This is a genomic window from Streptomyces sp. NPDC058663 (assembly GCF_042716745.1).
Lineage (GTDB): Bacteria > Actinomycetota > Actinomycetes > Streptomycetales > Streptomycetaceae > Streptomyces.
This window is the reverse complement of sequence record NZ_JBHXRV010000037.1, coordinates 23692-80180: the sequence shown is the minus strand read 5'-3', so window position 1 is coordinate 80180 and position 56489 is coordinate 23692. Positions and strand designations below refer to the sequence as shown.

The following is a 56489-nucleotide window of genomic DNA, read 5'->3' as shown; positions in this document are numbered from 1 at the left end:
ACTGGCTGGTCACCGCCACCGCGACGGCCGCCGTCGTAGCGGGCGCCGCCCTGCTCCAGCCCCCGGCGGCCACCGCCACCCAGACACCCCCGTCCGCCAGGACCGCCGCAGGCGCGGCCCCGGCCCTCCCCGCCCCGGACGCGAAGACGGCCGCGTACCCGCTGGAATGCCGCAGCGGCAAGACCGTTCTGCTCCGGCAGGCCACCGGCGACCTGGACGGCGACGGCCACCCCGAGACCGTCGCCGCGGTCCGCTGCGACTGGGGCATCGGCACCCCGCCGAGCGCGCTCTACGTCCTCACCGGAGCCGGCCGCGTCGTCGCCACCCTGCTGGAACCCGGCGAGGAGCAGAACGTCACCGACCTCACCGTCACCCGGGGCAGCGTCACCGCGACCCTCCTCGGCTACTCCTCCGACGCGGTCGCCCGCTGCTGCCCCGACAAGACCAGCAAGACCAAATGGCAGTGGCGGAACGGGAAGTTCACCCGCTCCGCCACCACCGGGCCCCGCAGCGTCTGACACCGCGGGACCCGCACCTCCTGCGCGACCTGGCCTACCCGGCGTCCGGCCCGAACACCTCGACCCTGTCCGAAACGCGACGTACATGAATGCAGTCGCCCGGGCACTCCTTCGCCGAGTCCACCACGTCCTGCAACAGCGGCAACGGCACCGGCGTAGTGGCACCGGGGGCCTGGAGCAGCTCGTCGTCGCCGCTCTTCACATACGCCAGCCCGTCGATGTCGAGCTCGAAGACCTCCGGCGCGTACTGCGCGCAGATCCCGTCGCCGGTGCAGAGGTCCTGGTCGATCCACACCTCAAGAGGGTCCCCGACCTGGGCACCGTCTGCGGTGGGAGCCTTCTCCTGCACGGTCATATCTCCTGCCGTTCCCTGCGCGGTATGCACCAATTGAAGCCAGCCCTGACGGGTGTTGAACACTTCGACGATACAACCGCCCGCTTTCCGATGTTGCTGGGTGGGTATCCCCCCTCTGTGAGGGAGTACGCAAGGGTGAAGATCGGACACTCCTCGATCGTCTTTGTGATCTAGGGGTTTTAATCAACACCTACCCAGGTAGGGTCAGGAAGCGTCCAGCTCCCCTTGGAGGAGGTGAGGACCGTGGCAGCCCACGACGACGACATCAACCGCGGCATCCGGCCCGCGCGAGGGTCCGAGGACCCCGCCGGACAGGTTGCCTATCTAGAGCAGGAAATCGCCGTCCTGCGACGCAAGCTCGCCGACTCTCCGCGGCACACGAGGATTCTCGAAGAGCGGATCGTCGAGCTGCAGACCAACCTGGCAGGCGTGTCCGCACAGAACGAGCGGCTCGCCAACACACTCCGCGAGGCCCGCGACCAGATCGTGGCCCTCAAGGAAGAAGTGGACCGGCTCGCACAGCCGCCGGCCGGCTTCGGTGTGTTCCTGGAGGCCAATGAGGACGGCACGGCCGACATCTTCACCGGAGGAAGGAAACTCCGGGTCAACGTCAGCCCCGGCGTCGAGCTCGAAGAGCTCCGGCGCGGCCAGGAAGTCATGCTCAACGAAGCGCTCAACGTGGTCGAGGCCATGGAGTACGAGCGCGCAGGGGACATCGTCACCCTCAAGGAGATCCTCGAGGACGGCGAGCGGGCCCTGGTGGTCGGGCACACCGACGAGGAACGGGTGGTCAGGCTCGCCGAGCCGCTGCTGGACATCACCATCCGCCCCGGCGACGCCCTGCTGCTGGAGCCCAGGTCCGGCTACGTCTACGAAGTCATCCCGAAGAGCGAGGTCGAGGAGCTCGTCCTCGAAGAGGTCCCGGACGTCGACTACGACAAGATCGGCGGCCTGGGCAACCAGATCGAGCTGATCCGCGACGCGGTCGAACTGCCCTACCTCTACCCCGACCTCTTCAAGGAGCACGAACTGCGGCCGCCGAAGGGCATCCTGCTCTACGGCCCGCCCGGCTGCGGCAAGACGCTCATCGCCAAGGCCGTCGCCAACTCCCTTGCCAAGAAGGTCGCCGAGGTCACCGGCCAGCCCCAGGGGAAGTCCTACTTCCTCAACATCAAGGGCCCCGAGCTCCTCAACAAGTACGTCGGCGAGACCGAGCGCCACATCCGCCTGGTCTTCCAGCGGGCCAGGGAGAAGGCGAGCGAGGGCACCCCCGTCATCGTCTTCTTCGACGAGATGGAATCGCTCTTCCGCACCCGTGGATCCGGTGTCAGCTCGGACGTGGAGAACACCATCGTCCCGCAGCTGCTCGCCGAGATCGACGGCGTGGAGGGCCTGGAGAACGTCATCGTCATCGGCGCCTCCAACCGCGAGGACATGATCGACCCGGCGATCCTGCGCCCCGGCCGGCTCGACGTGAAGATCAAGATCGAGCGTCCGGACGCCGAAGCGGCCAAGGACATCTTCGCGAAGTACCTCAAGGCCACCCTGCCCCTGCACTCCGACGACCTCGCCGAGCACACCGGCTCCAAGGACGCCGCGGTGCACGGCATGATCCAGACCGTCGTCGAGCAGATGTACGCGGAATCCGAGGAGAACCGCTTCCTGGAGGTCACGTACGCCAACGGTGACAAGGAAGTCCTGTATTTCAAGGACTTCAACTCCGGCGCGATGATCCAGAACATCGTCGACCGGGCCAAGAAAATGGCCATCAAGGCCTTCCTCGACCAGAACCAGAAGGGCCTGAGGGTCGCACACCTCCTCCAGGCCTGCGTGGACGAGTTCAAGGAGAACGAGGACCTGCCCAACACCACCAACCCGGACGACTGGGCCCGCATCTCCGGCAAGAAGGGCGAGCGGATCGTCTTCATCCGCACGCTCGTCACCGGAAAGCAGGGCGCGGACACCGGACGCTCCATCGACACGGTGGCGAACACAGGCCAGTACCTGTAATGCGCAGACCGGCTGCGGATACCCCCGCGGGTATCCGCAGCCGGTCCGTTTCCCCGCATCTTCCAGCCAATAGGGCGGGACTTCGGCACACAACAGAGCAATGACGGATTTGATCTCCCCACCAGCGCAAAGGCGTTCTAGGCTCTTCCGTACCGCCACCGCCGGTCGCACAGTGCGGGGACGGGCACCGCACACGCACCCCAGAACCAGCGGTACTTGAGCGCCGCCCCAGGACGGGGGCGGCGCCGGGCAAGGAGGGCCGCATGACCGTACGGCGAGTAATGGGCATCGAGACGGAATACGGAATCTCCGTCCCCGGCCACCCGAACGCCAATGCCATGCTCACCTCGTCCCAGATCGTCAACGCCTACGCGGCGGCGATGCACCGGGCGCGCCGCGCCCGCTGGGACTTCGAGGAAGAGAACCCGCTGCGGGACGCGCGAGGCTTCGACCTCGCCCGCGAAGTCGCCGACTCCAGCCAGCTCACCGACGAGGACATCGGCCTGGCCAACGTCATCCTCACCAACGGCGCACGGCTGTACGTCGACCACGCACACCCCGAGTACAGCTCACCGGAGATCACCAACCCGCTCGACGCCGTGCTGTGGGACAAGGCCGGCGAGCGCATCATGGCCGAGGCCGCCGAGCGCGCCGCGCAGGTGCCCGGGGCGCAGCCGATCCTGCTCTACAAGAACAACACCGACAACAAGGGCGCCTCCTACGGCACGCACGAGAACTACCTGATGAAGCGGGAGACCCCCTTCTCGGACATCGTGCGCCACCTCACCCCGTTCTTCGTCTCCCGCCAGGTCATCACCGGGGCCGGACGTGTAGGAATCGGCCAGGACGGGCACGAGCACGGCTTCCAGATCAGCCAGCGCGCCGACTACTTCGAGGTCGAGGTAGGCCTGGAAACCACCCTCAAGCGGCCCATCATCAACACCCGCGACGAGCCGCACTCCGACGCGGAGAAGTACCGCCGGCTGCACGTCATCATCGGTGACGCCAACCTCTCGGAGATCTCCACCTACCTCAAGCTCGGCACGACGGCCCTCGTGCTGTCGATGATCGAGGACGGCTTCATCAACGTCGACCTGGCCGTGGACCAGCCGGTGCGCACCCTGCACCAGGTCTCCCACGACCCCACGCTCCAGCACCTGATCACGCTGCGCAGCGGACGCTCACTGACCGCGGTCCAGCTCCAGATGGAGTACTTCGAGCTCGCCAGGAAGTACGTCGAGGAGCGGTTCGGGGCGGACGCGGACGACCAGACCAAGGACGTCCTCACCCGGTGGGAGGACGTGCTGAACCGCCTGGAGAACGACCCGATGAGCCTGGCCGGGGAACTGGACTGGATCGCCAAGCGGGAGCTCCTGGAGGGCTACCGGCGGCGCGACGGGCTCGACTGGGACGCCCCCAGGCTCCACCTGGTCGACCTCCAGTACGCCGACGTACGCCCCGACAAGGGTCTCTACAACCGGCTGGCGGCCAGGGGGAGGATGAAGCGCCTGCTGGACGAGAGCGCGGTGGAGCGGGCCGAGAACAAGCCCCCCGAGGACACCAGGGCCTATTTCCGGGGCCGCTGCCTGGAGCAGTACGCGGACGACGTCGCGGCGGCCTCCTGGGACTCGGTGATCTTCGACCTGCCGGGCCGGGACTCGCTCCAGCGGGTGCCCACCCTGGAGCCGCTGCGGGGCACCAGGAACCACGTCAAGGAGCTGCTCGACCGCTGCCGTACGGCGGACGAGCTGGTCCGGGTGCTCTCGGGCGGCTGATCGCGGCTGAAAAGGGCTGCCGGTGGGAATCATCCAGGTGGTACCTGCGGCTTCATCAAGTACGAGGCGGGTGTCGGACCCCGCTAGTAGGGTCTGATCAAGGACCAAGGACATCGAACCGAGCGGGGTGAGGTAGAGATGGCGACCAAGGACACCGGCGGCGGACAGCAGAAGGCCACGCGTTCCACCGAGGAGACCGAGGAGCAGACGCAGGACGCGCAGGCTTCGGAGGACCTCAAGGAGCGGCAGGAAAAGCTGTCGGACGACGTGGATTCGGTATTGGACGAAATCGACGACGTACTCGAGGAAAATGCCGAGGAGTTCGTGCGCTCATTCGTGCAAAAAGGCGGACAATAGAGTATATGTCCGATTTGGTGAATGGGAAAATCTGCTCCGGGTGTAAGAAGGAATTGCCCTGCGATTCCTTTGCGTTCGATCGGAATCGGGCGGACGGCCTCCAGGTGCGGTGCCGGGAATGCGTGGCGGAGTACGGGGCCATGTATTACCGGCGTCGCCAGGAGGCGCTGGGGAAGTCGGTGCGGGACAAGGTTGACGCGCCTCCGGGGCACAAACTCTGCCGGACCTGCGGGGAAATCAAGCCGCACAGTGAGTGGCACCGTAACTCCAGTGCTTCCGACGGCCTTTCCACGCGCTGCAAGGCGTGCCGAGTCGTGCAGAGTCGGGCGGGCCACCTGAAGCGCCAGTACGGCATCACCGAAGCTGAGCGGGACGAGATGGTCCTCTCCCAAGGTGGCGTATGCACAATCTGCCTGAAGGCCGCAGCGGTACATGTGGATCACTGCCACGAAACGGGTAAGGTCCGGGGCGTACTGTGCTTCAACTGCAATGCGGCCCTTGGGCAGTTGGGTGACGATCCCGACACCATGCGTCGGGCCATCGCATATCTGGAGGGAAACGCGTGGAAGCCAACACTCGTAGCACCGGGCGTCTACCGGCTGCCTTCCTGACGCCGGGCTCCTCGTCGTTCATGGACTTTCTCGGCGAGCACTCGCCCGAGATGCTGCCCGGCAACCGGGTGCTGCCGCCCACGCAGGGCGTCATCGAGGCACCGCACGGGACGACCATCGTGGCCGCCGCGTTCCCCGGGGGCGTCGTGCTCGCCGGTGACCGCCGGGCGACCATGGGGAACATGATCGCGCAGCGCGACATCGAGAAGGTGTTCCCGGCCGACGAGTACTCGGCCGTCGGGATCGCCGGCACGGCCGGTCTGGCCGTGGAGATGGTGAAGCTCTTCCAGCTGGAGCTGGAGCACTTCGAGAAGGTGGAAGGGGCGCAGCTCTCCCTGGAGGGCAAGGCGAACCGGCTGTCGACCATGATCCGGTCGAATCTCGCAATGGCCATGCAGGGCTTGGCAGTTGTGCCGTTGTTCGCGGGGTACGACCTCGACCGCGAGAAGGGCCGGATCTTCTCGTACGACGTCACCGGCGGACGCTCCGAGGAGCTCGGGTTCGCGGCGACCGGTTCGGGCTCGGTGTTCGCGCGCGGTTCGATGAAGAAGCTGTACCGGAAGGACCTGTCCGAGCAGGAGACCACGACGCTGGTCATCCAGGCGCTGTACGACGCCGCCGACGACGACTCGGCGACCGGGGGCCCCGACATGGCGCGGCGGATCTATCCGATCGTCACGGTCATCACGGAGGACGGTTTCCGGCGGCTGACCGACGAGGAGTCCGCCGAGCTGGCGCGGACGATTCTGGCGAAGCGGATGGAGCAGCCGGACGGGCCGCGGGCCGCGCTGCTGTAGGTGCGTGCGGCCGTGAGCGCCCCCGTGGACCGTCTTTCGGTCTCTTCGAAGTTTTTGCCTCTGACAGAAAGGGACGGATAGCCGGTGTCGACGCCGTTCTATGTCTCACCCCAGCAGGCCATGGCCGACCGGGCGGAATACGCGCGGAAGGGCATTGCCCGTGGACGCAGCCTGGTTGTGCTGCAGTTTGCCGACGGCATTGTCTTCGTCGGCGAGAACCCGTCCCGTGCGTTGCACAAGTTCAGCGAAATCTACGACCGGATCGGTTTCGCCGCCGCCGGCAAGTACAACGAGTACGAGAACCTGCGGATCGGCGGCGTGCGCTATGCCGACATGCGCGGGTACACCTACGACCGCGACGACGTGACGGCGCGCGGACTGGCGAACGTCTATGCCCAGACGCTCGGCTCGATCTTCTCCAGCAACGCGGAGAAGCCGTACGAGGTCGAGCTCGTGGTCGCCGAGGTCGGTGCCGAGCCGGAGGGCGACCAGATCTACCGCCTGCCGCACGACGGGTCGATCGTCGATGAGCACGGTTCGGTCGCGGTCGGCGGCAACGCCGAGCAGATCAGCAGTTACCTGGACCAGCGGCACCGTGACGACATGAGTCTGGCGGAGGCGCTGAAGCTGGCCGTACAGGCGTTGTCGCGGGACACCAACGGTACGGAGCGGGAGATTCCGGCGGAGCGGCTGGAAGTGGCCGTGCTGGACCGTACGCGGCCGCAGCAGCGGAAGTTCAAGCGGATCGTGGGGCGGCAGCTGACCCGCCTGCTGGAGGCCGACGGCGACGCGTCGGCGCCGACCGAGGTGCCTTCGGACACCGAGGAGGAGTAGGGATCCGTGTGCCCCCCGGGTGGCCCCTGACCGCTGTGGCGGTCCGGGGCCACCCGTGCGTTCAGGGCGCGCGGGGTGGGCGGGTCCGGGGTGTCCGTCCGGAAGAGGCCGCCTCGGGTGTGTTCAGGGGGCGGGGGCGGTGGAGCCGCGGACGACGAGTTCGACGGCGAGGTCCCCGGATTCCGGGGTGCGCCCGTCGAGCACGGCGAGGAGGGCCTCCATGCCGCGTCTGCCGACCTGTTCGGCCGGGAGGCGGACCGTGGTGAGTTCGGGGTCGACGGCGGTGGCGAGGGCGAGGTCGTCGAAGCCGGTCACGGAGGCGTCCTCGGGCACGGCGAGCCCCAGGCGGCGCAGGGCCTTGCAGGCTCCGGCGGCCAGGATGTCGTCGTCGCAGATCAGGGCGGTGGGGCGGGCGGCCGGTGGCTGGAGCGCCAGGGTGGTGGCGGCGCGGGCGCTGTGCACGTCCAGGGCCGAGCGCACGGTGCGCACGGTGGCGTCGGGGGTGTCGTGCAGGGTGTCGGCGAGCGCGTGGGCGCGAACCTCGAAGGTCCAGGAGTCCACCGCGGAGGCCAGGTGGACGAAGCGGCGGTGGCCGAGTTCCAGGAGGTGGCGGACGACCTGCCGCATGCCGTCGGCGATGGCGAGGTTGACGTGGGCGGCGGCGTCGCCCTCGGGGTCGGCGGGGTCGCTGTCGAGCATGACGAGGGGGAGTCCCGCGCCGCGCAGGGCGCCGAGTGCGCCGGTGGCCATGGAGGAGGCGATGACGCCGTCGAGGGCGGTGCGGGCGGAGTCGAACGGGTCCCTGGCGGGTCCGACGCCGTCGGGTGAGGGGTAGAGGACCACTCCGAAGCCGTGTTCGGCGGCGGTCCTGGCGGCTCCGGTGTAGACGCGGGCGAAGAACTCGTTGGTGAGGGCGGGGACGACGAGGAGGGCGGTGCGGGTGCGCCCCGAGCGCAGGGTGCGGGCGGCCTGGTTGGGGCGGTAGCCGAGGTCCCCGGCGGTGGCGCGGACGAGGTCGGCGGTCCGTTCGGAGACCCGGCCGCGCCACTTGTCGCCGAGGACGAGGGACACGGTGGCCTGCGAGACACCGGCGGCCCGGGCGACGTCCCGGCTGGTGGGGGCGGTGCGGGGGGGCTGGGCCGGGTGGGTCACCGGGGGTCTCCGAGGGTGGGGGACGCGGGCCGTGGGGCGGACCTGCGGAGCGTGGGATGGACCTGCGGTCCGTGGTCATGGTACGTATGACGCCGGTAGTTATACGTAAAACCTCGGTGTGCGCGGGAGCGTTCGGGGGAGAAGGGCGGGACGAGATGGCCGCGGGATATGGCGAACTGCTCCGGACGCGGCACGCCGCGCGGCTGCTGGCCGGGACCCTGGTGGGACGGCTGCCCAACGCGACGGCGCCGATCGCCATCATGCTGTTCACCCGGGCCGAGGGCGGGAGCTACACCCTGGGCGGGGTGCTGGCCGCGGTGTACGGGGTGGCCAACGCCGTCGGGCAGCCGCTGCTGGGACGGGCGGTGGACCTGCACGGGCAGCCGAAGGTGCAGCTCCCGGCCGCGCTGGTGTCGGCGCTGGGCATGCTGGCGCTCTGCCTGAGCGGCCTCGACCCGCTGGTCCTGACGTACGCCGCGGTGGCGGTGGCCGGTCTGTTCACGCCGCCGCTGGAGGGCGGGCTGCGGGCCCTGTGGCCGAGCGTGCTGGGGCAGGAGGACAAGGTGCACCGGGCGTACGCGATGGACGCGGTCGCCCAGGAGATCATGTTCACGGTGGGCCCGCTCCTGGTCACGCTGCTCGTCTCGCTCCGGTCACCGGCGGCCGCCCTGCTGGTCATCAACGCGGTCGGAGTCCTGGGGGCGCTGTCGGTCGTCGTCTCCCGGCCCTCGCGGGACTGGCGGTCCGCGCCGCGCGAGGCGCACTGGCTGGGGGCGCTGCGCTCGCCGGGGCTGCTGGCGCTCCTCGGGTCGTTCTTCTTCGTCGGCACGGCGCTCGGTTCGATCACCGTCGCCGGGGTCGCGTACGGCGACGACCACGGCAGGACCTGGGTGTACGGGGTGCTGATGGCGGCGCTCGGGCTGGGCGCGCTGGTGGGCGGTCTGCTGTACGGGGCGCGGCAGTGGGCGGGTGCTCCCGAGCCGCGGCTGCTGGTGATCGTGGCGCTGCTGGCGGCGGGCTATCTGCCGCTGATGCTGACGCCGGGGATCGTCGCGATGACGGTGCTCTCGGCGGTGGCGGGCGTGTTCCTGGCGCCGGCGCTGGCGTGCGCGTTCATCGTGGTGGACCGGCACGCGCCGCGCGGGACCGTCACGGAGGCGTTCTCCTGGCTGGTGACGACGTTCGGCGTGGGGTCCGCGGTCGGTACGGGTGCCGCGGGGCCCGCGGTCGAACTCGGGGGGACCTCGGCGAGTTTCGCGGTGGCGGCTGTCGGCGGCGTGCTGGCGCTGCTGGTTCTGCTGGCGACGCGCCGGGTGCTGACGGTTCCTCCGGTTACCGGGCGCGGAGTAAACATGGGCGGGGCTTTTGAAAATGATCGAATCGGTGAGGCCGAACCCGGTTTCAGCTCAGGCCATCAGGCGTAATGTTCAGACATGGACCGCCGCATTTTCGGGCTGGAGAACGAGTACGGCGTCACGTGCACGTTCAGGGGACAGCGCCGACTGTCTCCTGACGAAGTGGCGCGCTACCTCTTCCGCCGTGTTGTGTCATGGGGCCGCAGCAGCAACGTCTTCCTGCGGAACGGCGCCCGCCTCTACCTCGACGTGGGATCGCATCCGGAATACGCAACTCCCGAGTGCGACAACCTGACCGAGCTGGTCACCCACGACAAGGCCGGCGAGCGCATTCTCGAGGGCCTGCTCGTCGACGCCGAACGCCGCCTGCACGAGGAGGGAATCGCGGGCGACGTCTACCTGTTCAAGAACAACACCGATTCCGCCGGGAACTCCTACGGCTGCCACGAGAATTTCCTGGTGGCACGGCACGGAGAGTTCTCCCGGCTCGCGGACATCCTCATTCCGTTCCTGGTGACGCGTCAGCTGATCTGCGGTGCCGGCAAGGTGCTGCAGACGCCGCGCGGTGCGGTGTACTGCGTGAGCCAGCGCGCCGAGCACATCTGGGAGGGCGTCAGTTCCGCGACGACCCGCTCCCGGCCGATCATCAACACCCGTGACGAGCCGCACGCGGACGCCGAGCGCTACCGCCGTCTGCACGTCATCGTCGGCGACTCGAACATGTCGGAGACGACGATGCTGCTCAAGGTCGGTGCCACCGACCTGGTGCTGCGCATGATCGAGGCGGGCACGGTGATGCGGGACCTGACGCTGGAGAACCCGATCCGGGCGATCCGCGAGGTCAGCCACGACATCACGGGCCAGCGCAAGGTGCGCCTCGCCAGTGGCCGGGAGGCGTCCGCGCTGGAGGTGCAGCGCGAGTACTACGAGAAGGCCGTGGACTTCGTGGACCGCCGCGGGATCCGCGAGGGCAACGTGGCGAAGGTGCTGGAGCTCTGGGGCCGGACCCTGGATGCCATCGAGGCGGAGGACCTGGACCGGATCGGCACCGAGATCGACTGGGTCATGAAGTACAAGCTCATCGAGCGGTACCGGGAAAAGCACAACATGACGATGTCGAACCCGAGGGTCGCCCAGATCGACCTCGCGTACCACGACATCCACCGGCGCCGCGGCCTGTACTACCTGCTGGAGCGCAAGGGCCAGGCCGCCCGGATCTGCAACGACCTGAAGATCTTCGAGGCCAAGTCAGTGCCCCCGCAGACCACCAGGGCGCGGCTGCGCGGCGACTTCATCCGGCGGGCGCAGGAGCAGCGACGGGACTTCACCGTCGACTGGGTGCATCTGAAGCTGAACGACCAGGCGCAGCGCACGGTGCTGTGCAAGGACCCGTTCCGGTCGGTGGACGACCGGGTGGAGAAGCTGATCGCCGGGATGTAGCGGAAGGCGGGAAACAGGTGTGCGTGGCCGTGCGCCGGGGTGATGCCGCCCCGGCGCACGGCCGTGTCGGTGCTCGTGGTGCTGGTGGGGCCAGGTCGTAGAGTGGCGGGACTGCCCGGACCCCCTACCGCGAGTTGGACTGATGATCCCCACGAAGACTGTCCGCATTGCCGCTGCGGCACTGACGGTGCCCGTTCTCCTGCTGACCGCCGCGTGCGGGGGCGGCGAGACCAAGGAAGACGGGTCCAAGACCGCGTCCAGCGAGGCGATTGCCAAGGTGTCCGGGAAGTTCGGAGACCAGCCCAAGATCGAGATCACGAAGGGTGCTAAGGCGCCCGGCAAGGTGGAGGTGAAGACCCTCAGCACGGGTACGGGGGCAGAGGTCAAGAAGACGGACTTCGTGCGCCTCGACGTCGCGGGCAAGACCACCAAGGGGGCCGACCTCGGCTCCACCTGGGCCAAGGCCAAGGGCGCGGACCCGAAGGCGCCGCGGACGCAGGTCGTGCAGGACATGGCCCAGCCCAACCAGCTGCCCCCCAAGGTGCTGGAGGGGCTGGTGGGCAAGAAGGTCGGCAGCCGGATCGAGGTCGACGGGGCGGCCAAGGAACTGGTGGGCCAGCTCAACCCGCAGATGGGGATCGCGCCGGAGGACGGTCTGGTCTGGGTCCTGGACATCGTCGGCGCCAAGACCTTCGACAAGAAGAGCGAGTCCAAGGGCGCACAGGCGGCTTCGGACAAGGGCATGCCCGAGGTGAAGGCGCAGGGCCAGAAGGCCGCGACGATCACCATCCCGAAGGGCGAGAAGGCCCCCAAGGAGCTCAAGGAGCAGGTGCTGATCAAGGGGTCGGGCGCCGAGGTGAAGGCCGGTGAGGGCCTGGTCGCCCAGTACACCGGCGTGAAGTGGGAGGACGGAAAGAAGTTCGACTCCTCCTGGGACCACGGCGGCGCCACCGCGTTCCCGATCGGTGTCGGCGGTGTCATCCCCGGCTGGGACAAGGGCCTGGTCGGCAAGCACATCGGTGACCGGGTGCTGCTGAGCATTCCGTCCGACCTCGCCTACGGCGGCACCCCGCAGAACGAGCTTGCCAAGAACAACCTGGTCTTCGTCGTCGACATCGTCGGCACCGTCTGACCCCGGGCGCAGTCCGGTCCGGGGCGGCCCGTCTCCGCGCGGCGGCGGTGCTCTGCCCGGTCCGTGCGAAACTTTCCCGGTTGTCCCGACAGGTACGAAGTAGGAGCAGAGCAGTGAGCATCGAGAAGCCCGAGATCGACTTCCCCGAGGGCGACGTCCCCACGGACCTGGAGATCAAGGACATCTGGGAGGGCGACGGCGCCGTTGCCAAGGCCGGCGACTACGTGAAGGTCCACTACGTCGGCGTGGCCTTCTCCACCGGCGAGGAGTTCGACGCCTCGTGGAACCGCGGCAACCCGCTGGAGTTCCAGCTCGGCGCCGGCCAGGTCATCAAGGGCTGGGACCAGGGCGTGCAGGGCATGAAGGTCGGCGGCCGCCGCCGGCTGACCATCCCCGCCCACCTCGCGTACGGCGACCGCGGCGCCGGCGGCGGGGTGATCGCCCCGGGCGAGACGCTGATCTTTGTGTGCGACCTGATGTCCGTCTGAGTGCGCGGACGCGCACACCGCGTGCGGTGAAGAGGGCCCCTGCCGGACCGGCGGGGGCCCTCGGCTTTTGCCGCGACACCCCGGGGCGGTACGGTCGACGGTCGTAGCGCCGGGACGGTTCGTGGCGCACTTGACTTCAGAGAGGGCGTCGATGGCGATTGCCAAGGCCGAGCGTTTGATGAATCTGGCGCTGTGCCTGCTGGGAACCCGGCGCCCGCTCAGCAAGCGCGAACTCAAGGAGTCGATCGAGGCCTACCTGGAGGCGGGCAACGAGGAATCCTTCAACCGGATGTTCGAGCGCGACAAGGACGATCTGCGCGAACTCGGCCTGGTCATCGAGACGGTGGAGAACCTGGACGGCGACGCCGGGTACCTGGCCCGCCGCGACAGCAACCGGCTGCCCGCCATCACCCTGGACGCCGAGGAGGCCGCCGCACTGGGCCTGGCCGCGAAGGTGTGGCAGCAGGCCCGCCTCGCCGGAGCGGCCAGCGGCGCACTGCAGAAACTGCGCGCCGCCGGGATGCCCGAGGCGGAGAACCCATACGACGGGCCGCAGCACGGCGCGCTGGAGCCGCGCATTCCGGTGCACGAGGCGGCTTTCGAACCCCTGATGCTGGCCTGCCGGGACCGCCGCCCGGTCGTCTTCGACTACCGAAAGGCCACCGCGGCCCGCCCCGAGACCCGGCAGGTCGAACCGTGGACGCTGGAGTGCTGGCGCGGCCACTGGTACCTGGCGGGCTGGGACCGCGACCGGGAGGCGGAGCGGGTGTTCCGGCTGTCGCGGATCACCGGGAAGGTGCGCTCCCGGGCGGGCGCCTTCCGCGCCGAGGTGCCGGATGTGGTGACCGTACGGGAAACCGTGGAGAGCTGGGCGGGGGAGACGGCGACCCGCAGCGCGCTGATCAAACTGCGCGCGGGATCCGGGTACCCGCTGCGCGCACGGGCCAGTGCCGTGCGTGAACTGGGAGACGGCTGGGACGAGTTGGCGATCCCCTACGGGCACGGGCTGGACGCCTGGCTGGTGGAGTTCGGTCCCGATGTGGTGGTGCTGGAGCCCGCGGACCTGCGGGCGGACGTCGTGGACCGGCTGCGCGCCGTGGCCAAGGGCTGAGGGGCGGAGCCGACATGGCGACGAACGCGATCGACCAGACCCGGCGGATGCTGTCGCTGGTGACGTATCTGAGGGAGCGGCCCGGTGCGCACATCGAGGACGTGGCGAGGGCCTTCGGCATCACCCAGGACGAGCTGATCTCGGACTTGGACGTGCTGCCGATGTGCGGGACCAGCTTCCGCGGCGGCGACCTGCTCGACATCGACACCGACGGCGAGCGGATCTGGTGGCACAACCCCGACGACGTGGCCGCCCCGCTGCGGCTCGCCGCGGACGAGGCGACCGCGCTGCTGGTGGCCGCGCGGGCGGTCTCCACCCTGCCGGGGCTGCGCGAGGGCGACCGGCAGGCGCTGCTGCGCGCCACCGCGAAGCTGGAGGCGGCGGCCGGTGAGGCGGCCGGAGCCAGTTCCCGGCTCTCGGTGACCTTCGAGTCCGAGGGCGGGGTCTTCGCCGACGTCGACCGGGCGATCTCCGAGCGGCGCCGGCTGTGGCTGCGCTACTACTCGCCCGCCCGCGACGAGCTCACCGAGCGCGAGGTGGACCCGATCCGGCTGTTCGCCGTCGGCCACACCTACATGGAGGCGTGGTGCCGGCTTTCGGAGGCCCGCCGGACCTTCCGGCTGGACCGGGTCGCCGAGATCAAACTGCTCGACGAGCCGTCCGAGGCGCCGCAGATCGAGCTGCGGGACCTCTCCGAGGGCCTCGTGCAGCCCGCGGCGGAGGACCCCGAGGTGGTCGTCGAGGTGGGGCCCGGCGGGCGCTGGGTCGCCGAGTACTACCCGCACGACAGTGCCGAGGAGCTGCCCGACGGGGGGCTGCGGGTGACGCTGCGCACCCCCGACCCGGCCTCGCTGCGGCGGCTCGGGCTGCGGCTGGGCCAGGACGGCCGGATCGTGTCCCCGTCCGCGCTCGCGGACAGCGCGCGGACGGCGGCCCGGGAAGCACTGGCCGCCTACGAGTCGGCGGACGCACGAGGTCCGGGCGCGCCCGCCCAGTAGAGCGAGTACGGCCGCGCCGCAGAAACGGGGCAGCCGTGCCGCAGAAACGGGACAGCCCCGCCGCAGAGCCGGTGCAGGAGCGCCACAGAAACAAGAGAGCGACGGACGAGGAGAGCTGGAGACATGACCGTGATGTCTGGTGTGGCCGCTCCGCAAGGAGCGGTCCTCTTCAAGGCGGGCTGCCCCGACTGCCGTGCCCGCTTCGAGCTGGACGCGCAGCAGCTGCGGCTGGCCATCGGCGGCAGCCCCCGTACGACCTTCTACTCCTTCACCTGCCCGGAGTGCGGAGCCGCTGTGCGCAAGCCGGCGGGCGAGCGCATCGTGGAACTGCTCACCGGCGGCGGCGTCCGGACGCTGCGCCTGCACTCCGCGCTCTGAGGGCCCGGGGACGGTGCGGTCACGCCCGTGACCACGCCTGTCGTGCCCCCACCACGCCGCCGTCTCCCGTCCGCCCCGCAAACGTCTAGGCTCTGTCCATGTTCTGGCCCATGCTCGCCATCGCCCTCGGATTCCTCGGACTCGCCGTGCTCGGCGTCCTGGCGATCAGGGTCTTCGCCGAAGTGCGCAGGCTCGGCCGTCAGGTCGAGAACAGCTCGCAGCGCATCAACCGGGCGGCGCAGGACCTGGAGCGCTCCGCGGAGAGCCTGGCGCGGACCGGCGAGACCCTCCGCTAGCGGCCCGGCGACCTGTACAGGCTTCCACCACTGTTCACGTACGGGCGGTACGCTCGATGAACGGTGGCCCCGGATCGAGGCGACGGGCCGCTACCCGGGCGACGCGCGGGGATTGCCCCGCGTTTACCCCCCCGGGTTACGATCGCTGACAGCGCGGCGACCGGACACCTGTCCGGCCGGTCGAGTGCCAGACCCCCCTGTCGCCCCGGTGAAGAAGGTAAACAGCATGAACCTCGGTGCCCCCGAACTCATCCTCATCGTTCTGGTCATCATCCTGCTGTTCGGCGCCAAGAAGCTGCCGGACATGGCCCGTTCGCTGGGCAAGTCCGCCCGCATCCTCAAGAGCGAAGCCAAGGCGATGAAGAAGGACGACACCCCCGAGCCGGCCCCCGCGGACACGCAGAGCCACGGACCGGTCACCGAAGCCCCCCGTACCATCAAGGCCGCGCCCGGCGACGTGACCAGCTCGCGCCCGGTGGCCGAGCCCACCGACACCCAGCGCTGACCCCAGGTCCGCCGCAGTCACCGCGACCGGTGATCTGCTGCCGCACGAGATGAGGACGTGGGTTGCTCAAGTCTGCCCGCAAGACGGAGAAGGACCCCGAGGGCCGGATGCCCCTCGTGGAACACCTTCGCGAGCTCCGCAACCGGCTCGCCAAGGGGGTGGCCGCCATTCTCGTGGCGACCGTCGTGGCTGCCGTCTTCAGTGAGAAGCTGCTCGGCTTCATCACGGAGCCGGTACCCAAGTGCCCCGAGGGATCCACCGGCAGCGGGGGCGACTGCGCGGTGGTCGTCTTCCAGACGTTGATGGCACCGATCAGCGTGACGATCCAGGTGAGTCTCACCGTCGGTCTCGTGGCGTCCAGCCCGATCTGGCTGTACCAGCTGTGGGCGTTCGTCGCGCCGGGGCTGCACCGGAACGAGAAGAAGTACACGTACGCCTTCGTCGGCGCTGCCGTGCCGCTGTTCGCGGGCGGCGCCTACCTCGCGTACCTGATCCTGCCGATCAGCGTGAAGGTGCTCATCAGCTTCACGCCCGAGGGATCTGCGAACATCCTCCAGCTCAACGACGTCCTCGACTTCACGCTGCGCATGGTGATCGTCTTCGGTGTCTCCTTCGAGCTGCCGCTGGTCCTGATCATGCTCAACATGACCGGGGTCCTCTCCGGCCGGACGATGGTCAAGTGGTGGCGCGGCGTCATCATGGGCGTCTTCGTGTTCGGCGCCGTGATCACACCGACGACCGACCCTGTCGGCATGCTCGCCCTGGCCGGGCCGATCGCCGTCCTGTACTTCGTCGCGGTGGGCTTCTCGCTGCTGAACGACAGGCGCCGCCGGCGCAAGGACCCCGACGCCGAGCTGGACCCGGACGAGGCGTCCCACCTGGACCTGACGCCGGAACCGCTGGGCCATGTGATCGAGCCCGTCGCCGCGGGCCGTACCCCGCTGCCGGAGCAGGTCGAAGGCGGCCGCAAGCAGCTCAGCGGGTACGACGACATCACCTGAGGGACCGGGGCCGGTAAAAGATCGGGCTGAGTGTCAGAGGTGGCGGGTAGGCTCGAAGACAAGATGACAGAGGACCTCTCACCAGCCGAGCGATACGCCGCCTCCCGGATCCGCGCCGCCGAGGAAGCCACCGCGCTCGCCCCCTTCCGCGCCATGTACGACTTCGACCTGGACCCCTTCCAGATCGAGGCCTGCCGGGCGCTGGAGGCGGGCAAGGGCGTGCTGGTCGCGGCACCCACCGGTTCGGGCAAGACGATCGTCGGCGAGTTCGCCGTGCACCTCGCCCTCACCCAGGGCGGCAAGTGCTTCTACACCACGCCCATCAAGGCACTGTCGAACCAGAAGTACCAGGACCTCGCCAGGCGCTACGGCGCGGACAAGGTCGGGCTGCTCACCGGCGACAACAGTGTCAACGCGGACGCCCCGGTGGTCGTGATGACCACCGAGGTGCTGCGCAACATGCTCTACGCGGGCTCGCAGTCCCTGCTCGGACTCGCCTATGTGGTCATGGACGAGGTCCACTACCTCTCCGACCGCTTCCGGGGGGCCGTCTGGGAAGAGGTGATCATCCACCTGCCCGAGTCGGTGACCCTGGTGTCGCTGTCGGCGACCGTCTCCAACGCGGAGGAGTTCGGCGACTGGCTGGACACCGTGCGCGGTGACACCGAAGTGATCGTCTCCGAGCACCGGCCCGTGCCGCTGTGGCAGCACGTACTGGCCGGCCGGAAGATGTACGACCTCTTCGAGGAGTCGGACGACGGCCGCGGCGGCCGCCGCGAGGTCAACCCCGACCTGCTGCGCATGGCCCGGATGGAGAACCAGAAGACGTACAACCCGCGCGAGCGCCGCCGCGGCAAGATGGTCCGCGAGGCCGACCGGGAGCGCGAGCGCCGATCGCGGACCCGGGTCTGGACGCCCAGCCGGGCCGAGGTGATCGAACGCCTCGACTCCGAAGGGCTGCTGCCCGCGATCACCTTCATCTTCAGCCGGGCCGGCTGCGAGGCCGCCGTACAGCAGTGCCTGTACGCGGGGCTGCGGCTCAACGACGAGGATGCGCGCCAGCAGGTGCGTGAGCTGGTGGAGGAGCGGACCGCCTCCATCCCCGGCGAGGACCTGCACGTCCTTGGGTACTACGAGTGGCTGGAGGGCCTGGAGCGGGGCATCGCCGCGCACCACGCCGGAATGCTGCCGACCTTCAAGGAGGTCGTGGAGGAGCTGTTCGTACGAGGTCTGGTGAAGGCGGTCTTCGCCACCGAGACGCTCGCGCTCGGCATCAACATGCCCGCGCGTTCCGTGGTACTGGAGAAGCTCGTCAAGTGGAACGGCGAACAGCACGCCGACATCACCCCCGGCGAGTACACCCAGCTCACCGGACGGGCCGGGCGGCGCGGCATCGACGTCGAGGGCCACGCGGCGGTGCTCTGGCAGCGCGGCATGGACCCCAGCGCGCTCGCCGGGCTCGCGGGCACCCGTACGTACCCGCTGCGCTCCAGCTTCAAGCCGTCGTACAACATGGCGGTCAACCTGGTCAGGCAGTTCGGGCGGCACCGGTCCAGGGAGCTGCTGGAGACGTCGTTCGCCCAGTTCCAGGCGGACAAGTCGGTCGTCGGGATCTCCAAGCAGGTCCAGCGCAACGAAGAGGGCCTGGAGGGCTACCGGCAGGGCATGACCTGCCACCTCGGCAACTTCGAGGAGTACGCGGCGATGCGCCGTGACCTCAAGGACCGGGAGACCGAACTCGCCAAGCAGGGCGCCAGCCAGCGGCGGGTGGCCGCGGCGGACTCGCTGGAGAAGCTGCGAGCCGGCGACGTCATCCATGTGCCGACGGGGAAGTTCGCGGGGCTGGCCCTGGTGCTGGACCCGGGCGTGCCCGCGGGGCGCACCAACGGTCACCGCGGTCTGGAGCATCACGACGGGCCCCGCCCCCTGGTGCTGACCGCGGAGCGGCAGGTCAAGAGGCTGGCGCAGATCGACTTCCCGGTGCCGGTGGAGGCGCTGGAGCGGATGCGGATCCCGAAGTCCTTCAACCCGCGTTCGCCGCAGTCCCGGCGCGATCTGGCGTCCCAGCTGCGCTCCAAGGCCGGGCACATCGTGCCCGACCGCAAGCGCAAGGGGCGGGCGGCCGCCGCCGACGACCGGGAGATCGCGCGGCTGCGCGCGGAGCTGCGGGCGCACCCCTGCCACGGCTGCGACGAGCGGGAGGACCACGCCCGGTGGGCGGAGCGCTACCACCGGCTCCAGCGCGACACCCGGCAGCTGGAGAACCGCATCGAGGGCCGGACGAACACCATCGCCCGCACCTTCGACCGGATCTACGCACTGCTCACCGAGCTGGACTACCTGCGCGGTGACGAGGCGACGGAGCACGGCAAGCGGCTGGCCAGACTGTACGGCGAGTTGGACCTGCTGGCCTCGGAGTGTCTGCGCGACGGCGTGTGGGAAGGGCTGAGCCCGGCCGAACTGGCCGCGTGCGTCTCGGCGTTGGTGTACGAGGCGCGGCAGTCCGACGATGCCGTGGCACCGAAGGTGCCGAATGGGGCGGCGAAGGCCGCACTCGGCGAGATGGTCCGCATCTGGGGCCGGCTCGACGCGCTGGAGGAGGACCACAAGATCAACCAGGCGGAAGGGGTCGGGCAGCGCGAGCCCGATCTCGGGTTCGCCTGGGCGGTGTTCATGTGGGCCTCCGGCAAGGGCCTCGACGAGGTGCTGCGGGAGGCAGAGATGCCGGCCGGCGACTTCGTACGGTGGTGCAAGCAGGTCATCGACGTGCTGGGCCAGGTCGCCGCGGCGGCCCCCCGGGAGAACAGCACGGTGGCGAAGAACGCCCGCAAGGCCGTGGAAGCGGTGCTGCGGGGTGTGGTGGCGTACAGCTCGGTGGGCTGAGCCGCGCCCTTTTCGCGCACGCGTGACCGCGCCCTTGTCGCGCATGCGTGACCGCGCCCTTGCTGCGCACGCGAAGCCACGCCCTTGCTGTGCACGCGGGCCCCGGCCGGACCAGCTTCCGGCCGGGGCCTTCGTCATGCCCGGTCGCCCCGCGCCCAGCCCTCCGGGTCGCTCCAGGCCTGCAGCGTGCGGCGGCTCTCGAAGCGGTGCCGGTCCCCGGTGAACGGGTCGGTGAACTCCAGGGTGCGGGCGAGGAGTTGGAGCGGCTTCGTGAAGTCGTCCGGGGCCGGGTCGGTGAGCCGGGGGAAGTACGGGTCGCCCAGGATCGGCAGACCGAGCGCGTTCAGATGGACGCGGAGCTGGTGGGTGCGGCCGGTGTGCGGGACCAGACGGTAGCGGGCCACTTCGCCCCGCTGCTCCAGGAGTTCGACCCGGCTCTCGCTGTTGGGCTCGCCCGGGATCTCGCGGGCGGCGAGGATGCCGGGGATCTTCTCGATGCGGCTGCGGACGGTTCGGGGAAGGGTGAGTGCGGGATCGTACGGTGCCAGGGCCTCGTACTCCTTGTGTACGAGACGGTCGCGGAAGAGCGTCTGGTACGCGCCGCGCGCCCGCGGGGCCACGACGAACAGCACCAGCCCCGCCGTCAGCCGGTCCAGTCGGTGCGCCGGGCTCAGCTCGGGCAGATCGAGCTCCCGGCGCAGCCGCGCCAGGGCCGTCTCGGTGATGTGGCTGCCGCGGGGGGTGGTGGCCAGGAAGTGCGGCTTGTCGGCGACCAGGATGTGCGCGTCGCGGTACACCACCGTCACCGGGAACGGTACGGGCGGCTCCTCGGCGAGGTCCCGGTGGAACCAGATGCCGAGGCCGGGCGTGCAGGGTGCGTCGGGCGGCAGGGCGGAGCCGTCGGCGGTCACGAAGGCGCCCTCGCGGAACATCCGGTCGATGGTGGCGGGACCGGCGGCGGGGAGCCGTGCGAGGAGGTACGCGCGGAGGGTGGCGGGTGTGCCCGGAGAGCCGTCCCCGGGGCCGGCTCCCGCGCTGTGCCCTGCGGGCGGGAGCCTGAGGTGTACGGGGTCGATGCCGAGGCGCTGGGGGAGGGGAGCGGGGGTGGTGGAGCGGGGGCGGGGTCTGCGCGTCATGGTGGGACAAGGGTACGGAGGGGGGGAACGGGGTTCCGGTGGGCCGGGCGGGCGGGCTCCGGCGGGCCGGGACCGGGGTGCGCGGCTCCGCCGGGGGCCGCCCCCTTGCCCGCCCTTCCCCAAGCTCTCGGCTTCGCTCGAGCAGGGGAGGCCCCACTCGCCCCCGGGGGGCGGCCCCGCCGCCCAAGGGGGCGGGGTATCGGGGGTGCGGGCGGCTCCGCCGCCCGAGGGGAGCTGGGGTGATGGGGGTGCGGGCGGCTCCGCCGCCTGAGGGGGGCGGAGTGCGGGCGGCCCCGCCGCTGGAGGCGGCGGGGCCGGGAGTACGGGCCGGGGTCAGGCCTTCGGCATGAGGACGGTGTCGACGATGTAGACCGTTGCGTTGGCGGTCGGGACGTTGCCGCAGACCACGGACGACGTGTCGTTGACCTTGTAGGACTCGCCGGAGCCCGCGGTGGTCAGGGTGGACTTCTGGAGAGTCGGGTAGGTGCCGTTCTCCAGCTGCTTGGGGGTGAGCTTCTCGCCCACCACGTGGTAGGTCAGCACCTTGGTGAGCATGTCCTTGTCGGCCAGGACCTTGTCCAGGTCGGCCTTCGGGATCTTGGCGAAGGCGTCGTTGGTCGGGGCGAACACGGTGATGTTCTGGGCGTTGTTCAGGGTGTCGACCAGGCCCGCCTTCTTCACGGCGGTGACCAGCGTGGACAGGGCGGGGTTGTTCGACGCGGCGGTGGCCACCGGGTCCTTGGACATGCCGTCGAAGCTGCCCTTGCCGTCCTTGGGGACACCGGCACAGCCCGGACCGAACGGACCGGACACCGGGGCCGCCTCGGAGGGGGAGGAATCCATACTCGCCTGCTTGGAGGGCGAGGACTTCGCGGCGTCGCTGGTGGGCTTGCTGTCCTGCGAGCAGCCGGTGAGGGCCAGCGGGAGGGCTGCGGCCGCGGCGACGGCGAGGGCGGCGCGACGGGCGAGGGTGCGGGTGGTGCGCATGATGTTCTCCTTGAGCGGTACGGAAGTGGAGCGGGATGAGGACAGGGTTCCGAGGTGGGCCCCGGGGTGTCAGGTCACGGAGACCACCACCGAGTGGAGGCCCGTGGCGCCGTCGGGAACGGTCCCGACCCGGCGCTCGGTCTGGGTGTCGCCCTCACGGTCCGTCGCGCGGACTTCGAGGGTGTGGCTTCCTGCGGCGGCCCGCCACTGCCACCGCCACTGCCGCCAGGTGTCCCGGCTGGTCTCGGTGGCGAGCTGGGCGTCCTGCCAGGGGCCGCCGTCGACGCGCAGTTCGACCCGGGCGATGCCTCGGTGCTGCGCCCAGGCCACCCCGGCGACCGTGACCTCGCCCGCCTTGGGCGAGGCGAAGGGGCGCGGGGTGTCGATGCGCGACTGCGTCTTGATGGGTGCCTCCCGGGCCCAGTCGCGCCGTACCCAGTACGCGTCGAAGTCGTCGAAGGAGGTCAGTTCCAGCTCCCGGAGCCATTTGCACGCCGACACGTAGCCGTAGAGGCCGGGGACGAGCATGCGGACCGGGAAGCCGTGGTCGAAGGGGAGCGGCTCGCCGTTCATGCCGACGGCGAGGAGGGCGTCGCGGCCGTCCATGACCGTCTCCACGGGGGAGCCGAGCGTCATGCCCTCGACGGAACGCGCGACGAGCTGGTCGGCGGGTCCGCCGCGCGAGGGCGGCCGGACGCCGGCCTCACTGAGCAGGTCCGCCAGCCGTACGCCGATCCAGCGGGCGTTGCCCACGTACGGGCCGCCGACCTGGTTGGACACGCACGTCATCGTGATGTCGCGTTCGATCAGCGGGCGTCCGAGCAGGTCTTCGTACGAGAGGGTCAGCGGGCGGGACACGCCCTTGCCGCGGATGGTCAGACTCCAGCGGGTGGCGTCCACGCGAGGGACGACGAGAGCGGTGTCGACGCGGTAGAAGTCCCGGTTGGGGGTGGTCAGGGGGCCGAGGCCCGGCACGCGGAGCTCGGCGCCGGCAGGCACGGGGCGGGCCCGGTCGGCCGGAGCGGGGATCGTGATCCTGGAGCGCGCGGCGGCTGCGTCGGCCTGCCGGCCTGAATTCAGCTGCCGCCCGAGGAGTCCGGCGCCGGCGGACGCGGCGGCGACGGCCGAGGCGGCGATGACGAAGCCGCGGCGGTCGAAGCCGGGAGTGCCGGCGGCGCCGGGTGCGGCCGGTGCGTTCTCAGCGCTGCTGCCGGTGACGTCGCCCTCGTCGCTGCTGCCGGTGACGTCGCCCTCGTCGTCGGCGCGGGTGGCGGCGGTGGTGCCCGGGATCATGTTCCGGGGGAGTTCGGGGGTGTCCTGCCGTCCCGGGGCCTCGTGGGAGTCGTACTCCTCAGGGGTCCCTGAACCGGAGCCGGAGTCCGTCGGGTGCCCGGTTCCCGGTGAGGTGTGCGTACGGGCGGCGGCAGATCCCGCAGTGTCCTGCCCCCGCCCGTACGGGTCGGCCGGGCGGGCCCCCTCCGGCGGGCTCCCGGCCTGGACGGGGCGGGCCGGACCGGACGGGGAACCCTCGTTCCCGGTGCCGGAGTCCGGCCCGGCCCCGGGCGCCTCGATCGTCTCCCCAGCCGTAAGGGACGGTCGAGGGCCCAGTTTCGAGGTGAGCAGAGAGAGGACCGCGCAGGCCACCACGCCGCCCACCACGGAGGGCAGGGCGTCCAGAGGGCGGCTGTCGGGGCGTTCGAGTGCCGCCCACGCTCCCAGCGCGCCGAACGCGAGGACCATCAGCACCCCGGTGCGGCGGTGCCGGGCGGCCAGGAGGCCCACCGCCACCGCGAACAGGGCCAGCAGCGTCAGGATGCCCAGCTGGAGGACCAGCTTGTCGGCGGTGCCGAAGGTGCGGATCGCGAAATCCTTCACCGCGGCGGGGGTGCGGTCCACGACCGCGCCGCCCACCGCCGCCACAGGTCCCGCCTCGGGCCGTACGGCCGAGGCTGCCAGCTCCGCGGCGCACAGCGCCGAGAAGCCGGCGACCAGGCCGCCGGTCGCGCTTGCGAAGGTGCGTCGTTTTCCACTCACGTCTGGGGTTCGGTGCACAGGGGGCAGGCGGATTGGTGCGAAGCCCGGATTACTTCTTTTGGGGCAACGGCCAATCCACCGTGCTGACGGCTCCGAACCCTCACCGACAGTCGTGGACAGTGGGAGGACATATGTCAGGCAAAGGCGTGGGACCGCAGGTCAGGGAGCGGCCGCCCGGCGGTTATCCGGCCACCGCCGTGATCGGCGGCGGGGTGGCCGGGCTGACCGCCGCGTACGTGCTCGCCCGCGCCCACCGCGTGACGCTGTACGAAGCGGAACCCCGGCTCGGCGGGCACGCCCACACCCATGACGTGCCGTCCGCCGACGGCCGCGTCCACCGGGTCGACTCCGGTTTCATCGTGCACAACCGCCGCACCTACCCGCACCTGCTGCGGCTCTTCGGCGAACTCGGGGTGGAGGCCCAGGAGTCCGAGATGAGCATGTCCGTCCGGTGCGGGGGCTGCGGCCTCGAATACGCGGGCGCGCGCGGCCCCGGCGGCCTGTTCGCGCAGCCGCGCAACGCCGCCCGGCCCGCCTATCTGCGGATGCTCGCCGAGGTGCCGAAGTTCCACCGCCGCGCCCGGCAGTTGCTGGCCGGTGAGGGGCAGGACACAGCGACGCTGGACGAGTTCGTGCGGCGCGGACGGTTCTCCCCCTATTTCGTCGCGCACTTCCTGACGCCGCTCGTCTCCGCCGTATGGTCCTGCGACCCCGCCACCGCGCTCCGCTACCCGGCCCGCTACCTGTTCCGCTTCCTCGCCCACCACGGACTGCTCGCCCTCGGCGGTTCGCCCGTATGGCGGACCGTGACCGGCGGATCGCGGGAGTACGTCGACCGCGTCGCCAAGCACCTCGCCGCCGTCCACACCGCCACCCCCGTACGCGCACTGCGCCGGACCACGGACGGCGTCGAGATCACGACCGAGGACGGCGCCACCGCCCGGTACGACCGGGTGGTCATAGCCGTCCACCCCCGCCAGGCACTGCGGCTGCTCGCCGACGCCACCGACGCCGAGCAACGGGTGCTCGGCGCGTTCCGCTACTCCCGCAACCCCACCCTGCTGCACACCGACACCACGGTGCTGCCCCGCAGCCCCCGCGCCAGGGCCGCCTGGAACTACGCGATGCCGTCGTGCGACGCGGGCGCCGAACGCGTCAGGGTCAGCTACGACATGAACCGGCTCCAGCGGCTCGACGCACCCGAGACGTACGTCGTCACTCTCAACGGCGCCGAAATCGTCGACGACGAGCGGGTCGTGGCACGCATGGTGTACGAACACCCCGTCTTCACCGTGGAGTCGGTGGCCGCCCAGGCGCAGCTCCCCTCGCTCAACACGGCGACGACCGCCTTCGCGGGGGCGTACCACGGCTGGGGCTTCCACGAGGACGGCTGCCGGTCGGGGGCCGAGGCGGCGGCCGCACTGGGGGTGACCTGGTGACCGTCGCCCAGCGCCGTCCGACGGCCGACGCGGCCGCTCCGGACCTCGGCCCGCGCGCACCCGCCCTCTACCTCTGCACCGTCGCCCACGTGCGGACCACCCCCCGCCGCCACACCCTCAAGCACCGCACCTACCTGTGGTACGTCGATCTGGACCGGCTGCCCCGGCTGCCGCGCCCCCTGCGTCCGCTCGCCCGGTTCGACGCCCGCGACCACTTCGGGGGCACCGGGCCCGGCATCCGAAGCGGGCTGGAGAAGTTCCTCGCCGCGCGCGGCATCGACCTCCGGGGCGGCCACGTCACGATGCTCGCGCACGCCAGGGCCCTCGGGTACGTCTTCAATCCGCTCAGCCTCTTCTGGTGCCACGGCCCCGACGGGGCACTGCGCTGCATCGTCGCCGAGGTCCACAACACCTACGGCGAACGGCACTGCTACCTGCTGACTCCCGGCCAGGAGGGCGCCCAACCGGCCGAGGTGGCAAAGGAGTTCTACGTATCGCCGTTCTTCCCCGTGGACGGGCACTACCGGATGACGCTGCCCGAGCCCGGGGCGCGACTGGAGCTGAGCATCCGCCTCGACCGCCCGGGCGCCGGCCCGTTCACGGCGACCGTACGAGGGGCTCGAAGGCCCGCCACCACGGCCGGGCTGCTCCGGGCCGCGGTGCGCCATCCCCTGTCCACTCTGGCGGTCTCCGCCGCGATCCGGCTGCACGGCGTCCTGCTGTACCTGCGCGGACTGCCCGTACAGAAACGCCCCTGCCCTCACCCCCAGGAGGGTGTCGAATGACCGTGTCCCTGCCTCCGGCCTCCCGCCCCCCGCACCCCCGGTCCCCGGCCACGGCACCGGGCCGGCCCGCGACGGCTCCCTACGCCGGACCCCTCCCCGTGGACCGGAACCGCTGGCCGGACGTGGCGCGGCTGCCGGACGCGTCCCCGGCACGCACCGCGGTCGCCCGGCTGATCGTCCGCCGGGCGCTCGCCCGGCTGCCGCTGACCGTGAAGTGGGGCGACGGCTCCACGCTCGGGCTCGGCGGCCCGGTCATGCGGGTGCACGCGCCCGGCGCCTTCCACCGACGGATCGGGGCGGGCGGCCTGATCGGTTTCGGCGAGTCGTACATGGCGGGGGAGTGGACGGCGGACGACCTCGTCGGCGTACTGACCGTCCTTGCCGAGCATGCGGCGACCCTGGTGCCGCAGCCCTTGCAGCGACTGCGCGGGATCTGGGCGCCCCGGCATCCCGCCGCCGCACGCAACACCCCCGAAGGCTCCCGCGACAACATCAGCCACCACTACGACCTCTCCAACGACCTCTTCGCCCTCTTCCTCGACGACACCCTCAGCTACTCCTCCGCCGTCTTCCGCTCCTTCCCCGCCACCGCGGAACTGCTGCCCGCCGCCCAGCACCGCAAGATCGACCGGCTTCTCGACCTGGCCGGGGTCGGCGAGGGCAGCGAGGTGCTCGAAATCGGCACCGGCTGGGGCGAACTGGCCATCCGGGCCGCCCGCAGGGGAGCCCGGGTGACCAGTGCGACACTCTCGAGAGAACAGCGGGAACTTGCGCTGCGCCGCGTCGCCGATGCGGGCCTCACCGACCGGGTGAGTGTCCTGCTGCGGGACTACCGGCAGCTGACCGGCACCTACGACGCGGTGGTCAGCGTGGAGATGATCGAGGCCGTCGGCGAGGAGTTCTGGCCGGAGTACTTCGCCGCTCTGGAGCGGCTGCTCGCTCCCGGCGGGCGGATCGCCCTGCAGGCCATCACGCTGCCGCACGACCGGATGCTGGCCGCCAAGGACACGTACACCTGGATCCAGAAGTACATCTTCCCCGGCGGCCTCATCCCCTCCGCCGAGGCCCTGCAACAGACCGCCGCCGCGCACACCGGGCTGCGGGTGGCCCGCTCGGAGGGCTTCGGCGCGCACTACGCGGAGACGCTGCGGCTGTGGCGGGAACGCTTCGACGCGCGCGGCGCCGAGGTGGACGCGCTCGGTTTTGACGCGGTGTTCCGCCGGATGTGGTCGTTCTACCTGGCCTATTCGGAGGCGGGCTTCCGCTCCGGCTATCTGGATGTACGGCAGCTGCTGCTGACGGAAGGCGGCGTCCGGTGAACGGATTCCCGTGGGCCGACTGGGCCCTCAACCTCGCCTGGGCGGCAGGTGCCGCGCTCGCCGTCATGCTGGTCACCTTCGCCCTCGCCGTCCGGCGCGGGGTCCACCGGGTGGTCGACGTCGCGTGGGGCGTCGCCTTCGCGGCCGTGGCCGTCGTCTCCTACGCGGTCTCGACGGGGTCCGGGGACGACGGCCGGCGGCTGCTGGTCACCGTGCTGACCTGCGTGTGGGGGCTGCGTCTGGCGGTGCACATCGGCCGGCGCGGACGCGGGCACGGGGAGGACCCCCGGTACGAGGCGATGCTCGCCAAGGCGCCGGGCGGCCGCAGGAACCTGTACGCGTTTCGGATGGTGTACCTGCTCCAGGGGGCGCTGGTGTGGCTGGTGTCGCTGCCGGTGCAGATGGCCATGTACGAGCCCGCCCAGCTGGGGTGGGTCGCCTGGGCGGGATGTGCGCTGTGGGGTGTGGGGCTGTTCTTCGAGGCCGTGGGTGACCGGCAGCTGGCCCGGTTCAGGACGGACCCGCGCCACCAGGGGATGATCATGGACCGGGGCCTGTGGAGCCTCACCCGCCATCCGAACTACTTCGGGGACTTCTGCGTCTGGTGGGGCATCTTCCTTGCCGCCGCCGGCAGTGTCCCGGTGGCCGCGGCGAGTGTGGCCGGGCCGCTGGTGATGAGCTATCTGCTGATCTTCGGGAGCGGGAAGCGGCTGCTGGAGCGGAGGATGGCGGACCGGCCCGGGTTTACGGCGTACGCGGCACGGACGAACGGGTTCTTTCCGTGGCCGCCGAGGAAGGGTCGAGGGTAGCGGGGGTCTGCGCCCGCCCTTCCGAGGAAGGGCGGGCGGTAACGGGGGACTGCGCCCGCCCTGTCGCCCACGTATCCAGAAATCGAAACGTCCGGACAACACCCCTCCCGCTGCACTGAGAGCAGTGGCCCGGCCCCTGTCGCGGGGCCGCGGCGCGGACTCCGGGAGGAAGACACATGCGTGAAGCGAAGCGGTCCCGCACCTGGTGGGCCGCCGGAGGTCTCGCGATGGCGGGCGCGGTGGGCGTGGCCTCGGCGGCGGTGCTCGCGGACGACCCCGGCAGGTACCCGGCGGCAAGGGTGACGACGGCCCCGGAGTTCCCGCAGCCGGGCAAACCCTCCCCGCAGGGCGGCGGGAAGAACGCGGACGGCGCGGCGGACGCGGGCGACGGGGCGATACCGGCCGCTCGCACGCTGACCCCGTTCGACACCGGGCACTCCGCGCTCAGGAACCTCGACCCCGCCCTGCTCAAGGCCGTGCAGCGGGCGGCCACCGATGCCAAGCGGGCAGGCATCGACCTCTACGTCACCGCGGGCTGGCGCAGCAAGGACTACCAGCAAGAACTGCTCGACCGGGCCGTCGACAGGTACGGCAGCCTGGAACGGGCGCGGCAGTTCGTGCAGACCCCGGAGAAGTCCGAACACCCCCGGGGCAGGGCCGTCGACATCGGCCCCGCAAACGCGGACGACTGGCTGATCCGCAAGGGAGCGGCCTACGGACTGTGCCAGGTGTACGCCAACGAGAGGTGGCACTTCGAGCTGCTCACCGCACCCGGCGGGACGTGCCCGGCGCTGAAACGCGACGCGAGCGGGTGAGGGCCGGCCCTCCGCCCCGGGGCCGGCCCTCCGCGCGTCACCGGCCCGGGTGGGCGGAACCCGGCCCCGTGCGTCGCCGGGCCCGGGCGGGGTTGAGTCCGGCCCCGCGCGTCGCCGGGCCCTGGTGGGCGGGAGTCCGGCCCCGCGCGTCGCCGGCCTCGCTCACTCCCGCGCCCGCTCGAACCGGGCCCGGGCCTCGGCCAGGTCCACGATCGGCTCCGGATAGTCGAAGCGGGCCCGCTCAGGCCCCTCCAGGTGCCACGGCTGGTGCACCGCCGAGCCCGCCAGGTCCGCCAGCTCCGGCACCCACCGCCGCACGTAGTCCCCGTGCGGGTCGAACCGCTTGGCCTGGGCGAGAGGGTTGAGGATCCGGTTCGGCCGGGTGTCGGTGCCGGTGCCCGCGGCCCACTGCCAGTTCAGCTGGTTGTTCGCGAGGTCCCCGTCGACCAGCAGGGACAGGAAGTGGCGGGCGCCGACCCGCCAGTCCACGTACAGCGTCTTCGTCAGGAAGCTCGCCACCAGGAGCCGCCCCCGGTTGTGCATCCACCCCTCGTGCGCGAGCTGCCGCATCGCTGCGTCCACCACGGGAAAGCCGGTCAGCCCCGCCTTCCAGGCCGCGATCTCCCGCTCGTCCGCACGCCAGCGGTCGTGCCGCTCACGGTAGTTGGTCCAGGAGACGGCGGGGCGTGCCGCCAGCACCTGGTGGTGGAAGTCCCGCCACGCCAGCTGCCGGACGAACGCCTCCGCCCCCGCACCGCCCTTCCGCCGCGCCCGGTGCACCGCCTCCACCGGCGACAGGCAGCCGAAATGGAAGTACGGCGAGAGCCGGGAGGTGGCATCGCCCGCCAGCTCGTCGTGCCGGTCCTCGTACGCCTGGATGCCCGAAGTGCCCTGCGTGAGCCAGGAGCTGAAGCGCTCCCTGGCCACCCGTTCGCCACCGGCCGGCAGCCCCGGCGAGACGTCGGACACCTTCTCGCGCGAGGGCAGCGGATCGCTCGCGACCCACTCCGGCACCCGCACCGCCCTCGGCGCCGGCAGCACGGCGCGCGTGCCCGCCGCCGCCCACTTGCGGTGGTACGGGGTGAACACGGCGAAGTGGTCCCTGCCGGAGCCGGACGGGGTCTCCGCGCCGGGCGGCAGCACGGTGATCACCGCGTCGTGCACCGCCAGCTCACAGCCGTGGGCGGCCAGCGCCGTACGCAACCGCTGCTCGCGCCCGAGCGCGTACCCGCTGACCCCGCCCGCCACATGCACCACGCGGGCATCGGTGTCGGCCACCAACCGGGCGGTCTCCCTGACGACCTCGCCGGTACGGACCACCAGCCGGCCGCCCCGGTCGCGCAATTGCGCGTCCAGTGAGGCGAGGGCGTCGGCGAGGAACGCCCGTCGGTTCGGTACGGCGAAGCCGCTCGCGCTCACCCCGTCGTCCTGCACGAACAGCGGCACCACCTCCCGGGCGTCGCGCAGGGCGGCCCGCAGCACCGGCTGGTCGTGGACCCGCAGGTCCGAGGTGAAGAGGACGACGGCGATGCGGGACGCACCCGCCGCGCCCGCCGCGCCCGCCGCGTCCACCGCGCTCATGCGGGGAAGTCCATCAGCGCGACGGGGTCCGACGTCGGGGCGGGGGAGCCGCCGACCGGTTCGACGGTGATGCCCATGCCGGACGCGCTGCCCACCGGGCCGTCCATCAGCACCGAGTCCGCGCGCGCGGCCGGGTTCAGCAGACCCGCCGCACGCATGGTGCCGCCGTCGTTGAACCACAGCTGGTACACCTTCCCCGCAGGTGGCTTCGGCAGCCCGGAGGCGACGAACGCCGCCCGGTCGCGGCTGCGCGAGAGGACCACCGCCGCCTTCGCCCCGTCGGCGACCTTGCCGGTGGTGACCTGTGCGTCCGGTGCCGCCAGCACCGCGGCCAGCGCCTCGTCCCGCTGCTGCGCGGCCTGCGCCTGCTGCGAAACCCGCTGCTGTGCGTCCTCGGCCACCTGGTGCTGCCACACCGCGATTCCGCCGGATCCGGCGGCGGCGACCAGGCAGGCCGCCAGCGCGAAGCGGGTCGCCGTCCGGCCGAAGCGGGCCCGCGCCCGGCCCTGACGTACCGTCACCGGGCCTTCCTGCCGCTCGGTGGAGATCCGGCGGAGCACTTCGTCCTTCATCCGGCCGGGCGGTGTTTCGGTCATCGCACGGCCCAGCCGGGCCGCCGTGGAGGCCAGCTCGCCCACCTCCTGGGCGCAGGACGGGCAGTCCACGAGGTGCCGCTCGAAGGCGGCCCTCTCGTCGTCGGGCAGCGCGTGCAGGGCGTACGCCCCGGTCAGCATGTGCAGTTCGGTGGTGCTCATGTGCTTACCCCCAGGCAGTCGCGCATCCGGATCAGTCCGTCGCGCATCCGGGTCTTGACCGTCCCCAGGGGCACCGACAGGAGCTCGGCGACCTCACGGTAGGCGAGGCCCCGGTAGTACGCGAGGGTCACCGACTGACGCTGCAGTTCGGTGAGGGTGCGCAGGCAGCGGCGCACCTGCTCGCGCTCCAGCCGCGCCTCCACCTGCTCGGTGACCTCGTCGTACGCCGGTGTGCGGTCGAGAAGCGCGGCCCGCTGCTCCCGGTCGGTCGACGCCTGGGCGGAACGCACCCGGTCCACCGCCCGCCGGTGCGCCAGCGTCAGCACCCAGGTCATCCCGCTGCCCCGGGCCGGCTGGAAGCGGGCGGCGGTGCGCCACACCTCCACGAGTACCTCCTGGGCGACCTCCTCGGACTGCGCGGGGTCGCGCAGCACGCTGCGGATCAGACCCAGGACCGGACCGCTGACCAGGTCGTACACCCGGCTGAAGGCATCCTGGTCCCCCCGGGCGACGCGGCTGATGAGCTCTTGAAGGTCGGGCCCCGACGGGGCCGCTCCACTGAGCTGGACGGCTTCTTTCACGCGGGTGGTTCCTTCTCTCTCACTGCGCGGACACTGACTCCCACAGGGCATTCGGAGCCGGTGCGCACCCGGATTGGTCAGCCTGCCCCACCTCGGGCGTGCGAGCGGGCAGGGCCCGCCGGGCGGGGCGCGGCGGACCGCCGGACGGCCCGGGGGAATGCGGGCCGACGGGGGCGGGGATCATGCCGCGAGCTCCTTGTCCTGCTGCTCGCGCCTGCTCACGGGACCCGGTCGCAGGGCGAGCAGGGTCGCGGCCACCGCCGCCACGGCCAGGGCGCCCGCCGTCGCGAGGGTGGTGCCGTCCGGGGCGACCAGTGCCTGGCCGCGCAGTGCCTGCCAGGTGACCAGGCCGAGCAGGGCGGCGTACGACGCGGAGAAGACCGCGGTCAGCCGCAGCCGTACGCGGGGGTCGGCGAGGCGGGCGAACCGGGGAGCCAGGGCGAGCAGCAACAGGGCCACCAACGGCAGCAGTTGCAGCGAGTGCATGCCGACGAAGTGCGGTATCCGCAGGTCGCCGCCGGTGGTCGCCCATCCGGTCACGGCCATCGAGGGGCCGCCGTCAGCGACCCCCACGCCGTGGGCGCCGGTGGTGTCGGTGAGGCCGGCTTCCAGCTGAGCGGCGGTCGGCCGCACCATCAGGAACCCGATGCCGGTCCCGGCGAGGGCGAGCACGGACCCGGCCTTCACCGCGAGAGAGGTGGCCCCGTCGAGGATCCGGGTGCGGAGCAACAGCAGGGCGACCGCCAGGCTGCCGAGCCAGATGATCACCACCGTGGTGCCCATCAGGGCGAACAGCGAGGCGTCCCAAGGGGTTTCGGTGTTGAAGTGGCTGCGCTTGCCGCGGGCCGCCTGGCCCACGATGAGCACCATCTCCGCCAGGCTCGCCACCGCGACCACCGTCCCGGCCCACCAGCCGGCCCTGACTCGCCTGCCCGCGGGCAGCAGAGACAGCATCCAGGCCAGCGACAGTCCGTACGCGGTGAACGACACCGAGAACTTGAAGGGCTTGAACCACACCGGGGAGTGATTGACCAGCCTCTCGTCGAGCACCAGGCCGAGCCCGGTGGCGAAGGATAAGAGGACCATCAGTGCCGAGAAGACGACCAGCGGCCGGTGCCAGGTGCGCCAGGTGTGCATGGGAGTACCCCCGTTGATCCATATGGATAGCGGCACTCACCGCTATCGGATAGGGGAACTATCCATGGAATGATGGGGGCTGGCAAGAGGGATTTTCGGAACGGCGAAAGGCGAACGCGCGGTGCGCATAGGGGAATTGAGTCGCAGAACCGGAGTCCCGGTGCCGACGATCAAGTACTACGTCCGCGAAGGGCTGCTCCCGGCGGGGGAGTTGACCAGCCCCAACCAGGCGAGTTACGCGCCCTCGCACGAGCGGCGGCTGCGACTGATCCGTGCGCTGCTCGGGGCCGGCGGGCTGCCACTGGCGCGGATCAAGGAGGTGCTGGCGGTGGTGGACGACACCTCGGCGCCGGTGCACAAGCTGCTCGGGGAGGTCGCGGAGACGGTCGCCGCGCCCCGGGTGCCGACAGCGGGCGAGGCCGGAGAGCCCTCGGAGCGGGCGCGTCGGCGGGTGGCGGAACTGGTCGCGCGGCGCGGGTGGCACGTCACTGAGGGCCACCCGGACGGCGACGCGCTCGCTCGCACGCTCACGGAGGCGGAGCGGCTGGGCCACGAGGAGTTCGCGGGCACGCTGGAGGCGTACGCCGACGCCGCGGAGCGGGTCGCCGAGGCGGACCTGGCGTACGTGCTGGGCCGGGGGGAGGTCGACGACGTGCTGGAGAGCGTGGTGGTGGGCATGGTGCTGGGCGATGCCGTGTTCGGCTCGCTGCGCAGGCTCGCGCAGGCGGAGGAGTCCCGGCGGGTGTACAAGGAGTAGCGGATGCCGCAGGGCCGCGGGCAGCCGGGCCGGGGGTGCCGGAGCGCTGGGCCGCCGGGTCCGGGCAGCCGGGGTGCCGGTGGGCGACCGCGCGGCCGGCCCCGTCCGTACTGCGGACGGGGCCGGCCGCGGGCGGGCCCGGGGCCGGAGCGCCAGGAGGCGGCACCCGCGGCCGGAGGTCGGGCGGGAGTGCCCGTGGAGGGCGGCCTCGATCCCGGGGGCAGGGCAGGAGTGGGCGTGGGGGGGGGCGGGCCCCAGGCCCCGAGGTCAGGCGGGAACGACCGTGGGGGGCAGCACCGGGGCCGGGCGCAGGCGGGAGCTGCCGGCTGGGAGCGGCCCGATTCCTGCGCTCAGGCCGGGGTGGACTCCTGCTCCCGCTCCACCTGCTCGTTCCACTCGCGCTTGACCGCGCGCCACGCGTCGTCGTCCTGGCCCAGGCGCCAGTAGCCGGAAATGGAGAGTCGCTCGCGCGGGACCTCGCGGTCGATCCGCAGGTGACGGCGCAGCTCCTTCACGAAGCCCGCCTCGCCGTGGACGAAGGCATGCACGTCACCGGAGGGGAAGGCCAGCTCGCGCACCGCCGCGACCAGTTGCTCGCCGACCGGACGCCCGCCGCGGTGCAGCCAGGTGACCGAGACGCCGTCCGGGACGACGATCTTCTGCTCCTCCGCGGCGTCGGGCACCTCGATGAAGGCGTGTGCGACCGCGCCCGCGGGCAACCGCTCAAGGGCGACCGCGATCGCGGGCAGCGCGCTCTCGTCACCGACCAGCAGGTGCCAGTCGGCGGCCGGGTCCGGGGCGTAACCGCCGCCGGGGCCGAGGAACCTGACCGTTTCGCCGGGCCGCACCCGCGCCGCCCACGGCCCCGCCAGGCCCTCGTCCCCGTGCACGACGAAGTCGATGGCCAGCTCGCGGGCCTCGCCGTCCCAGCTCCGTACCGTGTACGTCCGGTTGACCGGCCACTGCTCCGCGGGGAACTCCTCGCGGATGCGGGCCATGTCGAAGGGCTCGGGGTAGGTCACCCCGGGGGCCGGGAAGAGCACCTTGACGTAGTGGTCGGTGAACTCGTCGGCGCCGAGGCCCGCGAGGGCCTCCCCGCCGAGGACGACGCGCACCATGTGCGGAGTGATCCGCTCGGTGCGCACCACGGTCGCCTCGTGGGCTCGCGGTGCCTTGCGGGCGGGTCGTTCTGCCACAGTGCTCTCCCCAGGTACGGCTGTTTGCTTAGGCTTACCTAAGCTAACAGCTCAATGGGCGAGCACGGCGAGCAGACGCTGCAAAGAGCCTCCCAGACCCCACCGCTCGGCAAGGGCCTCCAAGGCCGCCGGATCGCGCGGCGCGCAGGGAAGGGCCGGGTCGAAGGCGGGCAGCGGTACGTCGCTCGCCACCCGCACCACCTTCGGCGCCACCGCGATGTACGGCCGTGCCTCGTCGAGACGCTTGCGCTGGGACGGGGTGAGCTTTGCCCGGGGGTCGTCGACGGCGGCCATGATGCCCGCCAGGTCCCCGTACGCGTCGAGCAGCTTGGCGGCGGTCTTCTCGCCGATGCCGGGGACGCCCGGCAGGCCGTCGCTCGGGTCGCCGCGGAGCAGGGCCAGGTCCACGTAACCGGGCCCGTCCACGCCGTACCGCTCGCGCAGCCAGGCCTCGTCGGTGACCTGGAGCGTGCCCACGCCCTTGAGCGGATAGAGGATGCGGCGCTCACGGGCGTCGTCGACCAGCTGGAACAGGTCGCGGTCCCCTGTGACGACGTCGACCGGTCCCTTCGCCAGGCCGGTGAGGGTGCCGATGACGTCGTCGGCCTCGTACCCGTCGGCACCGACCCGGGCGATGCCGAGCGCGGCGAGGACCTCCTCGATCACCGGGACCTGCGGGGACAGGGTGTCCGGGGTGTCCTCGGTGTCCGGGGCGCCCTCGATCACCTCGGCCACGCGGTGCGCCTTGTACGACGGGATCAGGTCCACCCGCCACTGCGGGCGCCAGTCGTTGTCCCAGCAGGCCACCAGATCGTCCGGGCGGTGGTCCTGGACCAGCCTGGCGATGAAGTCGAGCAGGCCGCGGACGGCGTTGACCGGGGTGCCGTCGGGGGCACGGACCGAGTCGGGGACCCCGAAGTAGGCCCGGTAGTAGAGAGAGGCGGTGTCGAGGAGCATCAGGCGTCGGGTCACGCTCCCGATGATGCCGTACGGCACTGACAGCGCGGCTGTACGGCGCCGGGCGGTGCGGACCGTGCCCTGTACCGCCCGCACGTGGGTGCGGTACGGCACTCCTGCCGGTGCACGGCACGCCCGGTTCTGCGGCCCAGGTGTGACATGTGTACGAAACCGAGGCACCAAGCTGCGTAGTCTGCTGTCCGTCGGTGGAAAGAACGGGTCGGTGGAAAGAACGGTAGGGGGAGGGGAGCTGTGATGTCGAAGGAGAAGAAGGACGACAAGGAGATCCTTCGGGTCGGCACGGCGGTCCGCAGACGGCGCCGTGCCCTGGAACTCACCCTTGCCGTGGTGGCGCGGCGCAGTGGGCTGTCCGTTCCCTTCCTCAGCCAGATAGAGAACGAACGGGCCCGCCCCAGCATGCGCTCCCTCCAGCGCGTCGCCGAGGCGCTGGAGACCACCGCCGACCAGCTCCTGGCCGCCGCGGGCTCGGCACTCTCCGTCGACCTGGTCCGCGCCGACGACGACCCCGGCCTCGAACTCGGCCCGGGAGTGCGCCCGCTGGTGCGCGGCCACCACCAGCTGCACGCCCTGGAGTTCACCGGCATGCAGGACGCGGGGCGCGAGTACCAGCACCGCAACGACGAGCTGATGTACGTCGCCGAGGGCGCGCTGGAGGTCGAGGCCGAGGGCCGCGCCTACCGGCTCTCCCGGGGCGACGCACTGCACCTGTCGGGCGGGGTGCGGCACCGGTGGCGGGCCACCGAGCCGGACACGAAGATCGTGGTCGTGGCGGTCGCCGAGCACATCGACGCCGCCGACGACACGCGGAGGTGAGGGCGTGATGCGCCCGGTCGCTCCCGGCGACGGGCGCGGCCCGCAGGACCTCCGCGGCGGAGGCGGGCGGGAGCCCCGCGGCGGAGACGGGCGGAGCGCGCGTGGCGGAGACGCCTGGGCCGTGGATGGCGTGGGCGGCCGGGCGGTGCGGGGCGGAGGGGGCCGGGCGGTGCGCGTCGTCTCCCTCGTCCCCTCGCTGACCGAGGCCGTCGCGGTGAGCGTTCCCGGCGCGCTCGTCGGCGCGACCGACTGGTGCTCGCACCCGGCGGACCTCGGCGCCGGTGTCGTCCGCGTCCGGGGCACCAAGAACCCCGACATCCCTGCCGTCGTCGCGCTGCGCCCCGACCTCGTCGTCGCCAATGAGGAGGAGAACCGGGAACCGGACCTGACCGCCCTCCGGCAGGCGGGCCTCGACGTCCTGGTCACCCGGGTGCGGACGCTGGAACAGGCCTTCTCCGAGCTGGAGCGGGTCCTGCGCGCCTGTGGTGCGGACCGGAGGCCGCCCTGGCTGGCGGCCGCCCGCGCGGCCTGGGCGGACCTGCCCGGCCCCGCCACCGTGCGCCGGGCCGTGGTGCCCGTCTGGCGCAAGCCCTGGATGGTGCTCGGCAGGGACACCTTCGCCGGGGACCTGCTGCGCCGCCTCGGCGTGGAGAACGTCTACGCGTCCCACCGGGAGCGCTACCCGCGCGTGGACATCGGCGCCCTCCGCTCCTGCGGCGCCGAGCTGGTTGTCCTCCCCGACGAGCCCTACCGCTTCACCCCCGACGACGGCCCCGAAGCCTTCCCCGGCATGCCCGCCGCTCTCGTCGACGGGCGGCTGCTCACCTGGTACGGGCCCTCTCTCGCCCACGCCGCTACCGCACTGGACGCGGCGCTGCGAGCAGCACACCGCTGAGCAGGCCCCGTACCGTCCGGAAGGCGGTCACCGCCCAGGCGGTGGCCAGCAGCAGGAACAGCGCGGCCGCCAGCCAGTTCAGCGCGTCGAGACCGGTGTGCCCGGCCAGCCCCGCCGCGGCCGTCACACAGGTGCCCACCGGAAAGGTGAACCCCCACCAGGTCATCGCGAACGGCATCCCGGCCCGCGCCGCCCGCACGACCATGGCGGCCGCCAGCGCCAGCCACAGCAGCGCGAAGCCCAGCACAGGCACCCCGTAGACCACCGCGAAGGCCTGGAAGCCCTGGGCGTACACCGCGCCTGTCGCACCGGGTGCGACGTCGGCGAGCTGGTTGACGGCGGTGGTGGACTGCCCCAGCGGGCCCAGCACCAGGAACAGTGCCGGCGTCAGCGCCAGGGGCAGCGGGCCGTGCACCAGAAGCCGGGTCAGCACCAGCGGGAGCAGCAGCAGCGTGGCCAGCAGGCTCAGACCGAAGAGCGCGTAGCAGCCCAGCAGCATTGCCGCGCGGGCCTGACCCGCGGGCAGGTGGGGTATCAGCTGGGGGCCCAGCGCGGCCGAGACCATCGGCGCCACCACCGGCAGCAGCCAGACCGGCGAGGCGCTGTGCGCGCCCTCCATCCGGTGCCGGACGACCATCAGGTAGGGGATCCCGGCGGCGGCCAGCAGGGCGAGCACGGTGCCGGCGCTCCAGAGCACGGCGGCGGCCATCAGGGCCGCCCCGGCGCCGATCACGTCCGCTCCGACGGCCGTGGTGGCACCGCCGACGGCCAGTACGGCCATGGCCAGGCACCCGTAGAACGGCGCCACCGCCGGGTCCAGGAGGTGGGCCCTGGCCTGGTCGGGGTGGTGGCGCCAGTGCGCGGCCCGGGCGAGCAGCAGTACCAGCAGAGCGGCGGCGGCCAGCGCCCAGGCGCCGATCAGGGCGGTCCGCAGCACGGGGGAGTGGTACGGGAGTGCATGGCCCGCGGTGGCCAGGATCGCGGTGCCCATGACGGTCGCGTACCAGTTGGGGCCGAGGTGGCGCAGCGAGGGTACGGCTGCCCGGGCGGTGCGGGGGAGGGGTGGAGCGAGGGTGACCATGGAGCCAGCTTGCGGCGGCGGCAGGGCTCCCACCAGGGAGTACTGCCCTATGGGGACATAAGCTGGACTTATGAGCCCCGCCGCCGCTTCCGGTCCTGATGCCCCCGTCGCTCCTTCCGGTCCTGATGCCCCCTCCGGCCCCGGTGCGACGTCCGCCGCCGACCCGGCTGCCCCCTCCGGCCACTGTGTGACGTCCGCCGCCGACCCGCCCGCCCCTTCCGAACTCCTCGGCCCCTCCCTGCCGCCGCCGGGGCTGCTGTCGCACCGGGTGCCCGATCTGGCGGCCATGGAGCTGCTGCTCGCGGTGGCCCGGCTGGGGAGTCTGGGGCGGGCCGCCAGGGAGGTCGGCATATCGCAGCCCGCCGCGAGCGGGCGGATCCGGTCGATGGAACGGCAGCTGGGGGTGACGCTGGTGGAGCGGTCGCCGCGCGGATCGCGGCTGACCGAGGCGGGAGCACTGGTCACGGACTGGGCGCGGCGGATCGTGGAGGCCGCCGAGGCCTTCGACGCGGGAGTGCGGGCGCTGCGCGGGCAGCGGGACTCGCGGCTGCGGGTGGCGGCGAGCATGACGATCGCGGAGTACTTGCTGCCGGGCTGGCTGGTGGCCCTGCAGGCCGCGCGGCCGGGGACAGCGGTCTCGCTGGTCGCGGGCAACTCGGCGGCGGTCGCCCGCCAGGTGCTGGACGGCTCTGCCGACCTGGGCTTCGTGGAGGGCCTCGCGGTGCCCGACGGCCTGGACGAAGTGGTGATCGGGCACGACAGGCTGGTGGTGGTGACGGCACCCGCCCACGCCTGGGCGCGCCGTCAACGCCCCCTGGAGGCTTCCGAGTTGGCGTCGGCGGCGCTGCTCCTGCGGGAGCAGGGCTCGGGTACCCGCCAGGTGCTCGACGCGGCACTGGCGGAGTACGGCGGACTGAGCGCCCCGTTGCTGGAGTTCTCCTCCACGACGGCGGTGAAGGCGGCCGCGGTGGGTGCCGCGGGCCCGAGCGTGCTGAGCGAACTGGCGGTACGGGAGGAACTCGCGGCGGGACGGCTGGTACGGGTGCCGGTCCAGGGGGTGCGGCTGCGGAGGGAACTGAGGGCGGTGTGGCGGGTGGGCCCGGGGCCGGCCGGGCCGGGGCGTGACCTGCTGGCACTGACGAGGCGGGGCTGACGGGGCCGGCCCGCAACCGGGAGCGTGGGGACGGGTGTTCGAGTGGAGTTGTTTGGTATGCGGCCCAGCGGTTACCCGTGGGCCATGACCACACAGAATCAGAACACCAAGTCCACCGCTGCCGACAGCAAGTCCACTGCTACCGACGCGAAGTCCACCGCCGACGACGCGAAGTCCACCGCGAAGACCACCGCCTCCGGTGCCAAGAAGACCGCGAGCAGCGCCGCCGCCCCGGCCAAGGGGGCGGCCGACAAGGCCAAGGAGACCACCGGGAAGGCCGGCTCCGTCGCCCGCAGCGCCAGTGGTGCCGCCCAGACCGCGGCCGCCACCGGACTCAAGGGCGTGAACGCGGGCAAGCAGGCCCTGGGGTCCGCCTCCGGGAAGGTCGTCTCGACGGCCACCACCGCCTGGACCGTGATCAGCAACCGCAAGGCGATCGTCGCCGGGGCGGGCGCCGGTGTCGTGGCGCTGGGTGCGGTGTCCTTCGCGGCGGGCCGCAAGGTCGAGCAGGCGAGCCGGGGCCCGCTGACCAGGCTGCTGGCCGACGGAAAGCTCTGAATGGCCCTCGGGTGACCTCCGGCCGGGCGAGCACCCGACGTGCCGGGGAACCCACCCGCCCCCGCGGAACATTCAAGGGCCGCGGCCGCACGAGACGTACCACCGGAAGCCACACGTTCCCGGTGGTGCGTCAGGCGGCCGCGGCCGCCGCGATGTTGCGCACCATCCCGCCGAACACCACGCCGTGGAACGGTGCCACGCTCCACCAGTACGCCTGCCCGGCAAGCCCGTGCGGATGGAACACCGCCCGCTGCCGGTAGACCGTGCGCCCCTGCTCGTCCCGCTCCACCCGCAGCTCCAGCCAGGCCAGGCCCGGTACCCGCATCTCAGCCCGCAGGCGCAGCAGCCGGCCGGGCTCGATCTCCTCGACCCGCCAGAAGTCGAGCGACTCGCCGACCCGCAGCCGCGCCTTGTCCCGCCGCCCGCGCCGCAGCCCCACCCCGCCCGCCAGCCGGTCCAGCCAGCCCCGGACCGCCCAGGCCAGCGGGAACGAGTACCAGCCGTTGTCCCCGCCGATGCCCTCGATCACCCGCCACAGTCGCTCGGGCGACGCCTGGACCACCGCTTGCCGGTCGTCGGTGTAGAGGCTGCCGCCCGCCCAGTCCGGGTCGGTCGGCAGCGGATCGCTCGGCGCGCCGGCCACCGAGGCGGACGACCAGCGGGTGGCGACATCCGCGTCCTGGACCCGGCGCAGCGCCAGCTCCACCGCCCGCTCGAAGCCGACAGGCCCTCCCTCGGGCCCCGGTACGTACTTCTCGATGTCGTGCTCCGTGCACACCACCTCGTGCCGCAGCGACTCCGCCAGCGGGCGGGCGATCGAGGCGGGCACCGGGGTCACGATCCCCACCCAGTGGCTGGACAGGGCGGGTGTGAGCACCGGCACGGGCAGGATCAGCCGCCGGGGGAGCCCGGCCACGCGCGCGTAGCGCTGCATCATGTCGCGGTAGGTGAGGATGTCGGGACCGCCCACGTCGAACGTCCGGTTCAGCCCCTCGGGCAGCCCGGTGCAGCCGGCCAGCAGTCGCAGTACGTCGCGCACCGCCACCGGCTGGATCCGGGTGCGCACCCAGCTGGGCGTCACCATCAGCGGCAGCCGCTCGGTCAGGTACCGCAGCATCTCGAAGGACGCCGAACCCGACCCGATGATCACCGCCGCACGCAGTTCCGCCGTCGGCACCCCGGAGTCCCGCAGGATCCTGCCGACCTCGGCGCGCGACCGCAGGTGCGGCGACAGTTCCCTCTCGGGAACCCCGGCGGGGGTGAGCCCGCCCAGATAGACCAGGCGGCCGGCCCCCGCCCGCCGCGCCTGCTCACCGAAGGTGCGCGCCGCCTCGCGGTCGGTCCGCTCGAAGCCCTTGCCGGTGCCGAGCGCGTGCACCAGGTAGTACGCCACCTCCATGCCCGCCATGGCCTTCCCGGTCGACTCCGGGTCGGTCACGTCGCCCCGGACGATCTCCACGTCGCCCGCCCAGGGAAAGTCCCGCAGTTTGGACGGTGTGCGGGCCAGGCATCTGACCTGATGCCCGGCGGCCAGCAGTTCCGGTACCAGCCGCCCGCCGATGTATCCACTCGCCCCGGTCACCAGACACCGCACGCCACCGCCTCCTCGCCTTCGTTCCCCGGACCTCTCCACTGTGAGCTCCTGCCGGGGATTCGGAGCGGTGGCGCGGCCGGACGGGTGGCGTGGCGAGGAACACGGGTCGGCCGGCTGCTCCGGCGGTGCCCGCGGCGGTCCGCTGCCCGGGGCCGGCAAGGACTCCGAGGACCCGTACCTCGGAAAGTCAGGAGCGCGTGAGCGCGGGGGCCTCGACGGCGGCGGCCACCAGTGCCCGGGTCAGCCGGAGGTCGGTGCCCATCTCCGGGTGCCACTGAACCCCCAGCGCCCAGGCGGGCTGCGGGAGTTCGACCGCTTCCACGGTGCCGTCCGCGGCGTGCGCCGACGCCACCAGTCCTTCACCGAGCCGGTCGACGGCCTGGTGGTGGTACGCGGGTACGTCGCTGCCGCCGGGCAGCACCGCCGCGCACCGGGTGCCCGGCACGGTGGTGACCGGGTGCTGCCCGAAGGCACCGACGGTGTCCATGTGTCCTTCGAGGTGCTGGACGAGGGTGCCGCCGAGCGCCACGTTCAGCAGCTGCATGCCCCGGCAGATGCCCAGCAGGGGGGTGCCCGCCTCCAGTGCCGCCCTGATCAGGGCGAGCTCCCAGGCGTCCCGCTCCGGGGCGGGCGGCCCCGAACGCGGATCGCGCGCGGCCCCGTACCACCGCGGGTCGACGTCGGGCCCGCCCGCGATCACCAGGCCGTCCAGGCGGGACACGACCTGTGCCGCGTGCGCCGGGTCGTCGGGCGGCAGCATCACCGCGCTGCCGCCCGACGCCTGAACCAGCCGTGGGTAGCCCGCCGGGAGGAGCGCGGCGGGCAGCTCCCACACCCCCCACTTCACGGACGCTTCGAAGTAGGTGCTGATGCCGATGAAGGGCTGGGAAGACACGGGCCGGTCCTTTGCGCGGATGCGGGGTGCGGGGTGCGGGGGGGCGGGTTGAGGGGAGCGGAGTGGGCAGGAGCGTTACTTGCGTTCGAGTTCGGCCTCCGCCGCGGCCAGTGCCGCGAACTCCTCCTCGGGCGCGGACGCCACCAGCCGGTGCCGGGAGTAGAACGCGAAGTAGGCCAGGGCGACGACGTACACGGCGAGCGCGGTGAACGCCGCGTCCTTGTCCACCAGGAACGTCGCCACCAGTGCGAACAGGGCCAGCACGAACGCCGTCGCCGAGGTGACGACACCCCCGGGCGTACGGTACGGGCGGTGCAGGTCCGGCTCGCGGCGGCGCAGCACGATGTGCGAGAGCGCCATCAGAGCGTACGAGATGGTGGCGCCGAAGACCGCGATGTTCAGCATCCTGGCGCCGTTCCCGGTGGACGCGGCGAGCGCGAAGCCGATCGCGCCGGGAATCAGCAGCCCGAGGTAGGGGGCCTTGCGGCTGCTGGTGAGGGACAGGAAGCGGGGCAGGTACCCGGCCCGTGACAGGGCGAAGAGCTGACGCGATCCTGCGTAGATGAGGGAGAAGAACGAGGCGACCAGGCCGGCGAGGCCCGCGTAGTTGACGAAGCGGCTCAGCCCGGTGGCGGGCCCGTCGCCCTGGAGCGCGACCACCAGCGGGTTGCCCGCGTCCATCAGGGCGGCCGAGCCGCGGGCACCGGTCGCGGCGAAGAAGGTCAGCATCGCGAGCAGCACCAGGACGCCCATCGAGATCGACAGGGCGCGCGGCATCGAACGCACCGGGTCCTTCGCCTCCTCCGCCGCCAGCGGCACCCCCTCCACGCCGAGGAAGAACCACATCCCGAACGGGAACGCCGACCAGATCCCGATCAGCCCGAACGGCAGCCAGGAGTTGGCACCCAGCGCGCTCGTGTCGACGGGTATGTCGTTGAGCCGGTCCGCGCTGAACTCGGTGAACGCGCCCACCGCGAAGATCAGCAGCGCGGCCACCGCGACGGCGGTCACCACCAGGCTGAAGCGCAGTGCCTCGCCGACGCCCCAGAGGTGGATGCCAATGAAGATCACGAAGCAGGCGAGGTAGACCGGCCAGCCGGATTCGAGTCCGAAGAGCTTCAGCGACTCGACGTAGTCGCCGATGAAGATGGAGATCGCGGCCGGGGCGAGGATGTACTCGATCAGGATCGCGGTGCCGGTCAGGAACCCGCCCCAGGTACCCAGCGCCCGCCGGGCGAAACCGTAGCCGCCGCCCGCCGTGGGGAGGATGGCGGACAGTTCGGCGAGGGCGAAGACCAGACAGGCGTACATCACGCCCATCAGCAGCGTCGCGATGGCCAGGCCGCCGAATCCGCCCTTGGCGAGTCCCACGTTCCAGCCGGAGTAGTCCCCGGACACGACGTAGGCGACGCCGAGCCCGGTGAGCAGCAGCCAGCCGGCGCTGCCCCGGCGCAGGGCGCGCCGCTTGAGGTAGTCGGCGCCCTCCGCGGACGCCGGTTCCGCTGGACTTCTGGGCTTTTCCGTGGCCATGGGCCGCTCCCGCCGTCGCCTGGCAATGGTGTGGGTCCACACCATTGCGGCCGGAACGGCACGCGCGCAACCCCCTTGGCATTACGGGCGAGTTACGCCGCCCCGCGCAGGGGCCCGGTCACGCCGGGCCCCCACCCCGCGCGCGGGTGGCGCCCCATGCCGGAGCCCCGCTCACGCCGGGGCCCTGCCCCGCGCCGGGCCCCGCTCACGCCGGGGCCCCACCCCGCGCCAGGGCGCCGCCCCCCTGCCGGAGCCCCGCCCCGCACCAGAGCCCCGCCCCACGCCACGCTGCCGCTCATGCCAGAAACCCGCGCAACAGGGCCGCCGTTCCCGAGCAGTGCTCGCGCATCACCTCGCGCGCCCCCTCCGCGTCCCCCTCCAGTACCGCCTCCACCAGCGCGGTGTGCTGGCGCTGGGAGTGCTCCAGGTTCCGTACCAGCAGGGGTATGCAGTCCAGGAGCTCGTTCACCTCGGCCCGCACCGCGGCGTACTGCGCGGCCAGCCTGGGCGAGCCCGCCAGCCCGGCGAGCGTCAGGTGCAGCAGCGTGTCCAGCCGCCGGTAGTCGGCCAGCGGCGCGTCGTGCGTCGCGGCCAGCGCGTCCCGCAGCCGGTCCGCCTCCGCACCCGCCAGCCCCTGCCCGGCGCAGAGCCCGGCCGCACCCACCTCCAGCACCTCCCGGAACCGCAGCGCGTCCTCGACGTCCAGCGACCCGACCCTGCGCCGCAGTTCGGCCGCGCCCGGCTCCTCGGCGCGACGGCACACGAACGTGCCCCCGTACCGCCCCCGCCTGCTCTCCACCAGGCCCTGGTCCTGCAGCACCTTCAGCACCTCGCGCAGCGTCACCCTGCTGATCCGCAGCCGCTCCGCCAGGTCCCGTTCGGCGGGCAGCCGCTCACCCGCGGGCACCAGGCCCAGCCGCAGCACCTGCAACACCTGCTCCAGCGCTTCCTCGAAGCCGTTCCCCGCCCGCACGGGTCGCAGTATCGGCGTCAGCCGGTCGGCCGCCGCGCCGCCCTGCGCGCCCCGATCCCCCCGTACGCCCCGAACATCGTCCGACATGTCACCGAACCCCCTTCCCAACCAATGGTCTTCATGCATACCTTATGGCTCCCGGCCGACCCAGGAGGACTTTCCCGTGGCAGACCGCACACCCCCGCTCCCGCTCGAAGAGCTGCGCGCCCTGGTCGCGAGCGGTGAGATCGACACCGTCGTCCTGGCCTTCCCCGACATGCAGGGCCGCCTGACCGGCAAACGGTTCGCCGCCCCCTTCTTCCTCGACGACGTCCTGGAGAACGGCGCGGAGGGCTGCAACTACCTCCTCGCCGTCGACGTCGACCTCAACACCGTCGACGGCTACGCCATGTCCTCCTGGGACAGCGGTTACGGCGACTTCGCCATGCGCCCCGACCTCGCCACCCTGCGCCGCGTCCCCTGGAACGAGGGCACCGCCCTGCTGATGGCCGACCTGCTGTGGCACGACGGCACCCCGGTGGTCGCCGCTCCCCGCCAGATCCTCCGCCGCCAGCTGGAGCGACTGGCAGAGCTCGGCCTCACCGCCCACGTCGGCACCGAGCTCGAATTCATCGTCTTCAAGGACACCTACGAACAGGCCTGGGACTCCGGTTACCGCCACCTGGAACCGGTCAACCAGTACAACGTCGACTACTCCATCCTCGGCACCGGACGCGTCGAGCCCCTGCTGCGCCGCATCCGCAACGAGATGGCCGCGGCCGGCCTGACCGTGGAGTCCGCCAAGGGGGAGTGCAACCCCGGCCAGCACGAGATCGCCTTCAAGTACGACGAGGCCCTCACCACGTGCGACCAGCACGCCATTTACAAGAACGGCGCCAAGGAGATCGCCGCCCAGGAAGGCGTCTCGCTCACCTTCATGGCCAAGTACAACGAGCGCGAGGGCAACTCCTGCCACATACACCTCAGCCTGCGCGACGCCTCCGGGCGCAGCGCCATGGCCGGTGACGACCCCCACGGCATGTCCGAGCTGATGCGGCACTTCCTCGCCGGACAGCTCGCCGCGCTGCGCGACTTCTCCCTCCTCTACGCGCCCAACATCAACTCCTACAAACGCTTCCAGCCGGGCTCCTTCGCCCCGACCGCCGTCGCCTGGGGCCCCGACAACCGCACCTGTTCGCTGCGCGTCGTCGGCCACGGCCCCTCGATGCGCTTCGAGAACCGGCTCCCCGGCGGCGACGTCAACCCCTACCTCGCCGTCGCCGGACTGATCGCCGCGGGACTGCACGGCGTCGAGCAGAAGCTCGGACTTCCCGAGCCCTGCACGGCGAACGCGTACACCGCCGACTACGAGCACGTCCCCACCACCCTGCGCGAGGCCGCCGACCTGTGGGCCGCAAGCCCCGTCGCCCGCAGTGCCTTCGGGGACGAGGTCGTGGCGCACTACCGCAACATGGCGCGGGTCGAACTCGAAGCGTTCGACGCCGCGGTGACCGACTGGGAGCTCCGCCGCTCCTTCGAACGCATGTAAGGAAGAGCTGTCACCGTGCTGAAGGTTCTCAACCCGGCGACCGAAGAGGTCGTCGCCACCGTCCCCGCCGCGACCGCCGCCGACGTCGACCTGGCCGTCCGGCGCGCCGTGGCCGCACAGCGCGGCTGGGCCGCCACCGCCCCCGCCGACCGGGCCCGGCTGCTGCGGCGCTTCGCCGCGACCGTCGACGCACACCTGGAGGAACTCGCCCTGCTGGAGGTGCGCGAAGCCGGCCACACCCTCGGCAACGCCCGCTGGGAGGCGGGCAACGTCCGCGACCTCCTCGACTACGCGGCCGGGGGAGCCGAACGCCTGAACGGGCGCCAGATCCCGGCCCCCGGCGGCCTCGACGTCACGATCCTCGAACCCCTCGGCGTCATCGGCGTGATCGCCCCCTGGAACTTCCCCATGCCGATCGCCGGCTGGGCCACCGCCCCCGCCCTCGCCGCGGGCAACGCCGTCGTCCTCAAGCCCGCCGAGGCCACCCCCCTGACCGCCCTGCGCCTGGCCGAGCTGGCACTCGAAGCGGGCCTGCCCGAGCACCTCTTCCAGGTCGTCCCCGGCGAGGGACCGGTCGCGGGCAACGCCCTGGTCGAGCACCCCGACGTGGCGAAGATCGTCTTCACCGGCTCCACCGGCGTCGGCAAGCGGATCATGGCCAAGTGCGCCGACCGCGTGAAGCGGCTCACCCTCGAACTCGGCGGCAAGAGCCCCAACATCGTCTTCGCCGACGCCGACCTCGAAGCCGCCGTCGCCGCCACCCCCATGTCCTTCCTCGACAACTCCGGCCAGGACTGCTGCGCCCGCACCCGCATCCTGGTCCAGCGCAGCGTCCACGACCGCTTCCTCGCGCTCCTCGCCCCCGCGATCGAATCCGTCGTCGTCGGAGACCCGTTGGACGAGAAGACCCAGATGGGCCCGCTGATCTCCCGGTCCCAGCGGGACAGGGTCCGTGGTTACGTCGACCAGGACGCCCCCGGTATCCGGGGCAGCGCCCCCGACGGGCCGGGCTTCTGGTTCCCGCCGACCGTCCTCACCGGTGTGGCCCCCGACGCGCCCGCCGCCGTCGAGGAGATCTTCGGCCCCGTCGCCGTCGTCCTGCCCTTCGACGACGAGGCGGACGCGATCCGTCTCGCGAACGCCACCGAGTACGGGCTCTCGGGCTCGATCTGGACCCGCGACGTGGGCCGCGCCCTGCGCGTCTCGCAGGCGGTCCGGGCCGGAAACCTCTCCGTCAACACCCACTCCAGCGTCCGTTACTGGACCCCCTTCGGCGGCTACCGCCAGTCGGGCCTCGGCCGGGAACTCGGCCCCGACGCCCTCACCGCTTTCACCGAGACCAAGAACGTCTTCATCAGCACGGAGGCCTGAACCACATGACCACTGAAGAGATCGTCTGCCGCCGCCTGGTCGGCCGTACCGCCGTCATCACCGGCGCCGGCAGCGGCATCGGCCTCGCCGCTGCCCGCCGCCTCGCCTCCGAGGGTGCGCACATCGTCTGCGCAGACATCGACGAAACCGCAGGGAAGGCCGCCGCCGAGGCCGTCGGCGGCACCTTCGTCAAGGTCGACGTCACCGACGCCGAACAGGTCGAAGCGCTCTTCAAGGCCGCGTACGACACCTACGGCAGCGTCGACATCGCCTTCAACAACGCCGGCATCAGCCCGCCCGACGACGACTCCATCCTCACCACCGGACTGGACGCCTGGAAGCGCGTCCAGGACGTCAACCTCACCTCCGTCTACCTCTGCTGCAAGGCCGCCCTCCCCTACATGCAGCGCCAGGGCCGCGGCTCCATCATCAACACCGCTTCCTTCGTCGCGGTCATGGGTGCCGCCACCTCGCAGATCTCGTACACCGCGTCCAAGGGCGGAGTGCTCGCCATGTCGCGCGAGCTGGGCGTGCAGTTCGCCCGCGAGGGCATCCGGGTCAACGCGCTGTGCCCGGGGCCGGTCAACACCCCCCTGCTCCAGGAGCTGTTCGCGTCCGACCCGGAGCGGGCGGCCCGTCGCCTCGTGCACATCCCGCTGGGCCGGTTCGCCGAAGCCACCGAGATCGCGGCAGCCGTCGCCTTCCTCGCCAGCGACGACTCCTCCTTCGTCAACGCGACGGACTTTCTGGTCGACGGAGGCATCTCGGGCGCCTACGTCACACCGCTGTAGGTCCGCCGTCTAGGGTGTGCGGCATGAGCATGACGACCCCGCCCGGCTGGTACCAGGACCCCAGCGCTCCCGCCCAGGAGCGCTGGTGGGACGGCAGCGCCTGGAGCGCGCACACCCGCGCCCCCGGTGGGCAGGAGCCCGCGGTACCGCAGCCCGGCCCCGCCCAGCCCCCGCAGGGATACGGCTACCCGCACGCGGTGCAGCCGCAGGGGTACGGGTACCCGCAGGCAGCGCAGCCGTCCTACGGCACGCCGCCGCCACCGCCCGCACCCCCGGGCGCGGGCGGTGGCCTCGGCGGCAGCAAGCTGATCGCGGTCGTCGCCGCCGGCGCGGTCCTCGTCGCGGCGATCGTCACGGGCGTCGTCTTCCTCGGCAAGGACGACGCGCCCCCGCCGGCCCCGTCCGTCCCCACCCAGGCCAACCCGCCGGCGGCGCCACCGAGCACCCCGGCCGAGCCGTCCGCGCCCGCCGCCGCCACGGGCGACCCCGGCATCCTCGCCGACCAGCTCAACGGCATCACGCTCCCGATCCTCCCCGGCTGGGAGAAGCCGGAGTACGGCGGTGACCGCGACGCGGCCACGATGACCACCAAGGACACCTACGACTGTCCCGCCGACGGCGGCTTCTGCCGGCACGGCACGGTCACCTCCCGCACCGGCCCCTCCAACCAGCCGACCGCCGAGGCCACCGCCAAGGCCGACATCAAGGTCAACGCGGACCTGGCGTACCACGAGGACGCGCTGGACCGGCAGAAGTACGGCGGCATCACCTCGCACCAGGAGGTCAAGGCAGGACCGGTGACGGTGGCGGGCAAGCAGGGCTACCTGGTCCGCTGGAAGGTCGTCACCGGCAAGGGCCCCGGGGGATACGTGCAGTCCCTCGCCTTCCCCAGCAGCAAGGGCCCCGGGTCGATCGTCCTGGTGCGCTTCGCGTTCGACGCGGGCCCGGCGGGGCCGCCGGTGGACGGCATGGACAGGATCACCGAGGGCATCCGCAACACGGGCTGAGGGGCTCGGCCACAGGGCAGACAGGAGCAGACCTCGCCTGCCGGGAGTCCTGCCCCGCGCACCGCAATCCGCAGGCTCCGCCTACAGGAAGGTGTGGCCCTCCCCGCGGTACGTCGGTACGTCGCCGGTGACCCGGTCGCCCTCCACCAGGTGCAACCGCGCGAACCGCTCGCACAGTTCGCCCGCCTTGGCGTGCCGGAACCACACCTTGTCGCCGATCAGCAGATCGTCCGCCGCCGAGCCGAGCAGCGGTGTCTGCACCTCGCCCGCCCCCTCCTGCGGGTCGTACCTGAGCCCCTCGGGCAGGTACGGCACCGGGGAGCGGTCGGGGCCGGCCACCCCGGACGCGGGATAGCCGCCGCCGAGCACCGTCACGACCCCCACCCCGGGACGCCGGACCACGGGCATGGCGAAGAGCGCGGCGGGCCGCCCGCTGAACGACCGGTAGTGGTCGAACAGCCGCGGCACGTACAGCCCGGAGCCGGCCGCCACCTCCGTCACCGCGTCCTCGGCGACGGTGCTCTCCACGCTGCCGGTCCCGCCCCCGTTCACGAACTCCAGGCCGGGCACGACGGCCCTGACCGCCCGCACCACGGCCGCCCGCCGCTCGGCCAGCTCCCGCCGGGCCGCGCCCTGCATCACCCGCACCAGCCGGGAGCGCACAGGGCGGCCCTCGACCATGTCGCCGACGCCCGCGACATGACCCTCGTACGCCATGATCCCGACCAGCCGGAACCCCGGTCGGCGGTCGATCGACCGGGCCAGCTCGGCGAGTTGGGCCGGCTCGCGCAGCGGGGAGCGCCGGGCCCCCACCCGTATCCGCCCGCCCAGCAGCTGGAGCGAGGTGTCGAGCTCCAGGCAGACCCGGATCTCCTCCCGTCCGCCGCCTCGTGCCCGGTCGATCAGCTCCAGCTGGGCAGGGTCGTCGACCATCACCGTGATGGCCGCGGCCGGCTTCGGGTCGGACGCCAGCTCGGCGTAACCGGCCCGGTCGGCCGACGGATAGGCCAGCAGTACGTCCTCGAACCCGGACCGGGCCAGCCACAGCGACTCGGCCAGGGTGTACGACATCACGCCGGAGAAGCCGTCCCGCTCCAGCACCCGCTCCAGCAGCGCCCGGCACCGCACCGACTTGCTCGCGACCCGGACCGGCTTGCCCTGCGCGCGCCGCACGAGATCCGCCGCGTTCTCGTCGAACGCTTCCAGGTCGACGACGGCGAGCGGTCCTTCGAGGTGCGCGGTCGCCCGGTCGTAACGGGAACGGTCGGCGGCCCGGGGAGCCGTACGGGCAGCGGCGCGAGGAGTCACACGAGGAGTCATGGGCGCAGCTTGCCAGAGTCGCCTACCGCCTGGTAGGCCTGCCGGGCCGATCGGCCGGCCGACGGGTGGACGGTGCCGCCGAGGCCCGCGGGAGGGCCGTCGGCCACTCGCCGTCCCGCCCGTCGCCGTCCCTCCCGCCGCCGTCCCGGCCGTCGCCGTCCCGCCCGCCAGCGTCCCGCCGGACCACCCGGTGGGCCGGCCCGAGGACGGCTCCTCGCGGAAATCCGGAGGGACTCGGGGGGACGCGGGGGACGATCCGGTCAGATCCGTCCCACGTCGCGATCCGGTTCCCGCCGCGGCCCGACCAGCCCGTAGAGTGACCCAATCCCCGGCGGAAGCCCGGGCGGCGAGGCTGCTGGGGGCAGTGGCCGGGAGCACGAGAAGAGACGGACCTGGGGGCCGGATGACCACCGAACCGCACCGCCCCGCCGTCCCGCCCCTGCCATCGTTCCCACCCGCCGCGAGCGACTCCGCACGTCGCCCGCCGGTCCCCACCGGCGAACAGCCCCGAGGCACCCTGCGCACCGACGACCACCGCCCCCCGGGCCCCTCCACCGCACGCGGTGAGTCCACGGCGGCACGGCGCGATACTCCCGGCACGAGCGCCCAGCACGCTCCTGCGGCACGCGGAGAGTCCCCGGCCCGGACGGGCGGCACAGGCACGGAGCCCGCTCCTGCGGCCCCCGGGCATTCCCCGGTCCGGCCCGGAGCTGACGCCGGCAGGGCCCCGTCTGCTTCTCCGGGGCACGGGGACGGGGCGGTCCGGCGCGGTGTCGACACAGGCCGCGTTCGACCCGCTCCTTCGGTGCGCGCCCAGTCCCCGGCACCGCGCGACACGAGCGTCCCCCTTGCTCCCCCCGCACCGCGCGATCTGGGCGTCCCCCTTGCTCCTGCGGCACCGCGCGATCTGGGCGTCCCCCTTGCTCCTCCGGCCCGCAGGGAGTCGCCGGACCGGGCCCGCGATGACGGCCGCAGGGTCCAGTCCGCTCCTCCGGCCCCCGGGGAAGCCCCCGCCCGGCCCGGTGCCGCGGGCGGGGGCGGGCCGCTCCCGCCTGCCGTAGCGGGCCGGTATCGTCCCGTGGGGGCCGTCGACCTGACGCCCCGTACCGACGGCGCCAGGCCCCTCACCTTCGCTCCGCCGCCGCACTGGACCCACGACGGGGCGGACGCGCCCGCCGAGACCACCACCCGGCTGCGGCCCGTCGGCGCCCGCAGCCCGGCCCGGCTCGCGGCCGTCGCGGTGTGCGTCGTGCTCGGTGCGGGGCTCATCGGAGGTGCGGCGGCCGGGAGTTGGCTGGCGGACCGCGGCGAGCCCGCCCCGGGCAACGGCTTCACGGACGCCCGCACGGCCTGGCGGAGCACTCCGGTCGACACCCTCTTCCCCCGCGTCCTCAAGGGGACCGGGGCGGGCCCCGGCGGCGCCGACCGGGCCTGGACGCGGGTCGCCGTCGCCCCGGACGGCGCCTGTACGCACGCGCTCGACCCGCTCCTGCTCAAGGCCCTCGGCCCGGTCGGCTGCGAACGCCTGCTGCGCGCCACCTACACCGACGCCACCACCAGCAGCGTCACCACCGTCGGCATGGTCTTCACCCGTGCCGACGAGGCGGCCACGCGCACCCTGCGGGCCCGGTTCGTCCGCGAGAAGCTGGCCGAGCGCGGCGATCTGATACCCCGTACGTTCCCGGTGCCGGGCACCGTCGCGGCCGGATTCGGCGACGCGCAACGGGCCAGCTGGACGGTGCGCGTGCTGAACGACGTTCCCGTGGTCGTGTACGCGGTCTCCGGCTTCGCCGACGGACGAAAGGTCACCGACCCGCAGCCCGCCGGGGCCGCGACGGTCGACGGAGCCACCACCGCACCGGCCCAGTCCGGCCTCGGCCACGAGGCGAAGGGCATCGCCGACCGCATCGAACGAGGCCTGCGCAGAAACGCCGGCCGAGCCACGGAGCAGCCCCGATGAACCGCCGCCGCACCCCTGCCCGGCCACCGGCACCCACCCCTGCGAAGGCCCCGGCCCCGGCTGTCGCGGCTGCCCCGGCCGCGGTGCCTGCGTCAGTCCCGCAGTCTGCTGCCACGTCCGCTGTCCGTGTGCCGGCTGCCACTGCCGCCCCGCCCACGGGTCCTGCGGCGGCCCGGGTCCGGCGGCCGGGCTCAACCCAGCCTCGCCGTAAGGCCGTTGCGCTCTGCGCGGGCATTGCCGCGCTGCTCGCCGTGCTGCCGGCGTCCGCCGCGCACGCCGACACCATCCGCGACAAGCAGTGGGGCCTCGCCGCGCTGCACACGCAGGAGGCCTGGCGGACGACCAAGGGCGCGGGCGTCACGGTCGCCGTCCTCGACACCGGCGTCGACGACCAGCACCCCGACCTGGTCGGCAACGTCCTGCCCGGCAACGACCTCGTCGGCTTCGGCGCGAAGAGCGGCGACCGTTCCTGGGCCCGGCACGGCACGGCGATGGCCTCCATCATCGCGGGCCACGGGCACGGCCCAGGCCGTGGCGAAGGCGTCCTCGGCATCGCCCCCGAAGCCAGGATCCTGCCCATCCGGGTCATCCTCGAAGGCGGCGACCCGGACCGCGACAAGGCCCGCACCTCGCGCGGCAACGCCCTCGCCAAGGGCATCCGCTGGGCCGTCGACCACGGTGCCGACGTCATCAACCTCTCGCTCGGCGACGACAGCGAGTCCGCGCACCCGGAGGCGGAGGAGGACGCGGCGGTCCAGTACGCGCTGGGAAAGGGAGCCGTGGTGGTCGCCTCCGCGGGGAACGGCGGCGAGAAGGGCGACCACATCTCGTACCCGGCGGCCTACCCCGGCGTCATCGCGGTGACCGCCGTCAACGAGGCGGGGACCCACGCCTCGTTCTCCACCCGGCGCTGGTACGCGACCGTGGCCGCGCCCGGCGTCGACGTCGTGATCGCCGACCCCGACCGCAGCTACTACGAGGGCTGGGGCACGAGCGCGGCGTCCGCCTTCGTGTCCGGGGCCGCGGCCCTGGTCAGGGCGGCACATCCGCAGCTGTCGCCGGCCCAGGTCAGACGGCTGCTCGCCAGGACGGCCAGGGACGCACCGGCGGGCGGCCGGGACGACGCCCGCGGGCACGGGATGGTGGACCCGGCGGCGGCGATCGCGGCCGGAGGCCGGGAGACGGCCGTCCGCTCCTCCGCCGCGGGGTACCCGGGCAGGTACTTCGGCCCCGGCCCGGACCGCCCCGCCCCGGCATCGGCAGGGCCGCAGGTGTGGGCGTGGGCGGCGGGCGGGGCGGGAGTACTGGTGCTGGGAGCGGCGTGGACGGTGTGGCGCCGCGGCCCCCGAGGACATCGCGGCACCTTCCCGCAGTAGACAGACCCGCGCGGGCCGCACCCCGCTGAAGCAGGGAGCACGGCACGCCGACGGCCCCCGACCGGCGAGAGCCCCGCCGACGGCCGCCCGGCGGGACGTGCGGGCCGCTCGCGGCGACAGCCCGCCGACCGGCCCGCCAGGGCCTGCGGGCCGCACGCCGCGACGCCCCGCCGCTCACCGGCCCGGCAGCGCCTGCGGGCCGCACGCCGCGACGCCACGCCGACCACCGGTCCGCCAAGGCCTGCGGGCCCCGCCCACCACCGCCCCGCGCACCACCACCGCCCGCCAGGGCGTGCGGACCGCACGCGGCGACGCCTCGCGCACCACCGCCCGCCAGGGCGTGCGGACCGCACGCCGCGACGCCCCCGCGCGGCCGGCTCCCGTGCCGCCGTCCGCTTTCGGGACGGGGGCAGGCACCGGCGTGCGGAGGGCGGATACGCTCGACCCGTGCTCAAGAACATTCCGGACCCCGGTTTCTCCGACGACGACGGCACCGCCGACCCCGCCCTGGCCGAGGCTCTCGCCGCCTGGGCGAAGGGGCCCGCGGACGGCGCCGCCGAGCAGCGTGTCCTCGACGCCCTCCCCGGGGCCCGCCTGCTGGTTCCCGTCGTCGCGGTCCTCGGCGAGGTCGAGACCGACCCGGAGACCGGGCTGAAGCGGGAGAAGACGAGCGACATGGCCGTCCCCACCCTCCGCGCGGGCGACCGCAAGGCGCTGCCCGCCTTCACCTCGCTCGCGGCCCTCGCCCTCTGGGACCCGGCCGCCCGCCCCGTCGCCGTACCGCTGCACCAGGCGCTCCAGGCCGCCGCGCACGAGCAGGCCGACACCGTGGTGCTCGACCTGGCGGGGCCGGTCCCGTACCAGCTCACCGGGTCCGCGCTGCTCGCCCTCGCGGAGGGCCGTACCAGTGCGCGGCCGATCGACGACCCGGCCGTCGTCCGGGCGGTCCGTGAGCTGGTCGCCGCCGAGCCCGCCGTGGTCCGTGCCCACCTCGGCCCGGGGGAGGCGGACGGGGTACTGGCCCTGGTGCTGGATCCCGACGCCGTCCCCGCCGAAGCGGTACGCCGCGTCGCCCGGGCCCTGGCCTCCGACGACGTACTCCGCGCCCGTCTCGTCCGCGGCCTGGACCTGGCCCTGCTGCCCGCGGGGTCCACTCCGCCGGGCGAGCCCCTGCTCGCCCGCTAGAAAAGGGGGCAGCAGGACGCGGAAAATGGCCCCCCCCCCGGCGGGGGGCCGTTTACGCGGGGGGGGGGGCCGCTCAGCCCAAGAACCGTCCCGGGAACATCTCGCCCGGGCCCGGGCCCGGCGCCGCCGGCACCACCCACGCCACGCGGTACGC

Annotated in this window: 52 protein-coding genes (1 of these 52 running past the window's edge); 35 read left to right on the top strand and 17 right to left on the bottom strand. The window is 72.4% G+C overall.

What is annotated here, in order from left to right:
* Positions 1-518, top strand: partial view of a hypothetical protein gene (locus ACFWVV_RS25795; protein ID WP_384358200.1) — the 3' portion only. Its footprint begins 52 nt before the window's first position; 518 of the gene's 570 nt are visible here — the last part of the coding sequence; its start codon lies beyond the left edge, outside the window; the stop codon is at positions 516-518.
* Positions 519-552: 34 nt separating this feature from the next.
* Here the strand turns inward: ACFWVV_RS25795 and ACFWVV_RS25790 are convergent, their stop codons facing one another.
* Positions 553-873 carry a ferredoxin gene (locus ACFWVV_RS25790; RefSeq protein ID WP_384358198.1) on the bottom strand — a complete coding sequence of 107 codons (321 nt, stop codon included), beginning with the start codon at positions 871-873 and terminating at the stop codon, positions 553-555.
* A gap of 243 nt (positions 874-1116) precedes the next feature.
* Here ACFWVV_RS25790 and arc point away from each other — a divergent pair, with 243 nt between their 5' ends.
* The 6 genes from arc (at position 1117) to prcA (ending at position 7257) form a co-directional block, all read left to right on the top strand.
* On the top strand, positions 1117-2883 hold the full coding sequence (gene arc, locus ACFWVV_RS25785; RefSeq protein WP_384358196.1) for a proteasome ATPase: 1767 nt from the start codon (positions 1117-1119) through the stop codon (positions 2881-2883).
* A gap of 263 nt (positions 2884-3146) precedes the next feature.
* Complete coding sequence (gene dop / locus ACFWVV_RS25780) at positions 3147-4658, top strand: depupylase/deamidase Dop (protein ID WP_384358194.1); 1512 nt, start codon at positions 3147-3149, stop codon at positions 4656-4658.
* A 138-nt stretch (positions 4659-4796) separates the two neighbouring features.
* On the top strand, positions 4797-5015 hold the full coding sequence (locus ACFWVV_RS25775) for a ubiquitin-like protein Pup (protein WP_384358192.1): 219 nt from the start codon (positions 4797-4799) through the stop codon (positions 5013-5015).
* 5 nt (positions 5016-5020) lie between these two features.
* Positions 5021-5626 (top strand): endonuclease VII domain-containing protein, encoded by a 606-nt coding sequence (locus ACFWVV_RS25770; RefSeq protein ID WP_384358190.1) that lies wholly within the window; start codon positions 5021-5023, stop codon positions 5624-5626.
* On the top strand, positions 5578-6423 hold the full coding sequence (prcB, locus tag ACFWVV_RS25765) for a proteasome subunit beta (protein ID WP_384358188.1): 846 nt from the start codon (positions 5578-5580) through the stop codon (positions 6421-6423). The genes ACFWVV_RS25770 and prcB overlap by 49 nt, the downstream gene beginning before the upstream one ends.
* 84 nt (positions 6424-6507) lie before the next feature.
* Complete coding sequence (prcA, locus tag ACFWVV_RS25760; protein ID WP_384358186.1) at positions 6508-7257, top strand: proteasome subunit alpha; 750 nt, start codon at positions 6508-6510, stop codon at positions 7255-7257.
* Between the two features lie 123 nt (positions 7258-7380).
* Here the strand turns inward: prcA and ACFWVV_RS25755 are convergent, their stop codons facing one another.
* Positions 7381-8409 (bottom strand): LacI family DNA-binding transcriptional regulator, encoded by a 1029-nt coding sequence (locus ACFWVV_RS25755; RefSeq protein WP_384358184.1) that lies wholly within the window; start codon positions 8407-8409, stop codon positions 7381-7383.
* Positions 8410-8564: 155 nt separating this feature from the next.
* Here ACFWVV_RS25755 and ACFWVV_RS25750 point away from each other — a divergent pair, with 155 nt between their 5' ends.
* The 11 genes from ACFWVV_RS25750 to ACFWVV_RS25700 all read left to right on the top strand — a co-directional run bounded on the left by ACFWVV_RS25750 (position 8565) and on the right by ACFWVV_RS25700 (position 19996).
* Entirely contained in the window at positions 8565-9833 is a 1269-nt protein-coding gene (locus ACFWVV_RS25750; RefSeq protein ID WP_384358182.1) for an MFS transporter, read from the top strand.
* A gap of 9 nt (positions 9834-9842) precedes the next feature.
* Positions 9843-11204: a Pup--protein ligase gene (gene pafA, locus ACFWVV_RS25745; RefSeq protein ID WP_384358180.1), complete on the top strand. Its 1362-nt coding sequence runs from the start codon at positions 9843-9845 to the stop codon at positions 11202-11204.
* A gap of 142 nt (positions 11205-11346) precedes the next feature.
* On the top strand, positions 11347-12336 hold the full coding sequence (locus ACFWVV_RS25740) for an FKBP-type peptidyl-prolyl cis-trans isomerase (protein ID WP_384358178.1): 990 nt from the start codon (positions 11347-11349) through the stop codon (positions 12334-12336).
* Positions 12337-12449: 113 nt separating this feature from the next.
* Positions 12450-12824, top strand: a complete 375-nt coding sequence (locus ACFWVV_RS25735) for an FKBP-type peptidyl-prolyl cis-trans isomerase (protein ID WP_384358176.1) — start codon at positions 12450-12452, stop codon at positions 12822-12824.
* Between the two features lie 151 nt (positions 12825-12975).
* Positions 12976-13935, top strand: coding sequence for a helix-turn-helix transcriptional regulator (locus ACFWVV_RS25730; RefSeq protein ID WP_384358174.1), 960 nt, complete (start codon positions 12976-12978; stop codon positions 13933-13935).
* Between the two features lie 14 nt (positions 13936-13949).
* Positions 13950-14933: a helix-turn-helix transcriptional regulator gene (locus ACFWVV_RS25725; RefSeq protein ID WP_384358172.1), complete on the top strand. Its 984-nt coding sequence runs from the start codon at positions 13950-13952 to the stop codon at positions 14931-14933.
* 123 nt (positions 14934-15056) lie between these two features.
* Positions 15057-15311 carry a hypothetical protein gene (locus ACFWVV_RS25720; RefSeq protein WP_384358170.1) on the top strand — a complete coding sequence of 85 codons (255 nt, stop codon included), beginning with the start codon at positions 15057-15059 and terminating at the stop codon, positions 15309-15311.
* A 98-nt stretch (positions 15312-15409) separates the two neighbouring features.
* Positions 15410-15607: a hypothetical protein gene (locus ACFWVV_RS25715; protein WP_384358168.1), complete on the top strand. Its 198-nt coding sequence runs from the start codon at positions 15410-15412 to the stop codon at positions 15605-15607.
* A 226-nt stretch (positions 15608-15833) separates the two neighbouring features.
* The gene (gene tatA / locus ACFWVV_RS25710; protein WP_384358166.1) at positions 15834-16112 is read left to right on the top strand and encodes a Sec-independent protein translocase subunit TatA; all 279 of its coding nucleotides are present in this window, start codon (positions 15834-15836) and stop codon (positions 16110-16112) included.
* Positions 16113-16219: 107 nt separating this feature from the next.
* Positions 16220-17113 carry a twin-arginine translocase subunit TatC gene (gene tatC, locus ACFWVV_RS25705; RefSeq protein WP_384358210.1) on the top strand — a complete coding sequence of 298 codons (894 nt, stop codon included), beginning with the start codon at positions 16220-16222 and terminating at the stop codon, positions 17111-17113.
* Positions 17114-17176: 63 nt separating this feature from the next.
* A complete protein-coding gene (locus ACFWVV_RS25700) occupies positions 17177-19996 on the top strand; it encodes a DEAD/DEAH box helicase (RefSeq protein ID WP_384358164.1) in 2820 nt (939 codons plus the stop codon).
* Positions 19997-20130: 134 nt separating this feature from the next.
* On the opposite strand, the gene ACFWVV_RS25695 is transcribed toward ACFWVV_RS25700, so the two are convergent.
* The 3 genes from ACFWVV_RS25695 to ACFWVV_RS25685 all read right to left on the bottom strand — a co-directional run bounded on the left by ACFWVV_RS25695 (position 20131) and on the right by ACFWVV_RS25685 (position 24153).
* Entirely contained in the window at positions 20131-21132 is a 1002-nt protein-coding gene (locus tag ACFWVV_RS25695; protein WP_384358162.1) for a pseudouridine synthase, read from the bottom strand.
* 333 nt (positions 21133-21465) lie between these two features.
* On the bottom strand, positions 21466-22119 hold the full coding sequence (locus ACFWVV_RS25690) for a fasciclin domain-containing protein (protein ID WP_384357527.1): 654 nt from the start codon (positions 22117-22119) through the stop codon (positions 21466-21468).
* A 69-nt stretch (positions 22120-22188) separates the two neighbouring features.
* The gene (locus ACFWVV_RS25685; protein ID WP_384357529.1) at positions 22189-24153 is read right to left on the bottom strand and encodes a molybdopterin-dependent oxidoreductase; all 1965 of its coding nucleotides are present in this window, start codon (positions 24151-24153) and stop codon (positions 22189-22191) included.
* A gap of 131 nt (positions 24154-24284) precedes the next feature.
* On the opposite strand from ACFWVV_RS25685, the gene ACFWVV_RS25680 reads away from it, so the two are divergent.
* The 5 genes from ACFWVV_RS25680 (at position 24285) to ACFWVV_RS25660 (ending at position 29320) form a co-directional block, all read left to right on the top strand.
* Positions 24285-25592: an NAD(P)/FAD-dependent oxidoreductase gene (locus ACFWVV_RS25680; RefSeq protein WP_384357531.1), complete on the top strand. Its 1308-nt coding sequence runs from the start codon at positions 24285-24287 to the stop codon at positions 25590-25592.
* An 89-nt stretch (positions 25593-25681) separates the two neighbouring features.
* Positions 25682-26377: a DUF1365 domain-containing protein gene (locus ACFWVV_RS25675; protein WP_384357582.1), complete on the top strand. Its 696-nt coding sequence runs from the start codon at positions 25682-25684 to the stop codon at positions 26375-26377.
* Positions 26374-27696 carry a class I SAM-dependent methyltransferase gene (locus ACFWVV_RS25670; protein WP_384357533.1) on the top strand — a complete coding sequence of 441 codons (1323 nt, stop codon included), beginning with the start codon at positions 26374-26376 and terminating at the stop codon, positions 27694-27696. Before ACFWVV_RS25675 ends, ACFWVV_RS25670 begins: the two co-directional genes overlap by 4 nt.
* Positions 27693-28505, top strand: coding sequence for a DUF1295 domain-containing protein (locus ACFWVV_RS25665; protein WP_384357535.1), 813 nt, complete (start codon positions 27693-27695; stop codon positions 28503-28505). Before ACFWVV_RS25670 ends, ACFWVV_RS25665 begins: the two co-directional genes overlap by 4 nt.
* Positions 28506-28681: 176 nt before the next feature.
* Entirely contained in the window at positions 28682-29320 is a 639-nt protein-coding gene (locus ACFWVV_RS25660; protein WP_384357537.1) for a M15 family metallopeptidase, read from the top strand.
* 162 nt (positions 29321-29482) lie between these two features.
* Here the strand turns inward: ACFWVV_RS25660 and ACFWVV_RS25655 are convergent, their stop codons facing one another.
* The 4 genes from ACFWVV_RS25655 to ACFWVV_RS25640 all read right to left on the bottom strand — a co-directional run bounded on the left by ACFWVV_RS25655 (position 29483) and on the right by ACFWVV_RS25640 (position 33374).
* Positions 29483-30901: a cryptochrome/photolyase family protein gene (locus ACFWVV_RS25655; RefSeq protein WP_384357539.1), complete on the bottom strand. Its 1419-nt coding sequence runs from the start codon at positions 30899-30901 to the stop codon at positions 29483-29485.
* A complete protein-coding gene (locus tag ACFWVV_RS25650) occupies positions 30898-31656 on the bottom strand; it encodes an anti-sigma factor domain-containing protein (protein ID WP_384357541.1) in 759 nt (252 codons plus the stop codon). The genes ACFWVV_RS25655 and ACFWVV_RS25650 overlap by 4 nt, the downstream gene beginning before the upstream one ends.
* Entirely contained in the window at positions 31653-32237 is a 585-nt protein-coding gene (locus tag ACFWVV_RS25645) for a sigma-70 family RNA polymerase sigma factor (RefSeq protein WP_384357543.1), read from the bottom strand. The genes ACFWVV_RS25650 and ACFWVV_RS25645 overlap by 4 nt, the downstream gene beginning before the upstream one ends.
* 180 nt (positions 32238-32417) lie before the next feature.
* Positions 32418-33374, bottom strand: coding sequence for a hypothetical protein (locus ACFWVV_RS25640; RefSeq protein WP_384357545.1), 957 nt, complete (start codon positions 33372-33374; stop codon positions 32418-32420).
* A gap of 160 nt (positions 33375-33534) precedes the next feature.
* Here ACFWVV_RS25640 and ACFWVV_RS25635 point away from each other — a divergent pair, with 160 nt between their 5' ends.
* Complete coding sequence (locus ACFWVV_RS25635) at positions 33535-34131, top strand: MerR family transcriptional regulator (RefSeq protein ID WP_384357547.1); 597 nt, start codon at positions 33535-33537, stop codon at positions 34129-34131.
* 350 nt (positions 34132-34481) lie between these two features.
* Here ACFWVV_RS25635 and ACFWVV_RS25630 read toward each other — a convergent pair whose 3' ends face one another.
* Both ACFWVV_RS25630 and ACFWVV_RS25625 read right to left on the bottom strand, forming a co-directional pair.
* A complete protein-coding gene (locus ACFWVV_RS25630; RefSeq protein ID WP_384357549.1) occupies positions 34482-35327 on the bottom strand; it encodes a siderophore-interacting protein in 846 nt (281 codons plus the stop codon).
* Between the two features lie 51 nt (positions 35328-35378).
* Positions 35379-36284, bottom strand: coding sequence for a 5'-3' exonuclease H3TH domain-containing protein (locus ACFWVV_RS25625; RefSeq protein ID WP_384357584.1), 906 nt, complete (start codon positions 36282-36284; stop codon positions 35379-35381).
* Between the two features lie 255 nt (positions 36285-36539).
* Here ACFWVV_RS25625 and ACFWVV_RS25620 point away from each other — a divergent pair, with 255 nt between their 5' ends.
* Positions 36540-37118: a helix-turn-helix domain-containing protein gene (locus tag ACFWVV_RS25620; protein WP_384357551.1), complete on the top strand. Its 579-nt coding sequence runs from the start codon at positions 36540-36542 to the stop codon at positions 37116-37118.
* Positions 37119-37287: 169 nt separating this feature from the next.
* Complete coding sequence (locus ACFWVV_RS25615) at positions 37288-38013, top strand: helical backbone metal receptor (protein ID WP_384357553.1); 726 nt, start codon at positions 37288-37290, stop codon at positions 38011-38013.
* On the opposite strand, the gene ACFWVV_RS25610 is transcribed toward ACFWVV_RS25615, so the two are convergent.
* Positions 37973-39094 (bottom strand): C4-dicarboxylate ABC transporter, encoded by a 1122-nt coding sequence (locus ACFWVV_RS25610; RefSeq protein WP_384357555.1) that lies wholly within the window; start codon positions 39092-39094, stop codon positions 37973-37975. The genes ACFWVV_RS25615 and ACFWVV_RS25610 overlap by 41 nt on opposite strands.
* 286 nt (positions 39095-39380) lie before the next feature.
* On the opposite strand from ACFWVV_RS25610, the gene ACFWVV_RS25605 reads away from it, so the two are divergent.
* Together ACFWVV_RS25605 and ACFWVV_RS25600 are read left to right on the top strand one after the other, a co-directional pair.
* Positions 39381-40247 (top strand): LysR family transcriptional regulator, encoded by an 867-nt coding sequence (locus ACFWVV_RS25605; protein ID WP_384357586.1) that lies wholly within the window; start codon positions 39381-39383, stop codon positions 40245-40247.
* 84 nt (positions 40248-40331) lie between these two features.
* Complete coding sequence (locus tag ACFWVV_RS25600) at positions 40332-40805, top strand: hypothetical protein (protein ID WP_384357557.1); 474 nt, start codon at positions 40332-40334, stop codon at positions 40803-40805.
* A 130-nt stretch (positions 40806-40935) separates the two neighbouring features.
* Here ACFWVV_RS25600 and ACFWVV_RS25595 read toward each other — a convergent pair whose 3' ends face one another.
* The 4 genes from ACFWVV_RS25595 to ACFWVV_RS25580 all read right to left on the bottom strand — a co-directional run bounded on the left by ACFWVV_RS25595 (position 40936) and on the right by ACFWVV_RS25580 (position 45884).
* A complete protein-coding gene (locus ACFWVV_RS25595; RefSeq protein WP_384357559.1) occupies positions 40936-42438 on the bottom strand; it encodes an SDR family oxidoreductase in 1503 nt (500 codons plus the stop codon).
* Between the two features lie 148 nt (positions 42439-42586).
* The gene (locus ACFWVV_RS25590) at positions 42587-43294 is read right to left on the bottom strand and encodes a gamma-glutamyl-gamma-aminobutyrate hydrolase family protein (RefSeq protein ID WP_384422812.1); all 708 of its coding nucleotides are present in this window, start codon (positions 43292-43294) and stop codon (positions 42587-42589) included.
* 75 nt (positions 43295-43369) lie between these two features.
* Positions 43370-44824 (bottom strand): ethanolamine permease, encoded by a 1455-nt coding sequence (gene eat / locus ACFWVV_RS25585; protein ID WP_384357563.1) that lies wholly within the window; start codon positions 44822-44824, stop codon positions 43370-43372.
* Between the two features lie 295 nt (positions 44825-45119).
* Positions 45120-45884: a FadR/GntR family transcriptional regulator gene (locus ACFWVV_RS25580; RefSeq protein WP_384357565.1), complete on the bottom strand. Its 765-nt coding sequence runs from the start codon at positions 45882-45884 to the stop codon at positions 45120-45122.
* Positions 45885-45960: 76 nt separating this feature from the next.
* On the opposite strand from ACFWVV_RS25580, the gene ACFWVV_RS25575 reads away from it, so the two are divergent.
* From ACFWVV_RS25575 to ACFWVV_RS25560, 4 genes are read left to right on the top strand one after another with little or no spacing between them, the layout of a single operon-like run.
* On the top strand, positions 45961-47325 hold the full coding sequence (locus ACFWVV_RS25575; RefSeq protein WP_384357567.1) for a glutamine synthetase family protein: 1365 nt from the start codon (positions 45961-45963) through the stop codon (positions 47323-47325).
* A 15-nt stretch (positions 47326-47340) separates the two neighbouring features.
* Positions 47341-48696, top strand: a complete 1356-nt coding sequence (locus tag ACFWVV_RS25570) for an aldehyde dehydrogenase family protein (protein ID WP_384357569.1) — start codon at positions 47341-47343, stop codon at positions 48694-48696.
* A 5-nt stretch (positions 48697-48701) separates the two neighbouring features.
* A complete protein-coding gene (locus ACFWVV_RS25565) occupies positions 48702-49487 on the top strand; it encodes a 3-oxoacyl-ACP reductase (protein WP_384357571.1) in 786 nt (261 codons plus the stop codon).
* Positions 49488-49510: 23 nt separating this feature from the next.
* Entirely contained in the window at positions 49511-50494 is a 984-nt protein-coding gene (locus ACFWVV_RS25560; protein ID WP_384357573.1) for a DUF2510 domain-containing protein, read from the top strand.
* 81 nt (positions 50495-50575) lie between these two features.
* Here the strand turns inward: ACFWVV_RS25560 and ACFWVV_RS25555 are convergent, their stop codons facing one another.
* Positions 50576-51814 (bottom strand): amino acid deaminase/aldolase, encoded by a 1239-nt coding sequence (locus ACFWVV_RS25555; protein WP_384357575.1) that lies wholly within the window; start codon positions 51812-51814, stop codon positions 50576-50578.
* Between the two features lie 1078 nt (positions 51815-52892).
* On the opposite strand from ACFWVV_RS25555, the gene ACFWVV_RS25550 reads away from it, so the two are divergent.
* The 3 genes from ACFWVV_RS25550 to ACFWVV_RS25540 all read left to right on the top strand — a co-directional run bounded on the left by ACFWVV_RS25550 (position 52893) and on the right by ACFWVV_RS25540 (position 56335).
* Positions 52893-53774: a hypothetical protein gene (locus ACFWVV_RS25550; protein ID WP_384357577.1), complete on the top strand. Its 882-nt coding sequence runs from the start codon at positions 52893-52895 to the stop codon at positions 53772-53774.
* Between the two features lie 128 nt (positions 53775-53902).
* Positions 53903-55150, top strand: a complete 1248-nt coding sequence (gene mycP / locus ACFWVV_RS25545; protein ID WP_384357579.1) for a type VII secretion-associated serine protease mycosin — start codon at positions 53903-53905, stop codon at positions 55148-55150.
* Positions 55151-55597: 447 nt separating this feature from the next.
* A complete protein-coding gene (locus ACFWVV_RS25540; protein ID WP_384357581.1) occupies positions 55598-56335 on the top strand; it encodes an SseB family protein in 738 nt (245 codons plus the stop codon).
* Positions 56336-56489: the final 154 nt, after the last annotated feature.

Coding starts and splice junctions, on each gene's coding strand:
- ACFWVV_RS25790 (WP_384358198.1), bottom strand. CDS start 873: ATGACCGTGCAGGAGAAGGCTCCCACCGCAGACGGTGCCCAGGTCGGG.
- dop (WP_384358194.1), top strand. CDS start 3,147: ATGACCGTACGGCGAGTAATGGGCATCGAGACGGAATACGGAATCTCC.
- ACFWVV_RS25775 (WP_384358192.1), top strand. CDS start 4,797: ATGGCGACCAAGGACACCGGCGGCGGACAGCAGAAGGCCACGCGTTCC.
- ACFWVV_RS25770 (WP_384358190.1), top strand. CDS start 5,021: ATGTCCGATTTGGTGAATGGGAAAATCTGCTCCGGGTGTAAGAAGGAA.
- ACFWVV_RS25750 (WP_384358182.1), top strand. CDS start 8,565: ATGGCCGCGGGATATGGCGAACTGCTCCGGACGCGGCACGCCGCGCGG.
- pafA (WP_384358180.1), top strand. CDS start 9,843: ATGGACCGCCGCATTTTCGGGCTGGAGAACGAGTACGGCGTCACGTGC.
- ACFWVV_RS25740 (WP_384358178.1), top strand. CDS start 11,347: ATGATCCCCACGAAGACTGTCCGCATTGCCGCTGCGGCACTGACGGTG.
- ACFWVV_RS25730 (WP_384358174.1), top strand. CDS start 12,976: ATGGCGATTGCCAAGGCCGAGCGTTTGATGAATCTGGCGCTGTGCCTG.
- ACFWVV_RS25725 (WP_384358172.1), top strand. CDS start 13,950: ATGGCGACGAACGCGATCGACCAGACCCGGCGGATGCTGTCGCTGGTG.
- ACFWVV_RS25720 (WP_384358170.1), top strand. CDS start 15,057: ATGACCGTGATGTCTGGTGTGGCCGCTCCGCAAGGAGCGGTCCTCTTC.
- ACFWVV_RS25715 (WP_384358168.1), top strand. CDS start 15,410: ATGTTCTGGCCCATGCTCGCCATCGCCCTCGGATTCCTCGGACTCGCC.
- tatA (WP_384358166.1), top strand. CDS start 15,834: ATGAACCTCGGTGCCCCCGAACTCATCCTCATCGTTCTGGTCATCATC.
- tatC (WP_384358210.1), top strand. CDS start 16,220: ATGCCCCTCGTGGAACACCTTCGCGAGCTCCGCAACCGGCTCGCCAAG.
- ACFWVV_RS25700 (WP_384358164.1), top strand. CDS start 17,177: ATGACAGAGGACCTCTCACCAGCCGAGCGATACGCCGCCTCCCGGATC.
- ACFWVV_RS25695 (WP_384358162.1), bottom strand. CDS start 21,132: ATGACGCGCAGACCCCGCCCCCGCTCCACCACCCCCGCTCCCCTCCCC.
- ACFWVV_RS25690 (WP_384357527.1), bottom strand. CDS start 22,119: ATGCGCACCACCCGCACCCTCGCCCGTCGCGCCGCCCTCGCCGTCGCC.
- ACFWVV_RS25680 (WP_384357531.1), top strand. CDS start 24,285: ATGTCAGGCAAAGGCGTGGGACCGCAGGTCAGGGAGCGGCCGCCCGGC.
- ACFWVV_RS25670 (WP_384357533.1), top strand. CDS start 26,374: ATGACCGTGTCCCTGCCTCCGGCCTCCCGCCCCCCGCACCCCCGGTCC.
- ACFWVV_RS25660 (WP_384357537.1), top strand. CDS start 28,682: ATGCGTGAAGCGAAGCGGTCCCGCACCTGGTGGGCCGCCGGAGGTCTC.
- ACFWVV_RS25655 (WP_384357539.1), bottom strand. CDS start 30,901: ATGAGCGCGGTGGACGCGGCGGGCGCGGCGGGCGCGGCGGGTGCGTCC.
- ACFWVV_RS25650 (WP_384357541.1), bottom strand. CDS start 31,656: ATGAGCACCACCGAACTGCACATGCTGACCGGGGCGTACGCCCTGCAC.
- ACFWVV_RS25640 (WP_384357545.1), bottom strand. CDS start 33,374: ATGCACACCTGGCGCACCTGGCACCGGCCGCTGGTCGTCTTCTCGGCA.
- ACFWVV_RS25625 (WP_384357584.1), bottom strand. CDS start 36,284: ATGCTCCTCGACACCGCCTCTCTCTACTACCGGGCCTACTTCGGGGTC.
- ACFWVV_RS25620 (WP_384357551.1), top strand. CDS start 36,540: ATGTCGAAGGAGAAGAAGGACGACAAGGAGATCCTTCGGGTCGGCACG.
- ACFWVV_RS25610 (WP_384357555.1), bottom strand. CDS start 39,094: ATGGTCACCCTCGCTCCACCCCTCCCCCGCACCGCCCGGGCAGCCGTA.
- ACFWVV_RS25605 (WP_384357586.1), top strand. CDS start 39,381: ATGGAGCTGCTGCTCGCGGTGGCCCGGCTGGGGAGTCTGGGGCGGGCC.
- ACFWVV_RS25600 (WP_384357557.1), top strand. CDS start 40,332: ATGACCACACAGAATCAGAACACCAAGTCCACCGCTGCCGACAGCAAG.
- eat (WP_384357563.1), bottom strand. CDS start 44,824: ATGGCCACGGAAAAGCCCAGAAGTCCAGCGGAACCGGCGTCCGCGGAG.
- ACFWVV_RS25580 (WP_384357565.1), bottom strand. CDS start 45,884: ATGTCGGACGATGTTCGGGGCGTACGGGGGGATCGGGGCGCGCAGGGC.
- ACFWVV_RS25565 (WP_384357571.1), top strand. CDS start 48,702: ATGACCACTGAAGAGATCGTCTGCCGCCGCCTGGTCGGCCGTACCGCC.
- ACFWVV_RS25560 (WP_384357573.1), top strand. CDS start 49,511: ATGAGCATGACGACCCCGCCCGGCTGGTACCAGGACCCCAGCGCTCCC.
- ACFWVV_RS25555 (WP_384357575.1), bottom strand. CDS start 51,814: ATGACTCCTCGTGTGACTCCTCGCGCCGCTGCCCGTACGGCTCCCCGG.